55 protein-coding genes and 1 riboswitch (1 of these 56 running past the window's edge) are annotated in these 57,671 nt (G+C 41.2%); of the genes, 4 read left to right on the forward strand and 51 right to left on the reverse strand.

What is annotated here, in order from left to right; all coding sequences use genetic code 11:
- From LG307_RS16485 to LG307_RS16530, 10 genes are all read right to left on the reverse strand, one after another.
- A protein-coding gene (locus LG307_RS16485; protein ID WP_404444203.1) for an XTP/dITP diphosphatase crosses the window boundary here: on the reverse strand, nucleotides 1-250 show its beginning. 353 nt of this gene lie to the left of the window's left edge; 250 of the gene's 603 nt are visible here — the first part of the coding sequence; its start codon is at nucleotides 248-250; the stop codon falls past the left edge of the window.
- A 1-nt stretch (nucleotide 251) separates the two neighbouring features.
- Nucleotides 252-1,013, reverse strand: coding sequence for a ribonuclease PH (gene rph / locus LG307_RS16490; protein WP_404444206.1), 762 nt, complete (start codon nucleotides 1,011-1,013; stop codon nucleotides 252-254).
- A 96-nt stretch (nucleotides 1,014-1,109) separates the two neighbouring features.
- On the reverse strand, nucleotides 1,110-2,195 hold the full coding sequence (locus LG307_RS16495) for a GerMN domain-containing protein (RefSeq protein WP_404444209.1): 1,086 nt from the start codon (nucleotides 2,193-2,195) through the stop codon (nucleotides 1,110-1,112).
- Nucleotides 2,196-2,337: 142 nt separating this feature from the next.
- Nucleotides 2,338-3,147, reverse strand: coding sequence for a glutamate racemase (racE, locus tag LG307_RS16500; protein ID WP_404444212.1), 810 nt, complete (start codon nucleotides 3,145-3,147; stop codon nucleotides 2,338-2,340).
- Between the two features lie 9 nt (nucleotides 3,148-3,156).
- Complete coding sequence (locus tag LG307_RS16505) at nucleotides 3,157-3,612, reverse strand: MarR family winged helix-turn-helix transcriptional regulator (protein WP_063560031.1); 456 nt, start codon at nucleotides 3,610-3,612, stop codon at nucleotides 3,157-3,159.
- Between the two features lie 216 nt (nucleotides 3,613-3,828).
- Complete coding sequence (gerE, locus tag LG307_RS16510; RefSeq protein WP_047972062.1) at nucleotides 3,829-4,053, reverse strand: spore germination transcription factor GerE; 225 nt, start codon at nucleotides 4,051-4,053, stop codon at nucleotides 3,829-3,831.
- 117 nt (nucleotides 4,054-4,170) lie between these two features.
- The gene (locus LG307_RS16515) at nucleotides 4,171-4,635 is read right to left on the reverse strand and encodes an acyl-CoA thioesterase (RefSeq protein WP_404444215.1); all 465 of its coding nucleotides are present in this window, start codon (nucleotides 4,633-4,635) and stop codon (nucleotides 4,171-4,173) included.
- Between the two features lie 434 nt (nucleotides 4,636-5,069).
- Nucleotides 5,070-5,837, reverse strand: a complete 768-nt coding sequence (gene sdhB, locus LG307_RS16520; protein ID WP_404444218.1) for a succinate dehydrogenase iron-sulfur subunit — start codon at nucleotides 5,835-5,837, stop codon at nucleotides 5,070-5,072.
- A complete protein-coding gene (gene sdhA / locus LG307_RS16525; RefSeq protein ID WP_404444221.1) occupies nucleotides 5,834-7,594 on the reverse strand; it encodes a succinate dehydrogenase flavoprotein subunit in 1,761 nt (586 codons plus the stop codon). Before sdhA ends, sdhB begins: the two co-directional genes overlap by 4 nt.
- A gap of 28 nt (nucleotides 7,595-7,622) precedes the next feature.
- Nucleotides 7,623-8,231 carry a succinate dehydrogenase cytochrome b558 subunit gene (locus LG307_RS16530; RefSeq protein WP_060664849.1) on the reverse strand — a complete coding sequence of 203 codons (609 nt, stop codon included), beginning with the start codon at nucleotides 8,229-8,231 and terminating at the stop codon, nucleotides 7,623-7,625.
- A gap of 353 nt (nucleotides 8,232-8,584) precedes the next feature.
- Here LG307_RS16530 and LG307_RS16535 point away from each other — a divergent pair, with 353 nt between their 5' ends.
- Nucleotides 8,585-9,016 (forward strand): YslB family protein, encoded by a 432-nt coding sequence (locus LG307_RS16535; protein ID WP_226680283.1) that lies wholly within the window; start codon nucleotides 8,585-8,587, stop codon nucleotides 9,014-9,016.
- A gap of 307 nt (nucleotides 9,017-9,323) precedes the next feature.
- Here the strand turns inward: LG307_RS16535 and LG307_RS16540 are convergent, their stop codons facing one another.
- The 15 genes from LG307_RS16540 to zapA form a co-directional block, all read right to left on the reverse strand.
- Nucleotides 9,324-10,565 (reverse strand): aspartate kinase, encoded by a 1,242-nt coding sequence (locus LG307_RS16540; protein ID WP_404444224.1) that lies wholly within the window; start codon nucleotides 10,563-10,565, stop codon nucleotides 9,324-9,326.
- Between the two features lie 224 nt (nucleotides 10,566-10,789).
- Nucleotides 10,790-10,976, reverse strand: a riboswitch (Lysine riboswitch).
- A 70-nt stretch (nucleotides 10,977-11,046) separates the two neighbouring features.
- Entirely contained in the window at nucleotides 11,047-12,819 is a 1,773-nt protein-coding gene (uvrC, locus tag LG307_RS16545; RefSeq protein WP_404444227.1) for an excinuclease ABC subunit UvrC, read from the reverse strand.
- Nucleotides 12,820-13,156: 337 nt separating this feature from the next.
- The gene (trxA, locus tag LG307_RS16550; protein ID WP_010195744.1) at nucleotides 13,157-13,471 is read right to left on the reverse strand and encodes a thioredoxin; all 315 of its coding nucleotides are present in this window, start codon (nucleotides 13,469-13,471) and stop codon (nucleotides 13,157-13,159) included.
- Between the two features lie 404 nt (nucleotides 13,472-13,875).
- Entirely contained in the window at nucleotides 13,876-14,853 is a 978-nt protein-coding gene (locus tag LG307_RS16555) for an electron transfer flavoprotein subunit alpha/FixB family protein (protein ID WP_404444230.1), read from the reverse strand.
- Between the two features lie 196 nt (nucleotides 14,854-15,049).
- On the reverse strand, nucleotides 15,050-15,823 hold the full coding sequence (locus LG307_RS16560) for an electron transfer flavoprotein subunit beta/FixA family protein (protein ID WP_404444233.1): 774 nt from the start codon (nucleotides 15,821-15,823) through the stop codon (nucleotides 15,050-15,052).
- A 65-nt stretch (nucleotides 15,824-15,888) separates the two neighbouring features.
- Entirely contained in the window at nucleotides 15,889-16,662 is a 774-nt protein-coding gene (locus LG307_RS16565; RefSeq protein ID WP_404444236.1) for an enoyl-CoA hydratase, read from the reverse strand.
- Nucleotides 16,663-16,697: 35 nt separating this feature from the next.
- Nucleotides 16,698-17,285 (reverse strand): TetR/AcrR family transcriptional regulator, encoded by a 588-nt coding sequence (locus LG307_RS16570; protein WP_404444239.1) that lies wholly within the window; start codon nucleotides 17,283-17,285, stop codon nucleotides 16,698-16,700.
- Nucleotides 17,286-17,440: 155 nt separating this feature from the next.
- Nucleotides 17,441-19,129 carry an AMP-binding protein gene (locus tag LG307_RS16575; protein ID WP_404444242.1) on the reverse strand — a complete coding sequence of 563 codons (1,689 nt, stop codon included), beginning with the start codon at nucleotides 19,127-19,129 and terminating at the stop codon, nucleotides 17,441-17,443.
- A 131-nt stretch (nucleotides 19,130-19,260) separates the two neighbouring features.
- Nucleotides 19,261-20,439, reverse strand: coding sequence for a cation:proton antiporter (locus tag LG307_RS16580; protein WP_404444244.1), 1,179 nt, complete (start codon nucleotides 20,437-20,439; stop codon nucleotides 19,261-19,263).
- Nucleotides 20,439-20,933: a cation:proton antiporter regulatory subunit gene (locus LG307_RS16585; protein WP_404444247.1), complete on the reverse strand. Its 495-nt coding sequence runs from the start codon at nucleotides 20,931-20,933 to the stop codon at nucleotides 20,439-20,441. The genes LG307_RS16580 and LG307_RS16585 overlap by 1 nt, the downstream gene beginning before the upstream one ends.
- A 635-nt stretch (nucleotides 20,934-21,568) precedes the next feature.
- Entirely contained in the window at nucleotides 21,569-21,976 is a 408-nt protein-coding gene (locus LG307_RS16590) for a DUF350 domain-containing protein (RefSeq protein WP_404444250.1), read from the reverse strand.
- 14 nt (nucleotides 21,977-21,990) lie between these two features.
- Nucleotides 21,991-24,348: an endonuclease MutS2 gene (locus LG307_RS16595; protein ID WP_404444253.1), complete on the reverse strand. Its 2,358-nt coding sequence runs from the start codon at nucleotides 24,346-24,348 to the stop codon at nucleotides 21,991-21,993.
- 28 nt (nucleotides 24,349-24,376) lie between these two features.
- On the reverse strand, nucleotides 24,377-26,098 hold the full coding sequence (gene polX, locus LG307_RS16600) for a DNA polymerase/3'-5' exonuclease PolX (protein ID WP_404444256.1): 1,722 nt from the start codon (nucleotides 26,096-26,098) through the stop codon (nucleotides 24,377-24,379).
- Nucleotides 26,099-26,224: 126 nt separating this feature from the next.
- Nucleotides 26,225-26,770 carry a CvpA family protein gene (locus tag LG307_RS16605; protein ID WP_404444259.1) on the reverse strand — a complete coding sequence of 182 codons (546 nt, stop codon included), beginning with the start codon at nucleotides 26,768-26,770 and terminating at the stop codon, nucleotides 26,225-26,227.
- 5 nt (nucleotides 26,771-26,775) lie between these two features.
- Entirely contained in the window at nucleotides 26,776-27,045 is a 270-nt protein-coding gene (gene zapA / locus LG307_RS16610) for a cell division protein ZapA (protein WP_399208543.1), read from the reverse strand.
- Nucleotides 27,046-27,139: 94 nt separating this feature from the next.
- Between zapA and rnhC the strand changes: the two genes are divergently transcribed.
- Nucleotides 27,140-28,096 carry a ribonuclease HIII gene (gene rnhC / locus LG307_RS16615; protein WP_404444262.1) on the forward strand — a complete coding sequence of 319 codons (957 nt, stop codon included), beginning with the start codon at nucleotides 27,140-27,142 and terminating at the stop codon, nucleotides 28,094-28,096.
- Between the two features lie 600 nt (nucleotides 28,097-28,696).
- On the opposite strand, the gene pheT is transcribed toward rnhC, so the two are convergent.
- The 3 genes from pheT to LG307_RS16630 form a co-directional block, all read right to left on the reverse strand.
- Nucleotides 28,697-31,111, reverse strand: a complete 2,415-nt coding sequence (gene pheT / locus LG307_RS16620; RefSeq protein WP_404444265.1) for a phenylalanine--tRNA ligase subunit beta — start codon at nucleotides 31,109-31,111, stop codon at nucleotides 28,697-28,699.
- 14 nt (nucleotides 31,112-31,125) lie between these two features.
- Nucleotides 31,126-32,160 (reverse strand): phenylalanine--tRNA ligase subunit alpha, encoded by a 1,035-nt coding sequence (gene pheS, locus LG307_RS16625; RefSeq protein ID WP_404444268.1) that lies wholly within the window; start codon nucleotides 32,158-32,160, stop codon nucleotides 31,126-31,128.
- A gap of 527 nt (nucleotides 32,161-32,687) precedes the next feature.
- Complete coding sequence (locus tag LG307_RS16630; RefSeq protein WP_404444271.1) at nucleotides 32,688-33,446, reverse strand: TrmH family RNA methyltransferase; 759 nt, start codon at nucleotides 33,444-33,446, stop codon at nucleotides 32,688-32,690.
- 118 nt (nucleotides 33,447-33,564) lie between these two features.
- Here LG307_RS16630 and sspI point away from each other — a divergent pair, with 118 nt between their 5' ends.
- Nucleotides 33,565-33,771, forward strand: coding sequence for a small acid-soluble spore protein SspI (sspI, locus tag LG307_RS16635; protein ID WP_010195705.1), 207 nt, complete (start codon nucleotides 33,565-33,567; stop codon nucleotides 33,769-33,771).
- A gap of 36 nt (nucleotides 33,772-33,807) precedes the next feature.
- Here the strand turns inward: sspI and LG307_RS16640 are convergent, their stop codons facing one another.
- From LG307_RS16640 to LG307_RS16650, 3 genes are all read right to left on the reverse strand, one after another.
- Entirely contained in the window at nucleotides 33,808-34,650 is an 843-nt protein-coding gene (locus tag LG307_RS16640; RefSeq protein WP_404444274.1) for a nuclease-related domain-containing protein, read from the reverse strand.
- Nucleotides 34,651-34,994: 344 nt separating this feature from the next.
- The gene (locus LG307_RS16645; protein WP_404444277.1) at nucleotides 34,995-36,080 is read right to left on the reverse strand and encodes a M42 family metallopeptidase; all 1,086 of its coding nucleotides are present in this window, start codon (nucleotides 36,078-36,080) and stop codon (nucleotides 34,995-34,997) included.
- A gap of 72 nt (nucleotides 36,081-36,152) precedes the next feature.
- A complete protein-coding gene (locus LG307_RS16650) occupies nucleotides 36,153-36,641 on the reverse strand; it encodes a dUTP diphosphatase (RefSeq protein ID WP_404444280.1) in 489 nt (162 codons plus the stop codon).
- A 113-nt stretch (nucleotides 36,642-36,754) separates the two neighbouring features.
- On the opposite strand from LG307_RS16650, the gene LG307_RS16655 reads away from it, so the two are divergent.
- Complete coding sequence (locus tag LG307_RS16655) at nucleotides 36,755-37,147, forward strand: sigma-w pathway protein ysdB (RefSeq protein WP_404444282.1); 393 nt, start codon at nucleotides 36,755-36,757, stop codon at nucleotides 37,145-37,147.
- Nucleotides 37,148-37,223: 76 nt separating this feature from the next.
- Here LG307_RS16655 and LG307_RS16660 read toward each other — a convergent pair whose 3' ends face one another.
- From LG307_RS16660 to LG307_RS16755, 20 genes are all read right to left on the reverse strand, one after another.
- Nucleotides 37,224-37,445 (reverse strand): DUF6440 family protein, encoded by a 222-nt coding sequence (locus LG307_RS16660; protein WP_404444285.1) that lies wholly within the window; start codon nucleotides 37,443-37,445, stop codon nucleotides 37,224-37,226.
- A 110-nt stretch (nucleotides 37,446-37,555) separates the two neighbouring features.
- Nucleotides 37,556-37,972 (reverse strand): hypothetical protein, encoded by a 417-nt coding sequence (locus LG307_RS16665; protein WP_404444287.1) that lies wholly within the window; start codon nucleotides 37,970-37,972, stop codon nucleotides 37,556-37,558.
- Between the two features lie 53 nt (nucleotides 37,973-38,025).
- The gene (locus LG307_RS16670; RefSeq protein WP_404444289.1) at nucleotides 38,026-39,165 is read right to left on the reverse strand and encodes a DUF418 domain-containing protein; all 1,140 of its coding nucleotides are present in this window, start codon (nucleotides 39,163-39,165) and stop codon (nucleotides 38,026-38,028) included.
- Between the two features lie 71 nt (nucleotides 39,166-39,236).
- Nucleotides 39,237-39,689, reverse strand: coding sequence for a helix-turn-helix domain-containing protein (locus LG307_RS16675; protein WP_404444292.1), 453 nt, complete (start codon nucleotides 39,687-39,689; stop codon nucleotides 39,237-39,239).
- A 1,098-nt stretch (nucleotides 39,690-40,787) separates the two neighbouring features.
- Nucleotides 40,788-41,963, reverse strand: coding sequence for an N-acetylglucosamine-6-phosphate deacetylase (gene nagA / locus LG307_RS16680; protein WP_404444295.1), 1,176 nt, complete (start codon nucleotides 41,961-41,963; stop codon nucleotides 40,788-40,790).
- Between the two features lie 62 nt (nucleotides 41,964-42,025).
- Nucleotides 42,026-42,952 (reverse strand): ROK family protein, encoded by a 927-nt coding sequence (locus LG307_RS16685; RefSeq protein WP_404444298.1) that lies wholly within the window; start codon nucleotides 42,950-42,952, stop codon nucleotides 42,026-42,028.
- Nucleotides 42,953-42,968: 16 nt separating this feature from the next.
- A complete protein-coding gene (pfkB, locus tag LG307_RS16690) occupies nucleotides 42,969-43,910 on the reverse strand; it encodes a 1-phosphofructokinase (protein WP_404444301.1) in 942 nt (313 codons plus the stop codon).
- A complete protein-coding gene (gene gatY, locus LG307_RS16695) occupies nucleotides 43,903-44,754 on the reverse strand; it encodes a tagatose-bisphosphate aldolase subunit GatY (RefSeq protein ID WP_404444304.1) in 852 nt (283 codons plus the stop codon). The genes pfkB and gatY overlap by 8 nt, the downstream gene beginning before the upstream one ends.
- A complete protein-coding gene (locus tag LG307_RS16700; RefSeq protein ID WP_404444306.1) occupies nucleotides 44,751-45,950 on the reverse strand; it encodes an SIS domain-containing protein in 1,200 nt (399 codons plus the stop codon). Before LG307_RS16700 ends, gatY begins: the two co-directional genes overlap by 4 nt.
- A 69-nt stretch (nucleotides 45,951-46,019) precedes the next feature.
- Nucleotides 46,020-46,739: a GntR family transcriptional regulator gene (locus LG307_RS16705; protein ID WP_404444308.1), complete on the reverse strand. Its 720-nt coding sequence runs from the start codon at nucleotides 46,737-46,739 to the stop codon at nucleotides 46,020-46,022.
- Between the two features lie 101 nt (nucleotides 46,740-46,840).
- Nucleotides 46,841-48,100, reverse strand: a complete 1,260-nt coding sequence (locus LG307_RS16710) for a Gfo/Idh/MocA family protein (protein ID WP_404444311.1) — start codon at nucleotides 48,098-48,100, stop codon at nucleotides 46,841-46,843.
- 28 nt (nucleotides 48,101-48,128) lie between these two features.
- The gene (locus LG307_RS16715) at nucleotides 48,129-48,962 is read right to left on the reverse strand and encodes a carbohydrate ABC transporter permease (protein WP_404444314.1); all 834 of its coding nucleotides are present in this window, start codon (nucleotides 48,960-48,962) and stop codon (nucleotides 48,129-48,131) included.
- Nucleotides 48,963-48,976: 14 nt separating this feature from the next.
- Entirely contained in the window at nucleotides 48,977-49,873 is an 897-nt protein-coding gene (locus LG307_RS16720; RefSeq protein WP_404450481.1) for a carbohydrate ABC transporter permease, read from the reverse strand.
- 106 nt (nucleotides 49,874-49,979) lie between these two features.
- Complete coding sequence (locus LG307_RS16725) at nucleotides 49,980-51,227, reverse strand: ABC transporter substrate-binding protein (RefSeq protein WP_404450482.1); 1,248 nt, start codon at nucleotides 51,225-51,227, stop codon at nucleotides 49,980-49,982.
- Between the two features lie 254 nt (nucleotides 51,228-51,481).
- Nucleotides 51,482-51,634, reverse strand: a complete 153-nt coding sequence (locus tag LG307_RS16730; RefSeq protein WP_404444317.1) for a hypothetical protein — start codon at nucleotides 51,632-51,634, stop codon at nucleotides 51,482-51,484.
- Nucleotides 51,582-52,058 (reverse strand): spore germination protein, encoded by a 477-nt coding sequence (locus tag LG307_RS16735; RefSeq protein WP_404450483.1) that lies wholly within the window; start codon nucleotides 52,056-52,058, stop codon nucleotides 51,582-51,584. Before LG307_RS16735 ends, LG307_RS16730 begins: the two co-directional genes overlap by 53 nt.
- A gap of 859 nt (nucleotides 52,059-52,917) precedes the next feature.
- Complete coding sequence (locus LG307_RS16740) at nucleotides 52,918-53,550, reverse strand: lysostaphin resistance A-like protein (RefSeq protein WP_404444320.1); 633 nt, start codon at nucleotides 53,548-53,550, stop codon at nucleotides 52,918-52,920.
- 366 nt (nucleotides 53,551-53,916) lie between these two features.
- Nucleotides 53,917-54,363: an OsmC family protein gene (locus tag LG307_RS16745; RefSeq protein ID WP_404444323.1), complete on the reverse strand. Its 447-nt coding sequence runs from the start codon at nucleotides 54,361-54,363 to the stop codon at nucleotides 53,917-53,919.
- Nucleotides 54,364-54,662: 299 nt separating this feature from the next.
- Entirely contained in the window at nucleotides 54,663-56,120 is a 1,458-nt protein-coding gene (locus LG307_RS16750) for a DHA2 family efflux MFS transporter permease subunit (protein WP_404450484.1), read from the reverse strand.
- A gap of 54 nt (nucleotides 56,121-56,174) precedes the next feature.
- Nucleotides 56,175-57,518: an NtaA/DmoA family FMN-dependent monooxygenase gene (locus tag LG307_RS16755; RefSeq protein WP_404444326.1), complete on the reverse strand. Its 1,344-nt coding sequence runs from the start codon at nucleotides 57,516-57,518 to the stop codon at nucleotides 56,175-56,177.
- Nucleotides 57,519-57,671: the final 153 nt, after the last annotated feature.

Below are 57,671 nucleotides of genomic sequence, written 5' to 3' on the forward strand. Positions count from 1 at the left end.
CACCAGGTTCGCCATTTAATGCATCGACTTCCAAGCCCGAATCATCCGCAAGCACCATTTTCCCAAGATGTGCAGACACCACCTCCGCCTTTAATAATGCATTTTCTTCAAAAGTTGTACCCGTTTCCTCCACATCAGGTATTTCAGGAAAATCCGCTAGAGATTTCACTTTAAATCCTTTTGGTTCGAAAATCACTTCAAAATCCTTGACCTTTCCAGGGTTGTTGGTCGCGATAATTATTTCCGTCATTTCAAATTTCTCCTTTTCCGTTAGCACTGATACTTTCAGCCAAGGTTCCCAAAGCTCTTTTTTGTTCTTCTACCAAATGTAAGATACCCTCTTCTCCGAGGTCTAACAGTTCGTTAAGCTGTTTTCTTGTAAAGGTAGCTTCTTCCCCGGTCCCTTGCAGTTCTACCAAATCCAATGAACCCGTCATGATGACGTTCATATCCACCTGGGCAGTAGAATCTTCTATGTAGTTTAAATCTAGCAATGCTTTGCCATCCTCCATCACCCCAACGGATGTCGCAGCTAAAAAGTTATTCACAGGTAGACTTGCTAACTTCTTTGCTTTAACGAGTTTTTGAAAAGCCAGGACCATCGCCACAAAGGCACCCGTAATAGAAGCCGTTCTTGTCCCTCCGTCCGCCTGAATAACATCACAGTCTATCCAGATTGTTTTTTCGCCTATTTTATCGAGTTCTACCACAGAACGAAGTGCGCGGCCAATTAGTCGCTGAATTTCCATTGTCCTACCGGTTACCTTGCCCTTTGTGGACTCGCGCATTGTTCTTTTTTCTGTTGCCCTCGGAAGCATGGAATACTCTGCTGTTATCCACCCTTTGCCCCCACCGCGCATGAAAGGCGGCACTCTGTCTTCTATCGTGGCTGTACAGATTACTTTCGTGTTTCCTACACAGATCAATACCGAACCTTCGGGATGAGTGATGTAGTCTGTAATTATTTCAACCACTCTTAATTGATTATGCTCTCTACCATCTGATCTCGACATACTTACAAACTCCTTTTTGTGTCCAATAAAAATAAAGAAGAGGTAGCATAGCACCTCTTCTAATCATTCTTTCCTTAGTATAACAAATTTCACACGTTAAAACCTGCCTGTGTTTACTTTTTCAGGGCGTGCTACAGGCTCTGAAATGTTTGTTCCGTCTGTAGCCATCAAGTCGCCTTCTCCATCAACGGTAATGGCAATGCTTTCTACACCTGTTTGTTCTGTAAGTGTCAACACTAATGAGTCAACAATGGACTTTGATACCATTCTTCCTTCAAGGCCAAGAATAGCCTCATTAAAATTTAATACCAGGTTTCCATCGACAAGCACCGGCTCATCCAAAAGCGCAACTTCGTTCGTCAAGTCATTTGTCAGCCCTGAAGTATGGGAAGGACCGTTAACTAGCGCATCTACAATCGCAGAAAATTTATCTTTGCCATCTAAGCTTAAACGCGTTGTAACAGGTACATAGTACGGATCACCATTACTGCTTTCCGCCATAAAGTATAATGTTACAGCACGAGAACTCATTAAATCCACTGCATCCGCAGTATCATAGTTGATTCCATTTGCTCTGCTCACACCATCACCAATCGGTGTCTGATTGACAGGCATCACTGTTTGTTCATGCCCGTTCACCATGATTTGAACTTTTTCCACATTTTCAAACTGTGTCAATGTCCAAGTGATGGCTTGAAGAATTCTTTGTTCATCTGCTCCATCGTAATTAGCAAATTCTTTGGAGAAGTCAGCTACAATGGTGCCATCTTTTTTGAGATTCACATCGACCTCTGTCCCTGCAGGTAAAACGGCTCTAAAACCGTTTGGAAGCATTTCATCAACAGGACCGCCAGCAACTAAGTATTCAAGTGCTTGTTTCGCCACTTCATCCGTTTTCGGAAGCTCCAATGTTTGCGAAACAACATATCCATTGCTATCAATTAAGTATACTTCTCTTTGCACATTTTCTGAAACAGTTGCTTCTTCCCCATCTGTTTCTTCCCCTGTTGTATCCGTTTCTGCACCAGTTTCACTCGCAGCATCATCTACATAGGAAACATCTTGCGGAATATCCTCTTCTTTTCCCGCTTGCTCGTCACCTCCAAATAATCCGCATCCAGATAACAATACAGAAGAAGCAAGCACGGCAGCAGCAGTCAATTTTACTTTTTTATGAGACATAGGTTTCCCTCCTAAGACGGTTTGTACTAATATGTATACGAGCTATTCCAAAAAATAGACCGAGCTTCGGAAAAAGTTTTGTCCACTTAAATGAACGCAAAAAAAACAAGACGGAAAGCTTCCGTCCTGTTTGCACCATTCTTTATATCCCAATCGGATCCAACACTATCGTCTTTACATTTTCAATAGGCTGTTCGAAAAGCTTGCTTGCTATCTTTTCAAAAAGCTCTTTCGAACCGGTAGTGTAAAATTGATGATGTTCTGTTCGTTGTTTCTTATTCAAAAGCTTTTTGAAGTTGAGGATCGTACTAACTTCACGAGCTGTTTCATCACCAGAGCTGATCAGTTGAATTCCCTCTCCCATCACAGCCTGAATGGTAGGCGTTAAAAGGGGATAATGCGTGCAGCCAAGAATCAGCGTATCTATTTTCGAACCTTTAAATAGGTGAAGGGTGTCTTCCACTATTTCTTTTGCACGTTCTCCCTCAAATTCGCCACTCTCTACTAACGGTACGAAGTTTGGACATGCCAAACTTTCTACCTGCACTTCGTTATTAATGGATTTCAGGGCATTGGCATAGGCACCGCTGTTAATCGTCCCCACTGTTCCAATTACACCAACCTGATAATTAGATGTAACCTTCAAGGCCGTTCTGGCCCCTGGGTCCACCACTCCGATTACCGGTATGTCTAATTGCTCCCTGATCTCATCCAACACAACAGCCGTTGCTGTATTACAGGCGATCACAAGCATCTTTATATCATGGGTCAATAAATACCTCGTCATCTCCCAAGTATAGAGGCGAACTTCATCAACTGGCCTTGGTCCATAAGGGCAACGCGCGGTGTCCCCAAGGTATATAATGCGCTCTTTCGGCAACTGCCGCATAATTTCTTTTGCAACGGTCAGCCCGCCGACACCAGAATCAATAACTCCAATTGGTCTTTGCAACTAAATCCCTCATTCTTTCATTTCTAGATGTAATCGTGCTAAACACTTTTCTAACATGAAAATTTCATCTTTGGAATAGTTCTTTAGTATGTTTTGCAAATAGTCCTGGCGTTTTTTTACCACTTCTGCAATAATGCGCTCTCCTTCTTCTAAAAGGTGAATGCGCACCACGCGGCGATCATTTGGATCTTTCACGCGCTGAACAAGTTCATTCTTTTCCATGCGGTCCACAAGGTCTGTAGTCGTACTGCAAGCCAAATACATTTTGGTGGACAATTCACCGATGGTCATATCGCCACCTTCAAGAAGCCATTGCAACGCAACAAATTGTGGCGGAGTAATCGTGTAATTGCTTAAAATTTCGCGACCCTTTTGCTTTACCAAAGTCGCTATGTATCTCAATGATTTTTCAATATCTGCTACTAATTGCGGATCCTGCAATACTGCTTCATTCTGATTAGTCATTCTCGACCCTCTTTCTTCCCTTTTACTTTTTTATCTGAACATAGATGTCATGTAGTAAATTTGTCTAGTATGTTTATTTTCTTATGTTTTCATATAAAATGCAAGATGTAAAGGTTTATAAACATATTTGTCCACATAGAAATACTTGGTTTAATCAAAATAAATAACCGACTACCACTCGTAACTGGATGGTTAGAAGATAGTCGGCAGTTTAAATTAAAGCTCTAATTCTCCCATGCGAAGAAGCTCGACAACTGCTTGGGATCGCCCCTTAACTCCCAGCTTTTGCATAGCATTTGAAATGTGGTTCCGAACTGTCTTTTCACTGATAAACAACTCACCAGCAATCTCTTTGGTTGTCTTATCCTGAACTAACAGCTCAAATACTTCTCTTTCTCTTTTGGTAAGCAATGGCTTTGGTTGAAACTCTTTCTCCTTCAATAATTGTAACCCTCCTTGCCTTAGCCAGAGCTGAACTAGCGGATGGGTGTATATTTAGTCATGGTATAATATGTTAGATGGAGGGCGGGAGTTACATGTATTTAGACGTATTTATCATTATTTTTTCAATGTTACTCTCGAAAGGAAGAGATTTCGCTGTTCCTCGCTCCAAGCTTCCCCTTTTCCAGTGTGCTTATTTAGCTGGACCATTCTCCCTCTTCCCACGAAACAAGGCTCCCCATTCCCCTTTCTACCTAGGTAATGCAGATCAACAGAAGAGGTTCCTACTTGATTTGCTTTTACACATATCTCGAGTTCATCCCCAAAATAAACCTGCTGCAGGAAATCACATTGCAAGTCTGCTACGACAGGAATCGTATTGCTTCCAGCCTGTGTCCAGTCCTGCATGAAACCAAGACTCTTGAAAAATTCTATTCTCGCTTCTTCAAAATAAACGAACGGCACGGTGTTATTCATATGGCCGAACATATCTGTTTCGGAAAATCTCACTTTTACTCGGTGACTGAATGAGAACTCATTCATCCATTGTTGCAAATCTTCTATATAAGCTGGCTTTTTCATGCCTGTACCTCCCTTAAGTTAAGAAATATATAGGTTTTGGTTATAACTCCCTGTTTCCTTACGTTCCAAGTGTTCGCTTTCCGCGGGACGGTGCTTGAGCCTCCTCGGCTTCGCCTGTGGGGTCTCAAGCTACCGTTACTCCCCCGCTGGAGTCTCACACCTTGCACTTCAGTCAACAGGGGGAACTACTTTGGTTATTATATATATTGAATGGAAGCTCATAGTTGATTGTAGTGGAAAGCGCGCAGACTTCCGCGGGAGGAAGGGACAGGGGAGACCCCGCAGGCTTGCCGAGGAGGCTCCCGGACCGCCCGCAGAAAAGCGAAGCGCCTGGAACGGAAATCAACGGTGGTTTAAATCATTCTGAATTTTCTAACATGTGCTTTTGTAAAAAACGCCCCTTTTAGGTAAGAGGCGTTCTGTTGGTTGTTTGATTAGCCTTGGTCGGAACCAAAGAAGTTTCTGAACATTTGAACCGTCGTGTCGCGGTTAAGCGCAGCGATAGATGTAGTAAGCGGGATACCTTTCGGGCAAGACTGCACACAGTTCTGTGAGTTACCGCAGTTAGCAAGGCCTCCGTCTCCCATGATTGCTTCTAGACGCTCAGATTTGTTCATCTCCCCAGTTGGATGCGCGTTGAATAGACGCACTTGGGAAAGTGGTGCTGGCCCGATGAACTCAGACTTGCTGTTTACGTTCGGACAAGCTTCCAAACAAACGCCACATGTCATACATTTAGATAGCTCATATGCCCATTGACGTTTTTTCTCCGGCATACGAGGACCAGGTCCAAGATCGTATGTGCCATCGATTGGAATCCAAGCTTTCACCTTTTTCAAGGAATCGAACATACGGCTTCTATCCACTTGAAGGTCACGAACAACAGGGAATGTGCTCATTGGCTCAAGAACGATAGGTTGCTCCAATTGGTCCACAAGCGCTGTACAGGATTGACGCGGCTTGCCGTTGATGACCATGGAACACGCTCCACATACTTCCTCCAAACAGTTCATATCCCAGTTTACAGGAGTCGTTGATTTCCCTTCATTATTAACAGGGTTACGACGAACTTCCATCAGTGCAGAGATTACGTTCATGTTCGGGCGGTAAGGTAATTCAAATGTTTCATAATAAGGGGTTCCCTCGGGACCATCTTGACGCTTCACTTTAAACGTTACAGTTTTAGTTTGTTCAGCCATCATTCTTTACCCCCTTTTTTCTTAGAGTAGTCACGTTTACGTGGCGGAATCAAGCTTACATCTACCTCTTCATAGAAGAATTCAGGTGCAGATTTAGAACCTGTGAACTTCGCCATTGTAGTTTTTAGGAATTCCTCGTCATTACGCTCTGGGAAGTCCGGCTTATAGTGGGCTCCACGGCTCTCATTACGGTTGTATGCACCGATTGTGATAACACGAGCTAACTGAAGCATATGTTGCAGCTGACGAGTGAACGCAGCACCTTGGTTGCTCCATTTTGCTGTATCGTGGATGTTGATATTATCATAACGCTCCAGAAGCTCTTGGATTTTCTCATCCGTTTGCTTCAGCTTGTCGTTGTAACGAACAACTGTTACGTTGTCAGTCATCCACTCTCCAAGCTCTTTATGAAGCACATAAGCATTTTCTGTACCGTTCATTGTCATAATCTTGTTCCACTTTGCTTCTTCTTCTTTTACATAGCGATCGAAAAGGGAAGATGAAAGGGAATCTGTGGATTTTTCCAAACCGTTCATATATTCTACTGCTTTTGGACCGGCCACCATACCACCGTAAATTGCGGATAGTAAGGAGTTCGCTCCAAGACGGTTTGCACCATGCTGAGAATAATCACACTCACCTGCAGCAAATAGGCCAGGGATGTTTGTCATTTGGTCATAATCGACCCAAATCCCACCCATGGAATAGTGAACGGCAGGGAAGATTTTCATTGGAACTTTACGTGGATCGTCACCCATGAATTTTTCATAGATTTCAATAATTCCACCAAGCTTGACATCCAATTCTTTCGGATCTTTATGAGAAAGATCCAGATATACCATGTTTTCTCCGTTAACACCAAGTTTTTGGTTAACACACACATCGAAGATTTCACGAGTCGCGATGTCACGTGGTACAAGGTTACCGTAAGCTGGATATTTTTCCTCAAGGAAGTACCAAGGCTTACCGTCTTTATATGTCCATACGCGTCCACCTTCTCCACGAGCTGACTCACTCATAAGACGTAGTTTGTCATCACCAGGGATGGCTGTCGGATGAATCTGGATGAACTCACCGTTCGCATAATACGCACCTTGCTGATACACGATGGATGCAGCAGAACCTGTGTTAATTACAGAGTTTGTTGATTTTCCGAAGATGATACCAGGTCCACCAGTTGCCATAATGACGGCATCTGCAGGGAATGATACAATCTCCATGCTTGTAAGGTTTTGTGCGACAACCCCGCGGCAAACGCCTTCGTCATCGATAACAGAACCTAAGAACTCCCAGCCTTCATATTTTGTTACAAGACCGGATACTTCGTGACGACGAACTTGCTCGTCCAATGCGTATAACAGTTGCTGACCTGTTGTTGCACCAGCAAATGCTGTACGGTGATGCTGCGTTCCGCCAAAGCGTCGGAAGTCGAGTAACCCCTCAGGAGTACGGTTGAACATAACTCCCATACGGTCCAATAGATGGATGATTCCAGGTGCCGCTTCACACATTGCTTTTACTGGAGGTTGGTTCGCTAAGAAGTCCCCACCATATACGGAATCGTCAAAGTGTTCCCAAGGAGAATCCCCTTCTCCTTTTGTGTTTACTGCCCCGTTAATTCCACCCTGGGCACAAACTGAGTGAGAACGTTTAACTGGTACTAATGAAAATAGATCAACTGGTACACCGGCTTCAGCGACTTTGATGGTTGCCATCAATCCCGCAAGTCCACCGCCGACCACGATAACTTTTTTACTCATATGTAACTCACTCCTTAATAGTTGCTGATTAAACGAATGCTAGAATTGCACGAACACCTACGAAAGATAATGCAAAGAAAATCCCGATAGTTACGTAGGTCGCAATAAGTTGAGAACGAGGAGTTACTGTAATTCCCCAGCTTACACAGAAAGACCATAGTCCATTTGCAAAGTGGAAGATTGTTGCAATTACCCCAACAAGATAGAACCAGAACATGAACGGACTAGATAGAATGTCTGCCATCATGTTGTAGTTAACGTCCGCACCAAGTGCAGCTGCGATTCTCGTTTCCCATACATGCCATACGATAAAAATTAATGTAACGATTCCTGTAAAGCGTTGAAGCATAAACATCCAGTTACGAACAAATCCATACTTGCTTACATTGTTTTTTGCTGTAAAAGCAATATATAAGCCGTAGATAGCGTGGAATAGGATTGGAAGAAAGATTACAAAAATTTCTAGTGCATAACGGAACGGCAAGCTTTCCATAAAATGTGCCGCTTTGTTGAATGATTCTGGCCCTTTTGTCGCAAAGTGGTTGATCACCAAATGCTGAACCAAGAAAAGACCAACAGGAATGACTCCTAGTAACGAGTGGAGCCTACGAAGTAAAAATTCACGTTCAGTTGCCATCACTTAACCCCCTTTTTTCAAGTAAGAAAATAGATTAGATGTTTTGTAAGTTCTGCTTTTCACTATCTATTATAGTAAAAAATCATTGAACTCTCCATCTTGTTTTTTAAACTTTCAATAAAATGAAAGCCTTTACAGATTTATCGACAAATATGTGACATATTTATTTTACTCCCCTATATGTGTAGCGTCAAGAAAACGCGACCAAAAATTGCACTTTTAAAAATACTTTTATTGCCTTTTAATTATCAGAAAAATATAAAAATATATTACTAGAATAAAATACTCCATACGTTTCATTTATTAACACGGTCGGATGGTATATAATGATGATAGAGAAAGAGGGGAACTAAATGACTGAATCGAACAACCAACAACAAGTGATGGACACACAAATTCAAGTCCCTATCTTCGGGTACGAACTGATCCGCGATATGCTCCTACCTGACCTATTGGGGAAAGATCATACCCAGGTCATCTATTGGGCGGGAAAACAACTCGCACGCAAGTTTACAATTGATACTCAGGAGGGAATCGGCCAATTTTTTAAAGAAGCTGGCTGGGGAGAGCTTGAATTATTGGAACAAAACAAGCATGAAGTAAAATATGTGATCCGCGGGGAAATGGTAACGCGCCGTCTTGACTTAAATAAAGACGCCACCTTCCAGCTTGAAGCAGGATTTCTTGCTGAGCAGACTCAACGCCTCAAAGGCAAAACTGCGGAAGCGATTGAAGAACAGAAAAAGAAAAAAGAGATACTGATTACGGTACAGTGGGATAAGTAATGAATTGTGTTGCTGCCTCCAGGGTGGTTAGCCTGAGCTAGAATCTTTAGTTATTGGCTTTTTACTGCCTGACGGGTGGCAATTTAATAGAACATGTCGTTCCTTGTCGAACGGCATGTATTTTTTATTTTCGGACAGTATTTTGGTGCGTTTGGCTCGTATTTTCGTTTTACGGACAGTATTTTGCTCCGTTTGGCTCGTATTTCTATTTTATGGACAGTAAATACCTGTCGTACCCTTATTTCAGTTAAAAAAGCACCCTCTCCACATAGAAAAGGGCACTCCACAACCAAAAACTACTATTCTTTTAGCTTAATACTCTCTCAACAGATTCTTCTCCAAGTCTAAATGCCACATGTAGTGCCTCAACCGCGCGAACCATCTCGGTAACGTCCACAACGGTAGAAACTTTAATCTCTGATGTGCTGACCATTTTCACGTGAATGCCTTCAGTAGCTAACACTTGGAACATTTCCGCCGCAACCCCTGGATTTGATACCATACCGGAACCAACGATTGACACCTTTGCCAAGCCGCTCTCCTGCTCAATACCAGTGAACCCGAGACGCCCTTGATGCTGTTCTAACACTTCAATCGTTTCTTTTACGTCTACTGTTTTAACAGAGAAAGAAATGTTCGTTGTATCTTTATCCATGCTCGTTTGAATGATGATATCCACATTCAAGCTGTGCTGAGCTAATGTTGTGAATATTGTGGATAATGTATGTAGTTCATTTGGCAAGCCACATACAGTAATGCGGGTGATTTGGTCTTCGAATGCTATTCCTCTGACAACTAGATTTTTTTCCATGGATACTTCCTCCTCAATGATCGTTCCTTCTTCCTCTTCCATACTGGATCGCACAACCAGCTGTACGCCATAATTTTTTGCGAATTCAACCGCACGTGGGTGAAGTACACCTGCACCTAAGTTTGCCAGTTCCAGCATTTCATCATAAGCAATTGCCGCAAGCTTTCTTGCACCTTTCACATAACGAGGGTCTGTCGTGAATACTCCCGTCACATCTGTATAAATATCACACTTCTCCGCAGTCAAGGCAGCCGCTAATGCAACCGCTGTTGTATCCGATCCGCCTCGGCCGAGCGTAGTAATTTCGTTGTTTGCCGTAATTCCTTGGAAGCCCGCAACAATAACAATCTTACCTGCATCCAAATAACTTTTTAACAAATCTGTTTCAATATGTGTAATTCTAGCGTTTCCGTGTACAGGCTCTGTACGAATTCCTGCCTGCCAGCCTGTTAGGGATACTGCTTCATGACCTCTAACTTGCAGTGCCATTGCCAATAAGGAGATGGTGATTTGTTCCCCTGTTGTCAAAAGCATATCCATGTCGCGTTTACTTGGATGGGGGTTAATCGCATTTGCTAACGTTAGCAGTTCGTCTGTTGTTTTGCCCATTGCTGATACGACGACAACCACTTTGTTGCCGTTTTCCACTTCATTGATGACTCGACTTGCAACGTGCTGAATTCGTTCAACCGAGCCCACTGATGTTCCTCCGAATTTCTGTACAACAATCGTTGACATGTGCACCATTCCCTTTTCATTGATTAGTTCTGTTTAACGACGCAGTTGATTTCCGCCCAGGGCTCCAATCAACAGCTAAGTATTTACAGAATTTGTAGTCTCATCATAATGTTAGATAGCTCTCAGTACGCATTTAGCCATGGCAGCTTTTTTTGGATATAAAAAAAACAGCAATGAGCTAATGTCTCATTGCTGTGATTGGTAAAATAAAGAATCCGTTCACGCGGTGAGATAGCTCTCCAGGCAGCACAAAGACAACCTGACAGTCCTACATTTCTTAAACGCAGAACCAGTAAAAAAAAGAAAAAGAGACTTTTTTTTACTTCGGCGATCCTCCCCTTTCCGTAATCATCTCGGAAGCTCTTTCTTCTCCGATTACATACTTTTGAAGTTCGCACCTCTATCATCACTTCATCGATTTGAAGTGGCACATTATGAAATTACTAGTGATTATATCAGACAATAAGTTTCCTTACAACACCTATTCACGAAGTTTTTTAAAAATTTCTTCAGCTATGGGCTTCGGTATTTTGGCAGCTTGTATTTCCTCCACAGTGGCCTCTTTCATCTTCGCGACAGATCCAAAGTGTTTCATGAGGGTCTTTTTCCTTGTTGCCCCAACGCCTGTAATTTCGTCAAGTATGGATTGAAATATACTCTTACTTCTAATTTGACGATGAAAAGTAATCGCAAATCTATGGACTTCATCTTGGATTCGTTGGAGAAGATAGAACTCTTGACTGGTCCTCTCGAGCGGAACGATCATGGCATCTTCGCCTGCGAGCAGGTTGCTCGTTCTATGTTTATCATCTTTGGCAAGACCGACAATCGGAACAAATAGGTCCAGTTCATTTTCAAGGACGTCCCTAACAGCACTCATATGACCTTTCGCGCCATCAATTACAATCAAGTCCGGTAGAGGTAACGATTCTTTCAGCACACGAGTATACCTTCTCCTCACTACTTCCCGCATGGATTCATAGTCATCAGGTCCTTGGACACTTTTAGTTTTGTATTTCCGATATTCTCGTTTCTCCGGTTTTCCATCGATAAATACAACCATTGCCGAAACGGGATCTGTTCCTTGAATATTGGAGTTATCGAATGCTTCAATACGATGCGGCGTCATGATGCCCAGGATTTCACCAAGATTCTCTACAGCTTTTATCGTTCGGCTTTCATCTCGTTCAATCAATGAGAACTTTTCACCGAGTGCAACTTTTGCATTTTTGTTTGCCAGATCCACCAGCTGTTTCTTTTTCCCCCGTTGCGGCTGAAGCACATTGGTTTGAAGTAGTTCTTGTGCAACCGGAAGGTCAATTTGACTAGGAAGCATCACTTCTTTTGGGACAAAGTGGTTCTGCTTGGAATAGAACTGCCCGAGAAATGTTAGGAAATCCTCTTCCGGCTCATTGTAAATCGGGAACAATGACACATCTCGTTCGATCAGCTTGCCTTGACGGATAAAGAAGACCTGAACGCACATCCATCCCTTGTCAAAAGCAAATCCGAAAACGTCCCGGTCAACAAAGTCATTCATCTCCATTTTCTGCTTTTCCATCGTTGCTTCGATGTTGATGATTTGATCCCTGAATTCTTGCGCCCGTTCAAACTCCAGGTTTTCCGAGGCTTTCATCATTTTGTCAGTTAACTCGTTTTTGACTTCCTTATAGCCACCGTTTAGAAACCGGACAATTCCATCCACCATTTGCTTGTTCGTTTCTTCGGATACGTGTTCCACACATGGAGCAAGGCACTGACCCATGTGATAGTAGAGGCATACCCTGTCTGGAAGTGTCATGCATTTTCGAAGGGGGTATATACGATCGAGCAGTTTTTTCGTTTCATTTGCCGCTTGAACATTTGGGTAAGGTCCATAGTACTTTCCTTTATCCTTTTGCACTTTGCGGGTGATTAATAGACGGGGATGCTTCTCCGCTGTAATTTTTATAAAAGGATATCGTTTGTCATCTTTTAGCATGACATTATATTTAGGGTTGTGTTTTTTAATCAGGTTCAGTTCCAGTATCAGCGCTTCGATATTGGAAGACGTCACAATATATTCAAAGTCCACAATCTCATTTACAAGCCGGAGGGTCTTCCCGTCATGGCTTCCTGTAAAATAAGAGCGCACACGATTTTTGAGCACCTTCGCCTTTCCGACATAGATGATGGTTCCTTGACGATCCTTCATCAGGTAACATCCCGGTTGGTCAGGCAGTATAGCAAGTTTTTCTTTTAATGAGTCGTTCAACAGTTCTTCCTCCCAACCTAAGATTTTCGTATGTAATCTATTATACCTTGTTTCGCACGTATGTTCCATTTGGAAGTATCAGGTTGGTCGGAGAGGATGAAGTGACAGGTGCGGGGAATTTTGTTGGTTTTATTGATATATCCCGAAATTTCTTGATATAACCAAAGTTTTCTTGATATATTTCGTTTTTTCTTGATATAACCGCAAATTTATTGATATATCCTGATTTTTCTTGATATATACCAAATTTTCTCGATATCGCTACCTCGGCCTCCTGATTATAACTCTTTACACGCAAAAAGCCCGGTCACAGGGACCGGGCTTTCTCCAAAACGCCTTATGCGTGTTTGTTTAATAGTTCAGCCAAAGCTTCTTTCGGTTGGAAACCTACCGCTTTGTCTACTACTTCACCGTTTTTGATAACAAGTAAAGTCGGGATGCTCATTACGCCGAATTTTCCAGCAGTTTCTTGGTTCTCATCCACATCAACTTTTACGATTTTCACTTTGTCGCCCATGTCTTGATCTAATTCTTCAAGAACTGGAGCGATCATTTTACAAGGTCCGCACCAAGGCGCCCAGAAATCAGCAAGAACTAAACCTTCGCCAGTTTCTTGTGTAAAGTTTTGGTCAGTTGCATTTGTAATTGCCATGTTAAATTCCTCCTAAGCCTTTTATCTCACAATTAACAATATATGCTGTTAATGTGTTCTCTGACAGATGGAAAATCTTTCAGAGATTTAATATAGGTAAAGTATAGCATTTACCACATAGGGTTGCTAATTATTTGCTTCAGTATAGGTTTACCCGTTTTCCGGGTTTTTATTTCATGGGGAGATTCTCGAATACACCGCTGGGGATTTCCGCAAATGGCTTCGCTTTCCGCGGGGCGACCTTGAGCCTCCTCACAACGCTTGCGGGGTCTCAACAATGTCGCTACTTCCCCCGCTGGAGTCTTCGCCATTTGCTCCAATCCCCAGCTAGGTTATCCCTTATTCAATCCAACACACCAAAACAGCCAAGCACCTAAAGTGCCTGGCTGTTTATTGATTTAAACTTAGTTTGTTACTAACAATTTTTTGAATTCAGCTGTTAACATTGGTACTACTTCGAACAGATCACCAACGATACCGTAGTCAGCTACTTTGAAAATATTTGCTTCTGGGTCTTTATTGATTGCCACGATTACTTTGGAGTTGGACATACCAGCTAGATGCTGAATCGCTCCGGAAATACCGCAAGCAATGTAAAGGTCAGGTGTTACTACTTTACCTGTTTGACCAATTTGTAATGAGTAATCGCAATAGTCCGCATCACATGCTCCACGGGAAGCACCGACTGCAGCTCCAAGCACGTCTGCCAATTCTTTTAACGGCTCGAAACCGTCTGTGGATTTCACTCCACGTCCACCTGCTACCACAACTTTCGCCTCGGAAAGATCTACACCTTCTGTAGCTTTACGAACGACTTCTTTAATGATGGTGCGAAGATCCTTCACATCTACATCAAGGGAAGATACGTCACCTGAACGTGACTCATCTTTTTCAAGGGATGCAATATTGTTTGGACGCACTGTCGCAAAAATAACGCCGTCCGTTACGATTTTCTTTTCAAATGCTTTACCGGAGTAGATTGGTCGAGTGAATACAAGGTTTCCGCCAACCTCTTCTACTTCCGTTGCATCGGAAATTAAGCCGGAATTTAATTTGGATGCCAATTTAGGGGATAAGTCTTTCCCTAAAGCTGTATGTCCAAAAATAATTCCTTCTGGGTTTTCAGATTCAATCACTGCCATTAATGCTTGGGAGTAACCATCAGATGTGTACGCTTTCAAGTTTGCGTGTTCTACTGTAATAACTCGGTCTGCACCGTAAGCGATCAATTCTTGAGCAAGAGATCCTACGCCTTCCCCAACTAGTACAGAAACTACTTCTCCACCTTCTGCTACTGTTTTACCTGCTGCAATTGCTTCGAATGATACATTACGCAATGCGGAATCACGCACTTCTGCTAATGTTAATACTTTTCTTGCCATGTTTGTCTCCTCCTGTCCATGTATCTATCTATAAAATCTTCATAACAACGCTTTTTGATTTCCGCAGCTGGCTTCGCTTTCCGCGGGGCACTTGGTGAGCCTCCTCGGCAAGCCTGCGGGGTCTCACCTAAGCGCTACCTCCCGCCGGAGTCTACGCCATCTGCTCCAATCAAACGCTAAATGTTTATATGACGTATTAGATAACTTTCGCTTCGTTTCTTAGTGCGGAAACTAATTCCTTAACTTGCGCATCCAATTCACCTTGAAGCACGCGACCTGCTTCTTTTTTCGGCGGAAGGTAGATTTCAAGCGTTTTTGTCTTCGCTTCTACATCGTCCTCCTCTAGATCTAAATCATCTAGTTCTAGTTCTTCCAGAGGCTTTTTCTTTGCCTTCATGATCCCTGGAAGAGATGGATAACGAGGGTCATTCAACCCTTGTTGTGCTGTTACAAGCAATGGAAGGGATGTTTCAATCACTTCGGAATCTCCTTCCACATCGCGCACGATAGTAGCTTTTCCGCCTTCGATATCAAGCTTCGTGATGGTTGTTACGTAAGGAATATCCAATAATTCCGCTACACGTGGTCCAACTTGACCGGAACCGCCGTCAATTGCTACGTTACCGCCGATAATCAAGTCAGCATCTTTGTCTTTTAAGAATTCTGCCAAGATTTTTGCCGTTGTAAATTGGTCTCCGTTTTCCACGTCATCTTCCGTGTTGATCAATACCGCTTTGTCAGCACCCATCGCAAGTGCCGTGCGAAGTTCTTTTTCTGCCTCTTCGGTTCCTACTGTTACGACAGTTACTTCACCGCCATGCGTGTCTCTTACTTGAATTGCTTCCTCTACCGCATACTCGTCATATGGGTTGATAATGAATTCTGCACCATCTTCATTTATGCTGCCATTTGAAACAGTTAGTCTTTCCTCCGTATCAAATGTTCTTTTTAATAAAACAAAAATATTCATCACAGTACCTCCTATTTAAACATTATTTTTATTATTAATATTCAGATTTTATATTATAAAAAAAATTACTTCCCTTTGAACTCGGGAGCTCTTTTTTCCATAAACGCAGTAATACCTTCCTTGCCATCTTCAGATGTGAAGACTTTACCGAATAATTGTGCTTCTCTGTCTACCCCTTGATAAAATTCTTCATGCTTTGTGTATCGGGACAATTCAATGACTGAAACAACGGAGATTGGTCCTTTTTGTGCAATTTTTTTCGCCATCTTCAAAGCTTCATCCATTAAAACTTCTTCATCGACGGCTTTATTGGCAAGTCCCCATTGAACAGCTTCTTCTCCTGTTAATGTGTCGCTTGTGAACAGCATTTCAAACGCCTTAGCAGAACCAACCAATTTCGGCAGGCGCTGTGTTCCGGCAAAACCGGGAATTAAGCCCAGTTGCAATTCAGGAAGCCCAAGCTTCGCAGTTTTTGTAACCAATCGGATATGGCATCCCATTGCAAGCTCCAGGCCGCCGCCTAATGCTGCACCGTGGATGGCTGCGATAATCGGTTTTGGGAAGTTCTCCATTCTTTCAAAAAGATCCTGGCCAAATTTAGCAAGTTCAGCAAATTCTTCACCTGTTTCCACCGTGGTAAATTCTTTAATGTCCGCACCAGCAGAGAAAAATCTACCTTCTCCGTGAAGCAGGACCACTCTTACTTCTTCTTGCTTTTCTAGGTCATCCATCAATAATGAAAGCTCTTTCAAAACTGCGGATGACAAAGCATTCGCAGGGGCTTTGTTGATGGTGATGAGAGCAATCCGATCTTCTACTTTCATTTGCAAGAATTCCATGATTAATCCCTCCTTATGTAAAAACACAGAGCTACTTAAGGGGTAGCTCCAAACCCTTTGATTAATAATTCATGTACTCTTGGTGCAATCGATGTGAGATCATATTTTTGGTCATTCATGACCCAAGTGGTGATCGTTTCATCAATCGTACCGAACACCATTTGTCTTGCAAGACGGACATCCAAGTCTGAACGTAGCTCGCCGTTCTTTGTACCCGCCACCAGAATTTCATCCACAACATGTAAATACCCTTTTAACACTTCGTTAATCTTCAAACGAAGTTCTAAATTGGATTGCCTTAACTCCAGTTGTGTTACGATGGCAAGATGGTGATCTGCAGCAAGCAGAGAGAAGTGTTTTTCTATCAACGTTAATAATTTCTCTGTTGATGTCGATTTTCCTGCAATTTCTTGACGAATCTTTTCGATAAAGTATCCCATTTTTTCTTGAAAAAGAGAGATAAGGATATCTTCTTTATTTTTAAAGTATAGATAAATGGTCCCGTCTGCTACTCCGGCTTGTTTGGCAATTTTAGAAACCTGTGCCTGGTGGTAGCCGTTTTCCGCTATGACGATGACGGCTGCATCTATTATTTGTTTATATTTAGGCTTTTGTTGTTTCAAGCTTTTCGCTCCTTTTTAAAAATGAATGAATAATCATTCATATTTTCATGATACTGTACCATGAATAAACTGTCAATCATTATCTTATCATAATTTTAAAGCTAAATACTATAAAAAATAGAGAGAGGCTGCCTACAGCTCCCTCTCCATTACTATCATTTTGCTATTTTTTGCTTTTCTTCTTCCACCAATGCTCTTCTGAGGATTTTTCCTACAGCGGTCTTTGGCAGTTCGTCTCTGAACTCATAGTACCTTGGCACTTTGTAGGCTGCAAGGTGTTTTCGTGTATATTGGTCAAGTGCTTCTTCTGTTAAGTTGGATCCAGCCTTTTTCACGATATATGCTTTGACGGTTTCACCGCGATAAGGGTCTGGGATTCCCGCTACTACCACTTCTTGAATTTCTTCATGTTCATATAACACTTCTTCAATTTCGCGAGGATAGATATTGAATCCGCCTGCAATGATCATATCTTTTTTACGGTCCACCACATAGAAATAACCGCGCTCATCCATATATCCTAAATCCCCAGTTAAGAGCCAGCCATCTTTCAAGACTGCTTCGGTTTCTTCTTTTCGGTTCCAATACCCCTTCATAATCTGTGGACCTCTTACTGCAATCTCCCCAATTTCTCCGGTCGCAGCCAACTCTCCATTTTCCATGGAAAGGATGACAGATTCCGTATTTGGCCAAGGAATACCGATACTACCTGACACTCTTTCATGCCAAAGGAAATTGGCATGCGTAACCGGTGATGCTTCGGAGAGTCCATATCCTTCTACCAGTTTTCCTCCTGTTACTCGTTCAAACTGCTCCTGCACCTCGACAGGCAGGGCTGCAGATCCACTGATACAAGAATCTATAGAAGATAAATCATATTTTTTTATATCAGGATGATTCAAAAGGGCAATATAAATGGTCGGTGCGCCAGGGAATAGTGTTGGCTTTTCCTTCTGGATGGTTTTCAATGTAGTTTCCGGGTCGAACTTTGGTAAAAGGATCATTTCGAATGCCTGCATGATGGAAAGGTTCATTACCGCCGTCATCCCGTATACATGGAAGAACGGAAGAATTCCAATCACCTTTTCCTGCGCCTTTTTGCATCTGTACATCCAATTCACACTCATGATGGTATTGGAGACGAGATTCATATGTGTCAACATGACACCTTTAGGGAATCCTGTTGTGCCTCCGGTATATTGCAGCAATGCAAGGTCTTCGTTAGGATTGATCGGCACATCAATGGTTTGCGCTTCGGATTGTTTAATAATTTCAGTAAACAAGTGGTTTTGTCCACTGTGCTCCACTTTCACCACAATCCCGTACTGTTTTTTCTGAACAAATGGGTACAGCATATTTTTGGGGAATGGAAGATAGTCCTTTATTCCCGTAACGATGACATGCTTTAATTTTGTTAGCGCTTTCACTTTTGATACTCTCGGATATAAAATATCCAATGTGATGATTATTTCGGAGCCTGAATCATTGACCTGGTATTCCAGTTCACGTTCCATGTATAAGGGATTTGTCTGCACAACAATCCCGCCGGCGAACAGAACGCCATAATAACTGATAACAGCTTGAGGGCAGTTCGGCAGCATGATGGACACTCGGTTACCTTTTTCCAATCCGAGTCCTTTTAAGTAGTTTGCCAGTTTTAAAGATTGATCATACACTTCTTCAAATGTTAATTTTTTTCCGAGGAAGCTAATAGCCGTTTTTGTTGGATATTCTTCCGCCGCTTGTTTCAAATAAGACTGCAAGGTTCTCTCTTCGAAGTTGATCTCATGAGGTATTTCTTCTGGATAAAGTGATAGCCACGGCTTATTCACTACGTGCTCCATTCCATTCCCTCCTCTTATCGGCCTGTACTACTACAAAAGGCCCATATCTGTTTGTTATAGTATATCAGTAATCCTATAAAAATTATAACATTTTTTTGATTTTTGCAAAAAATGAGGATGGACGCCGAAATTTAGCTAGGAACTTTCAACTTTATATCCTTATTTTTTCTTTTATTCCCATAAAGCATATTTAATAATTTTGGCGCAAAAATGAAAATCAGAATGCCCAACATCGCTGATATCAGGATGAACACACTGCTGAAAACTTTGGTGGCGCCAGTAGCGATAGATGCTATGACAACGGAGAACTCGCCTCGCGGTGTAAGGGAAAAACCAGCCCTTAAAGCCACCCTTTTCGAGAGCCCGTACCATCTACCCCCAATCATTCCAACCAAAATTTTCCCAAACAACGCCCAACCAATCAACGTCAACAATAAGCCTACATACGGCACTCCCTCGCCAAGGTCGATCGTCGTTCCAAAATGCATAAAAAAGATAGGAAGAAGCAAATCTCTAACCGGTAAGGTAACATGTTCTATATCTTCAGAGCGTTTCGTTTCCGCGAGCATAATACCTGCCAAAAAAGCTCCCAATACTTCAGATAAACCAAGTAGCAATGCGAGGCCTGCATAGCTAAGGGCAATCCCGACTGTCAGTAGGATGAAGATATCACTTCCCATTAATCGCTCAAAGAATTTCTCCAGGCGAGTGAAGCCGAACCGACCAATGACCATTGCCCCAACAGTCAAGCACAATATCTTCCCCAAAAGGATCATAAAGTCCATCCCTGTTATCCCAGTATCTGATGCCATTCCGATTAGAAGTGCAACAATGATTGGTGCCACAATATCTTCAAAAATGAGGATGGCAAGTATGTATTCCGACTCTGCATTCGCCAATCGTTTCGTGCTTTCCAATAGTTTAGCAGTAATGGAGGAACTTGTAGCGTAAAGAACACCTCCAATCAAGAAGGATGTCAGGAGGTCCAGCCCAAAGAAAAGGCAAATGACAGTAGAAAATCCAAAGTTTAAGACAACATCTAATAAGCCTGGTTTCCAAATTTTAATCGACATTTCCCTTAGTTTACTCAGAGGGAATTCCAAACCTAGTAAAAAAAATAATAGAACAATCCCAATTTCACTGGCAGTATGCAATAATTCGTTTTCTGAAATGAATGTTCCGATGCCAAGTCCTAATAATATATAGAGAATGACGCCAGGGATTTTTATCTTCCCTCCCACATATCCCATAACAAATAGAACAAGTAATATAACTCCTATGCTAAAAAGTATCGGAGCATCTTCATGCATCAGGTAGCAGACCCTCCCTCGCAAAGCTTAGTGAGTTTTTCAATTTGCGCTTTTTTCCCGCACACCATCAGAACATCCGCCTCATGAAGCTTTACATCCACATCCGGCACGGCGATATTATCTTCTCCTTTTACGATACCAATAATGGATGCACCTGTTTTCGTTCTTATTTTGGATTCCCCGATTGATTTTCCAATCAAGGAGGAAGCTTTTTTCACTTCAATCCACTCGATTATAATTTGCTTCTTAAATATTTTCATCTTGTCCATATCAACAGGCTGATAAATCGCTCCAAGCAGTTGGGCACCAAGTTCCCTTGTTTCATCTGAGGTCAACGAGATAGAGAAATCTGCCTCATCCTGATCGGGATCTTCAAAAAAATACAACTCCCTTTTACCTGAATGGTGAACAACCAAAACCACCATACTCCCTTCAGCTGTAACAAATGATAGCTTTTTCCCAATCCCCGGCAGTTCCGTTGTTTTAAATTGCATCTCAAGAACCCCTCCCTTACCACTTATATTCTCCGAAACCACCTTCTCTCCCTGCTCTAGAACTTTTCAGGGGTTAAAAAAACGACCAGTCCTTTATAGGGAAAAGCATTAGTTAGTGATTAATCGCCGCTTTTCCTTTCCGCAAATGGCTTCGCTTTCCGCGGGACGGTGCTTGAGCCTCCTCACTTCGTTGCGGGGTCTCAACCTACCGTTACTCCCCCGCTGGAGTCTACGCCATTTGCTCCAATCCACAGCTAGTAATTGTATATATGTAATGTTATTGGTTTATCAGTAACTCTTTAGATATCTTAGTTGAATGAAGTCACCTTGTTGATTGTAGTGGAAGGCGCGCAGACGCCCGCGGGAGGAAGGGACAGGTGAGACCCCTGAAGGCGAAGCCTGAGGAGGCTCACGGACCGCCCGCAGGCAAAAGAAGCGCCTGGAACGGAAATCAACCGGATTTTATACTTTTTTAACTTTTAAAAAAAGGAAGAATCAGCAATGTCAAATTTGCTTCTTCTTCCTCACTGTTATTAACTCTTTATGCAATAAAAAGATAAATGATTCCTATTACCACAAAAACAATACAGCATCCGATCAATACTTTTGCTAAAGTTTCCAAAGTTTCCTACTCCTTATCCAATACTTGCTCCGATAATAAATGATAATCCTACAGAAATAACAAAAGAGATAAATCCGACAGCCCAATTGCCCTTCCGAATTTCCTCATCGATATTAAAGCTTGGTGTTAAAAACTCAAAAATGAAATAAGCAAACAACAATAGAACAAAACCAACCGCTCCCCAACCAATCATGGTCAACAACGTATCATGATCACTGATAGAGTACCTGAAAATATTAGCGATCCCGAGTATTTTCCCGCCTGTTGCCATCGCTACTGCGAAATTGCCTTTTTTAATTTCTTCCATGTTTTTATACTTTGTCACTAGTTCAAAAATAGCCAGAAACAACACAAGGCACAGAACCACCACACTGAAATTGGCGGCTGTTCTGACTAATTCATTCTCCCAAAACCCAGACATATCAGGCTCCCCTCTTATTTCAGTTCGACGACGGTAACACCAGTGCCACCTTCAGACGCCTCACCAAATCGATAATTTTTAACGGAACGATGGTTTTTCAAGTAATTTTGCACCCCAACGCGCAAGGCTCCCGTTCCTTTTCCATGAATGATAGATACGCGGTGATAACCCGCCAGTGTCGCATCATCCAGGTATTTCTCCACTCTCATCAGTGCATTTTCAAAGCGTTCACCACGGAGGTCCAGCTCAAGGCTCACATGATAGTCTTTCCCTTTAATCGTAGCGAGTGGCTTCGTTTCCACAGGCTTCGGTCTGCTCACATACTCAATATCCTTCGTTTTTACTTTCATTTTCATGATGCCAATTTGAACTTGCCATTCTTTAGACCCCGTTTTTTCAATGAGATGTCCTTTTTGGTTTAGACCTAAGACCTTCACTTCGTCACCAGGCTCAAGCGTTTGACTGCTAGCTTCCTGCTTTTTTGTTGCTGCGGATTTCTTAACAGTAGGCACAGCACCTTCTAGTCGTTTTTTCGCATCAATTAACTCATGCTCTTTTACATTGGCATGCTGTTCCATTCGCATCTTACGCAATTCGCGAATAACCTTTTCTGCTTCTTCCTTCGCATCCTCCACCATTTTCTCGGCTTTTTCGGCTGCCTTTTCGAACAATTTATCGCGCTGCTCATTTAGCTCCTGCATTTGCTGCTCAAGATCTTCATGCAGCTGTTGAGACGTTTTTCTTATTTTTTCTGCTTCTTTCCATTCTTCTTCCGCTCTTTTTTGGGAAGCTTCCAAAGAAGCAATCATGTTTTCTACTTTGTTACTATCCTCACTGACAAAACCTTTGGCCCGTTCGATAACCTCCATGCCTAATCCCAGACGTTTAGAAATCTCAAACGCGTTACTTCTGCCAGGAACCCCAATCAGCAAACGATAAGTAGGACTCAATGTATCCACATCAAATTCCACACTCGCATTTACTACCCCTTCTCTGTTATATCCATAAGCTTTTAGTTCAGGATAATGGGTAGTCGCAATCACACATGCCCCTCGCTGATATACTTCATCTAATATCGAGATGGCAAGCGCCGCTCCTTCTTGAGGGTCTGTACCAGCACCTAGTTCATCAAAAAGAACAAGGCTTTCATGATCGACCTTTTTAAGGATATCTACAATATTAACCATATGAGAAGAGAATGTACTTAAGCTTTGCTCAATAGACTGCTCATCCCCGATATCTGCATATACAGCGTTGAACACGCCGACTTCCGATCCGTCTTGGGCGGGTACATGCAACCCAGATTGAGCCATGATGGTTAATAAGCCAAGAGTTTTTAACGTTACTGTCTTACCGCCTGTATTAGGACCGGTTATAACAATAGAGGTATAGTCTTTTCCGAGCTCAATCGTATTCGGGACCACCTCATCCTCATTGATCAAAGGATGTCTTGCCTGAACCAGCCTGATAAATTTATCGTCATTGATTTCAGGCTTCGTTCCACGAATATGCTTACCATATTTAGCTTTAGCAAACATAAAATCTATTTCCGCTAAAATATGAACGTTTTCAAGAAGATCGCGGGCCACTTCTGCCACTTCAGCTGAGAGATCTGCAAGTATACGATCTATTTCAAGCTTTTCTTTTACCTTCGCTTCCTGAAGGACATTGTTGAGGTCTACCACCTGCTGCGGCTCTATGAACAGTGTCGCACCTGAAGAGGATTGATCATGAACGATACCACCATAAGAACTACGGTATTCTTGTTTTACGGGAATAACATATCGCTCATTACGTATAGTAACGATGGCATCTGACAACATCTTTTGTGCATTGGAAGAGCGAATCATGCTCTCTAGTTTCTCGCGCACCCTAGATTCTGTTGATCTTAATTGCTGTCGTATTCCGCGCAGCTTGTCACTTGCCCCGTCGAGAACTTCTCCATACTCATCAATACAATTTTTTATGTTTCTCTCAAGCTCTGGATAAATGATTAGCTGATCCATATATTCTTTTAAAATAGGAATCGATATATCTTCTTCCAGCACGGTTTCCACAAAACGGTCTAGCTTTCTCGCCGCATAAATCGTACCTGCAATGTCTAGTAGTTCATGGGTGTTTAACGTCCCGCCAATTTCAGCCCGTTTCACATGTGCACGGATATCAGTAATTCCCCCAAGTGGAACTTCCCCTTTTAATCGGAGGACAGTTGCTGCCTCATCTGTCTGCTGCTGTCTTTTTACCACTTCATCAAAATTTGTGGCAGGCGTCAGCTGGGCCACTTTTTCTTTTCCTAATGAGGAGGCCGAAAAAGTAGCCAATTTATCTTTTACTTTATTAAATTCCAATACCTTTAAAACCCTCGGTTGCACGTTACCATAACTCCCTTCTGTCTTTACATTACGTATGGTGTCGTGTTAAAAATTTCTTTAACTCGTCCAGTGGCCAGGTGTTGATCACATTGTCTTTTCTTATCCAGCCTTTTCTTGCCGCAGCCACTCCCACTTCCATATGATCCAGCATGTCGATGCTATGGGCATCTGTATTGATGACAAGTTTTACGCCAGCTTCTTGAGCAAGTCGAACATAATGACTTGCAAGATCCAAGCGGTTCGGATTGGCATTCAGTTCAAGCGCAGTATCCGTTTCTTTTGCAAGCTGAATCAACATTTCCACATCCACATCATAACCTTCCCTGCGCCCAATAAGGCGACCTGTAGGATGTGCAATGATGTCTACATGATTATTTTCCAACGCTTTTCTCAAGCGGTCCATGATTACTTCTCTTTTTTGTGAAAAGCTTGAATGAATCGATGCGATGACAATATCCATCTCCTCCATTAATTCGTCATCATAATCCAGCGAACCATCCGGGAGAATGTCCATTTCCACACCGGATAAAATGGTAATATCATCGTATTTTTCATTAAGCTTCTTGATTTCTTCCTTTTGCTGTCTAAGGCGCTCAGGAGTTAATCCGTTTGCTACTTTCAAGTATTGAGAATGATCGGTTATTGCCATATATTTATACCCTTTTGCACGGTTTGCTTCTATCATCTCATCGATTGTGTAAGCCCCATCACTATAGGTGGAGTGCATATGAAGATCTCCTCGTATGTCATCCAGTGACACTAATGGTATCTCCCCATGCTCTAATGCATAATCCACTTCTGTGCCATCTTCTCTTATCTCGGGCGGTATGAATGGCAGGTTAAAATGACGGAAAAAAGCTTCTTCCGTTTTGAAGTGTTTCATTTCTCCCGTTTCCACATTTTCCACACCGTACTCACTGATTTTCTCCCCACGGTCTTTTGCAAGCTGACGCATACGTACATTGTGGTCTTTTGATCCTGTAAAATGATGAAGGGTGGTCGGGAAGCTTAGTGGCTCCACCATGCGGAAATCAACCGAAACATCATAATCATATTTTAGAATGATGGATACTTTTGTATCACCATTGGCGATAATTTCTGTCACCCTGTCCATTTTTACAAGCTGCTCCCGCACTTTTTCGGGTTCTGTTGTGGAGATGATAAAATCCAGATCTTTAATTGTTTCCCTGTATCTTCGCAGGCTCCCTGCACGAGAGTATTCTACTATACCGTCCACCGTTGCAAGGAACTGTTCAATCTGCTCGGCAATAGGCGTCATAAAGGAGATGGGTAAACGATCTGGCCGTTTTCCCACTTCCTCAATGGCAGCAAGGATTTTCTCTTCGGTTTTTTTACCAAAGCCGGCAAGCGCCTGCACCTTCTCTGCTTCACACGCTTGTTTCAAGGTTTCCATATCTACTACGTCCAGCTCTTGATAAAGTTTCGCTATTTTTTTGCCCCCAAGACCAGGCAATTTCAATAGAGGAATCAACCCTTCAGGAACTTCTTGCTGAAGCTCCTCTAAAACGGAGGATTTTCCCGTCTCCATAATTTCCTGAATGACAGAAGCAGTTCCTTTTCCAATCCCACTTAACTTAGTAAAATCCTCTATTTGACTTAAGCTTCTTTCATCGTTTTCAAGGGCCAGCGCCGCTTTGCGGAACGCCGAAACTTTAAAGCCGTTTTCACCCTTTAATTCCATATATGTCGCAATCGTTTCAAGCCATTTCACGATTTGTTTTTTATTCACGTTACCTCACCTGACCTTATGTAGACTTATCTTATTAAATCATACAAATAAATCAAGGAAATGTACAATCGAAGAAACTGAATCCACAAAAAAACAGGCCCCAATAAGGCCTGTTTACCGTTATTATTATTGCTTACTTGCCATATATCCTGACCATAACTCTTGAAGCTTTTCTGAGAAGATCGGTGTGTTTTCCACAATCCCTTTCGCCATGGAAGAATCACTGATGGACGACTGCACCATCTCTAAAGGAACCAAAGCTCCTATGTATAAGAAAATAAATACAACCAAATACACTTCCACAAATCCTAACACCGCACCTGCCCAGCTGTTCAACTGCTTTAATATCGGAAGATGGGATAGAAAATCCAACATCGAACCGATAATCTGCGCAGCAATCCTGGTTCCGAAAAAAAGGATTGCAAAAGCAACAGCCCTGTAATATGCCGTATCAAGACTGATTGTCTCAAAAAACATGGAAAATTCCGCATTGCCAAAACTCGGCATCGGCACCCAAAGCTTCAATTTCGGCGCTAAATCCGCATAAAACATATAGGCAACCACAAAAGCTGCAATAAAGCCGGAAAGATGGACAATCTGCATGATGAACCCTCTGCGGATCCCAACAATCAATCCCATAATAAATAGAAAGATAATAATTAAGTCTAACATCGTACTCAACCCTTTTTCTTTAATTCTCTCTCAAGCATATCGTATTCATCTTTTAATTTGATATAATCATGTACAACGTTCACCGCAGTCAGAACTGCAAGTTTACTGATGTCCAGGTGTGAATTTTTACTATTGATTTCTCTCATTTTTTCATCGACAATGGAAGCAACAAGTCGTATGTGACTTATACTTTCCGTACCAACAATCGAGTATTGTTGTCCATATATGTCGACAGTTGTGCGAGTTTTATGCTCTGACAACGTGTATGCCCCCATTCATTAAAATCCTAATCTTTATAATACCACGAAACTTTCTAAAGTGGAAAAGAAACATGGAAAAATGTAAAAATTTGTAGTAGGAGTGAATTAATTGTCAAATCAAGTCATTCAGGTATCTGGAACTATTTTAAACAAAATTGAAAGTTTCTATAAGGAATACAAGCTGGATAAACTGCCAACAGGAGCCGTTTTTGTTGCCAAATCACCTACATGCAATATTACCGCATACAAGTCGGGAAAAGTGTTGTTCCAGGGAAAAGGAGCAGATGAGGAAGCGAACATTTGGAAGGGATTTGGAGCTACAGATGCACCGTCTAAATCTGGCAAGAAAGCAACAACGGTTTCATCATCAGGAAACAAAGGGAAATCCTCCTTACCGGCAGGCTTTGCTTCCCTTTCTGTCATCGGATCTGATGAAGTGGGAACAGGAGATTATTTTGGCCCGATTACCGTTTGTGCCGCCTATGTGAAAAAAGAGCACATGGCACAGTTGAAAGAACTTGGTGTCCAAGATTCAAAGGCATTGAATGACGAAAAGATCGTAAGGATCGCAAAAGCCATTCTGCCGCATATACCCTATAGCCTATTAGTTCTACATAACGAGAAATACAATGAACTGCAGCAGAGCGGAATGAGTCAGGGGAAAATCAAGGCATTGTTGCACAATAAAGCTTTGCAACATGTATTGGATAAAATAGCGCCTGAGAAACCTGATGCTATCTTAATCGATCAGTTTGCAGAGTCAGGAATCTACTACCGACATGTGGCTCAGCAGAAGAACATTGTGCGTGAAAACGTTTATTTTCATACAAAAGCGGAAGGCCTGCACCTTTCAGTGGCCGCGGCGTCGATTATCGCGAGGTACTCTTTCTTGAAAGAGATGGATAAGCTGAGCGAACTTGCAGGTATCACCATACCTAAAGGAGCGGGTTCCAAAGTGGATGCTGCAGCTGCGAGGGTAATCGAAAAGCATGGAGAAGGGTTTCTAAACAAAGTGGCGAAAGTCCACTTCGCTAACACCTTAAAGGCAAAAAAACTGGTCAGATAACATTACCAATCGAAAGTTCGTTTACAGCAGCATGTCTTGTGCTATAATTTGTGTATACACATGATTGAAGAAGTCAAAGTGTTGGACGCACTTTGACTCTTGACAGAATAAGTTCCGCAGAAGCACGGCTACTGTGGAGTCGAACGTAATAGTAACTCACCCGACTGCCTAACAGCGAATTAGAAGTCACGGGTGGGTTATTTTTTTGTCATTTCTTTTATTAGCACGATTACTAGGTTTACAAATGCAAAGAGGAATAGTCCTGATGTGAGGAATAGCTGCATCTCGCTCATACGGTCACCCCCGTTCTCCACAGGGATTCACCGCACCACCCGTTCCTATTATACTGTCCACTCTATTATACCATTCTATCAGAAAAACAGAACACTCGTTCTTATATTTCCTTCCAAATACCTATTTTTAAAAATAAAATGGAGATTGAGTTAAGATTTATATTTGCATTTAACGGTTGATTTCCGTTCCAGGCGCTTCGCTTGCCTGCGGGCGTCTGCGCGCCTTCCACCCCAATCAACCAGGGTTAGGCATTTTCAGTTAAACCAGAAAAAAGGGATCCCATTTGGAATCCCTTTTTCCTTTATTTTAGCTTCTTAGTACAGCATTGAATTTTTCTTCGACTGCTTGAAGCACTTTTGTGTGGACTTTTGTTACTTCTTCATCCGTTAGGGTGTGTTCTGGGTGGTAGTAACGCAATGCGAAAGCGACTGATTTTTTGGATGAGTCGATTTTGTCTCCTTCGTACACGTCAAATACCTGTACTTCTTTTAATAGGGAACCGCCTGTCGCCTTGATGACTGCTTCTAGTTCGCCTGCTGGAGTTTCGCGATCTACTACAAGTGCAATGTCACGGCTGATTGATGGGAAGCGCGGGATTGCTTCGTAACGGATTTCTCCGATACTTTCTCCAAGTAGTGCTGTTAAGGAAAGCTCGAATACGTAAGTTTCAGGCAAATCCAGCTCATTCAATTTCTCAGGGTGAAGCTGCCCGATGAAACCTATGCTCTCGCCGTTCAGTAAGATATCTGCTGTACGTCCCGGATGGAGGCCGTCTTTTTCAGAGCGGGTATACGTGATAGCTCCACTCACTCCAAGCATAGAGAACACGCCTTCCAAGATTCCTTTGGCTACAAAGAAATCGACCGCTTTTTTCTCTCCCTGCCATGGGTGTTGTTGCCATAGACCTGTCAACGCTCCAGCTAGACGTTCTTTTTCTTCTGGTAACACTGCGCCGTCTTTTCCAATGAAAACAGAGCCGATTTCATATACAGCATTTGCTTGCAAAGAACGAGCAATATTGTGTTGAAGCGCTTCTAGAAGATGCGGCACTAAGCTTAATCGCAACGTGCTTCTTTCTTCACTCATTGGCATCGCAAGACGAATGGCTTTCCCGTCTTCAAGGGCGAATTGCTTCGCGCGCTCGGCACTTGTCAAAGAGTATGTGATGTTTTGAATCAGACCAGCACCTTCCAAGTATCTGCGGACTTTACGGCGCTTCGCTTGGTATGGAGTCAATACTCCAGGAGTTGCAGCACTTACAGGCAATGTAGTTGGAATGTTGTCATATCCATAAAGACGGGCAACTTCCTCTACAAGATCCTCTTCAATCGTGATATCCCCACGACGAGTCGGTACAGTTACCGTGAAGCTTCCATTATCTTCGGATACGTCGAATTTAAGCTTCGTGAAAATGTCTTTCACTTCCGAAGCAGTAATGGAAGTACCTAAAACGGAATTTATTTTTTCTACAGTTGTCGTCACAACAGCAGGTTCTATTTTCAAGGTATTTACTTCTACAGAACCATTTACCACTTCACCCCCAGCATATTCTGCCATAAGGGCAACCGCTCTTTCTGCCGCTTCACGTGTGCGGTTCGGGTCAATTCCTTTTTCATAGCGGGCACTTGCTTCACTGCGAAGTCCGTGGTCTTTCGAAGCTTTTCGGACCGTCACTGCGTTGAAGTAAGCAGACTCCAACAGGATAGTTGTTGTGTCAGATTGAACCTCTGAATTTGCTCCACCCATCACACCGGCAAGCGCGACAGGCTCCGAGCCATTTGTGATAACAAGATGGTCTTCTGTTAACGTACGTTCTGCATCATCAAGGGTCGTAATCTTCTCATCCTTGCGAGCACGGCGGACAAGGATTTCTTTACTGCCAAGACGATCATAATCGAACGCATGCAATGGCTGACCATATTCTAATAAAATGTAGTTCGTGATGTCGACTACATTGTTGTGTGGACGGATTCCCGCTGCCATCAGACGACCTTGCATCCAAAGCGGTGAAGGACCAATCTTCACGTTTTTCACTACTTTAGCTACGTATAATGGGTTATCTTCAGAAGCCTCAACATTTACGGAAATATAGTCCGAAGCTTCTTCACTGTTTGCTTCATAATCTGTGGACGGCCATTTTACGTCACGGCCAAGGATTGCACCCACTTCGTAAGCCACACCTAGCATGCTTAAAGCATCCGATCGGTTAGGAGTAAGACCTAGCTCCATCACTTTGTCATTACGGTTCAAGTATTCTAATGCGTCTGTCCCTACTTCTACCTCATTCGGGAACACAAAAATACCTTCAGAGAATTCTTTTGCCACAAGTTTTGAACCTATTCCCAATTCCTGAAGGGAACAAATCATTCCGTTGGATTCTTCGCCGCGAAGCTTTGCGCGCTTTATTTTAAAGTTACCTGGAAGCACTGCCCCAACTGTTGCAACTGCAACTTTCTGGCCTTTGTCTACATTTTTAGCACCGCAGACAATTTGTACAGTCTCTCCGTTTCCAAGGTCCACTTGGCATACGTTCAATTTATCTGCATCTGGATGTTGTTCTTTTTCTAAAACATGACCAACAACAACACCTTTGATACCTTCGTTCAACACTTCCACGCCTTCTACTTCAATACCGCTTCTTGTAATCTTCTCTGCCAAGTCTTCAGCAGAAATATCATCTATATTTACGTAATCTTTTAACCAATTGTAAGATACTAACATAATTTCCCCTCCTCTTAAACTCGATTGAATTGCTTCACGAAACGTTGATCGTTTGTGTAGAAATGGCGGATATCGTCAATGCCGTAACGAAGCATCGCAATACGCTCAGGTCCCATTCCAAAAGCAAATCCTTGATATTTTGTCGGGTCATAACCGGACATTTCAAGCACACGCGGATGAACCATACCAGCTCCAAGAATTTCGATCCAGCCAGTACCTTTACACATGCTGCAGCCTTTTCCTCCACATTTCGCACAGGTCACATCAATCTCCACAGACGGCTCAGTGAATGGGAAAAAGCTAGGACGCAGACGGATTTCACGGTCTTCCCCGAACATCTTTTTCGCGAATGTTTCAAGTGTCCCTTTAAGATCACTCATGCTGATGTTCTCGTCAATAACAAGCCCTTCGATCTGTGTGAACTGGTGGGAGTGAGTCGCATCGTCATCATCACGGCGATACACTTTACCAGGACAGATAATTTTGATAGGTCCCTTTTCCTTGTTTGCTTCCATAGTCCTTGCTTGAACAGGAGAAGTTTGCGTTCTTAAAAGTACCTCATCTGTAATGTAGAAAGAATCCTGCATATCTCTTGCTGGGTGATCCTTTGGTAGGTTTAATGCTTCAAAGTTGTAATAGTCCGTTTCCACTTCCGGTCCTTCTGTGATCGTGTATCCCATTCCTAAGAACAGGTCTTCGATTTCTTCGATGACTTTTGTAAGCGGATGAGGGTTTCCAGTTGGTGCCGGGCGGCCAGGTAATGTTACATCAATCGTTTCAGATGCAAGCTTCTTCGCTACTTCCGCTTTTTCCATTTCAGCTTGTTTCTCTTCGATTTTTTCTGCAACATTTCCACGAACGACGTTAGCCAGTGCCCCCATTTTCGGGCGTTCTTCTGCTGAAAGCTTACCCATTCCTTTTAAAATTTCTGTGATGGGACCTTTTTTTCCAAGGTACGCCACACGGACTTCATTTAACTGCTTTAAGTCTTGTGCTTGCTCTACCTGCTCAATGGCAAGCGTTTCTAATTCCTTCAATCGTTGTTCCACATCTATTCCTCCTTGGTTCATTTTTGAATGTGCAAATGAATAGGGTGTTAAGATTTCCAGCTGTTGATTGGAGCAATGGGTGAAGACTCCGGAGGGGGGTAGCGGTAGACCTGCGACCCCGCAACGGAGTGAGGAGGCTCAAGCACCGCCCCTCGGAAAGCGAAGCCCAGTGCGTAAATCAACAGCGGCGTTTAACAGAGCCTATAAATAAACAAAAAAACTCGCCCCTCAAAAAGGGACGAGATATTCGCGGTACCACCCTAGTTAACAAAGACAAAATACTCTTTGTTCGCTCAATTCCAGATAACGGCTATCTAACCGGGCCACCTTTACAGCATCGCATTTGCGCTACTGGTCCAAGTGTCACTCAAGAGGTGAAATATTCACTCTTTCTTCCTTTAAGATGCTCTCAGTCTACGGCACCTTTTCCCTGGTAAGGTCTGAAATGAGCTACTTGCCTCTCTCATTGCTTTGTTCAGTATGTAACTATTTTTATATTATATTGAAAACATGCGGCAGATGCAACTCTATCCACGTAAATAATACATTAAAATTCCCGCTGCAACACCGACATTTAAGGATTCGCTTTGTCCATAAATTGGGATATATAGGTTCTGGTCCGTCATGTCGAAATGCTCTTGGGCCATGCCTTTTCCTTCATTTCCAAGAATAAGCGCGAAAGATTCAGATGGTTGTACTTCCTGGAACGGGACACCGTTTTGCAGGGAGGTTCCGTAAACAGGTGTTTGCAGTTCCTTACACTGCGTGATAAAGCTTTTAAGATCTCCTCTTGCTATTGGCAGGTGGAAAATCGATCCTTGCGTGGAACGGATAACTTTGGAGCTGTACAGATCTGCGCAGCCTTCTCCCAAAATAACCATATCTATTCCCGCAGCGTCCGCTGTTCTTATCATTGTGCCCACATTTCCCGGGTCTTGAACATTATCGAGCAAAAGAATTTTTTGATTTGGTTGGATTGTGCGTTCGTTTTCTTCTGGGATGCGGCAAATAGCTGCAACTCCCTGCGGCGTCTCTGTTTCACTGATTTCCTTAAGTACATTCGGAACGGCATATATTAATTCTACATGATTGAGATCCCATTCTTTCGGAATCGAGCGATCTTCTGAAATGATGATTTCTTCTACAAGATTGTCTACTTTCAGGGCCTCTTCCACCAGATGAAAACCTTCAATGATAAACGTTCCGGATTGTTCTCGCTCTTTCTTTTTCTGCAGCTTTTTCCACTGTTTCACTTTATTGTTCTTGATGGATTCTATATGTTTCAATACTTGTTTCTCCTTTTCCGCTACTCAATACTGCTATTATACGCATTTTGCACATATAATTAAACCATCTATTGGACATGCTATGTGTTGATACTATTTTTCCTACGAGGTGATAAGGATGAATTTGAATTTACGTCATGCAATCCGTCAGAATGTGGAAGGAAATTCTCAAGACCAGCTTAGAGAGACAATCTTAGATGCCATCAATAAAGGCGAAGAAAAAATGCTTCCAGGTTTAGGCGTGTTGTTTGAAGTGATTTGGGAGAATTCTTCTGAGCAGGACAAAGCTGAAATGCTCTCAACTTTAGAGGATGGATTGAAATAGTATTGGATTGAGGCAGCTCCTTTGTGGGGCTGTTTTTTATTTCAGTTTATACGTTCTTTTATACTTTGATCCGCAATGGGTGAGCCCTAAAGAATAGATAATTTTTGACGTGGTTGAATTCGTTGCTAACCCTATAAATTCGTTTAACTCTTGATGGGTGATATTTGGACCGAAAAGTAAGCGGTAATCTTCAAGGGTTGTGATATGAGCACCTTTCGATTTCAGATTGCAAATTTTACAAAACCATGATCCACTTTGCCTGTTCATTGAAATATTCGAACAACCTGGGCATTGAACTCCTTTTATTATTTCATTACGGGTTATACCATATCGTTCAAGGATGTTAACATCTTCCTCGCAATGTTTCTTTAATAATTTTCGCGAAATCTTAAGTAATTCTTTTTCAGGAAATATGGACGAGTCAAATTGTTGATTAAGCTCTTCTAGTTTTGAAAAAAGATTATGTGCATGCATGATGGATTGGGAAGCTTTCACTCGGGAGTCTGATCTAATAATTGTTTGTGGATTGGTAAAACAAACAAGGGACTTTACTGGAGGTCGCTTTATCTTTTGGTTTTCTATAAATGAATCTAGCCTTAATTTCTGTTTTTTTACTTGATCTAGGGGATTATAGAATCCTTCTTCTATGCCATTTAGTGTTCGGATAAATTGAGCGAAATGATTTTCGAAAGTGACTTGGCCGATGATGTTTTTAATTTCAATGATGAGGAAATATTTTGATGTTAAGATGAGGACATCCATTTGAAAGATATAATTAGTAGATGATTGTAGCCTTAGTGTATGAAAGATATAATATTTGTGCTCGTCCAAAAACGATAAATGATACTGTATGGAAAGCTCACCTTTGTAACCGGCCATTCATCTTGCAAGATCTTGCTCAATTTGCGACCTTTTGGGGTGATTTTTATCGATTCTTCTTAACAATGCTTCTAGCTTTCTAATTGTTAGTGGTTTTTCGAGCGGTTTTATTATCACTTTTCCCTCCAAATGGTTTATTTGCATTAATATTACCATAATATAACAGGGTTCTTCAGAGATTTTCTGATAGTTCGTGCCGTTTTATGAAGAGTTCATGCCGAAATGCATCAAGTTCGTGCCAAAATAAATTTCGACCTAATTTCTATCAATCAAGAGACCAAAAATCACTAATTTCCTAAATTTAAAAACGAGAGGCCCGCCGCGGCGGGCCTTCCAAATATCTATCAATCAAACGTCAATCTGCTTACTGTATCTGCATCCAACTTCTTAATAACTTCTGCAATCAATTTCACCGCGTTCTCGTAGTCATCGCGGTGCAGCATTGCTGCGTGAGAGTGGATGTAGCGTGTTGCAATCGTGATAGATAGTGCAGGTACACCTTGAGCTGTCAGGTGGATGGCACCAGAATCTGTTCCGCCTCCTGCAACAGAGTCGAACTGATATGGAATTTCCATTTCGTCGGCTACACCTGTTACAAAGTCGCGTAATCCTTTGTGGGAGATCATGGATGCATCATAAAGGATGATTTGTGGGCCTTTCCCCATTTTGCTTAGTGCTTCTTTTTCGGTTACGCCAGGAGTATCTCCTGCGATTCCTACGTCCACACCAAACCCGATGTCAGGTTGAATTAGGTTTGCCGAAGTTTTCGCACCACGTAGGCCTACTTCCTCTTGAACAGTTCCTACGCCGTATACAACGTTTGGATGATCTGCATCTTTTAACTGTTTTAACACGTCAATCGCGATGGCACAGCCTATGCGGTTATCCCATGCTTTTGCAAGCAACATCTTTTCGTTGTTCATCACAGTGAATTCGAAGTAAGGAACAACTTGGTCGCCAGGGCGAACTCCCCACTCTTGTGCTTCTTCACGACTGGATGCACCGATGTCGATGAACATGTCTTTGATGTCTACCGGCTTTTTGCGTGCTTCCGGAGGTAGGATGTGTGGTGGTTTAGAACCGATCACACCTGTTACGTCACCTTTAGAAGTTACGATTGTTACGCGTTGTGCAAGCATTACTTGGGACCACCAGCCGCCAACCGTTTGGAAGCGAAGGAATCCGCGGTCATCGATATGTGTAATCATGAAGCCCACTTCGTCCAAGTGTCCTGCCACCATTACTTTTGGTCCGTCCGCCTTACCGACTTTTTTAGCAATCAAGCTGCCTAATCCGTCTGTGAATACTTCATCAGCGAATGGCGTTATGTATTTTTTCATTACGTCGCGTGGTTCTTTTTCGTTGCCGGGAATACCCTTGGCATCTGTTAGATCTTTCAACATTGTTAATGTTTCATCTAGCTTTGTCATGTATTTCGACCCCCTTAATAAATATCAATCCAACAATCATTATACAGAAAACTCTTACTAATGTAAAAAGGATTAGTAACCTTGCTGTTGCCTTTCGTGATTCACCTGGTTTTTTTCCAAGTATGCCTGCTCTACTTCCGCCCATTCAAAACCTAGCATTTCACCCAATTGAATGTAGGAATCCAATAATAGATAGTAATTCTCTTCAGAAAGATCGTCTTTAAAAGTAGAGACTAGCTGATAAACTCTATTGAATTGCTCTGTTAGGGAGGGTGCTTCCTTTGCAAGCTCTCTAGAAGTTTCCGGACCATACCCAAAGGTCAATCCAAGAGATAATATAAAATGCACCCCGTCCACATACTCCTCCAAGATGATGCCGCGTTCTGCTGGGGGCTTCACGCTCCAAAATTTAAAGCAACGTGTTTCATTCGCCAATTCACCTAGCTCTACAAGTAAAGCCAATATTTTTTGGTCAACCAAATCCTCTTTTCTCAATCCGTGTTGTGATTCGATTTTTGCATCAAGTTCTCTTTGCATGTCATATAAACGCTGTAAATTCAAAAATATCGCCTTCTTTTTAAAAAATTTTATAAATAATGAAACCTTTTCATACCTACACCCGTATATAAGGTATTTTATAACACAAACTGTATTTTTGCGAAGGAGTAGCAAATATGTTTATGATTCTCATTCGTCTTGCTTTACTTGCACTTTTTGCTTTTATTATTTATACCATTTTTAAGTATCTCCTGAATCCTAAGAGGAAGCTGGAGATTGCTCATGAACAGAAGAACTTCTACTTCCTTGATCAAAAAAGTAATGTTCGGAAGAATTTTCTCGTAACCTATAAAGGAGTTATGTTTGAGGGCGAAAAATATTTGGGGACTACAGACAGGGCATTTGAAGTCATTTCGATTTTTATCTGGCCAAAGAATCCCGAAAAGTTGCAAGGTTTGAAAAAGCATGACTTTGAATTTATCCAAAAAGAGGTAAAAAAGCAATACCCGGATGCTTTGATTGATTGGAAAAGTCCGATAAAAGAGTTTTTAAAAGAGGAAAGAGGTTAACGCTTAGTGGCGTTAACCTCTTTTAACCTTAAAAGGCAATCCTTCTTAATGAAGGATTGCTGTATACCTACATTTATTAATTACCCTCTCCTATTTGCGCCACTATTACTTTACCATTCGCGTCTAATAAAGGGGTGATTGCGCACCCTTGCGCACTCCATGTGTATAGATAATTTACGCCAGTTTGACGATCAACCCATATAGATATTAGGCTCCCTTGTTGAGAAGTTTGTACCAACTTTTCATCAAAACGTTTATCATCATTTTTATCTTTTTTATCTTTTTTATTGAACATCATTTACCACTCCTTATAAAATACTTTTAAATACTAAATCTAATTTCCTATTGAAAAATAATACTGCATGTTCATTCGATTCTATCCAGTAAATTTTATTTTCTTCCAGAAGATTAACTATCTAACCCATTTTTCTTGTATGCGTAAATAAAGATAACTAAAGCAATAATGAACCAACCGAAAAGAACACTAATATCAGTTAAATTCCATTGATATCCAGTTTCGGTATATATGCTGTTTGCAAAGTTTGTTAACACACCTGTATAAGTGTAGTCTAGAATAGCGGACAAATCTTCTTGGAACAGTTTTATTGCAGGTACTGATGTTAAAAGTAGTGTGATAGGCATTGTATATAAAGATGTTTGTGTTTGGTTTTTTGTAAGGATTCCAATAATATATCCAATTATAAGACTGATCAAGCTAGCTACAGTTGCCATTAACAAGTAACTTCCAAATTGAACCTCTTCAAATGAGGAACCACTTACAGGAATCATGAGTGTATTCACTGTTTTTTCGTTTTTCCTCTTCAAGATAATCCCCCGGTTTACAAAGAGGAGCTTAAAATTTCTAATTAAATCTTCAACTACTTACCCCAAAAAGTATAAGAAATTGCTGATTTTTCCCTTAAAAATGTCTCAAAAGGACCTCTTATAGATCTACAATGCATGTAATTTGCTAATGTTACTGATAGAACCCAAACAAGTACTCCGATTAAGTCGCCCTCCAATTGACTAATTTGACCACCAAGACCACCGGCGTAAGGAGCTAATAAGATAACAAACAATATCGATTGAAATAGGTAAAAGCTCAATGAACGTTGTCCAAGCGCTGCTATTGCATTTGAAAACATCCCTCTTTTTTCTTCTAATCTTGTAACGGCTAATCCAAAAAGAGCCGTCCATCCTACTCCACCAGCATATCCTGTGATTGTATGTAGTGATTTCGCTGTTGTTTCCCATACATCATTGTAACTTGTCCAAAGCAAGGAGGACATTAGGGCCATCGGGATACCACCTGCAGTTGATATCAAAAGGCCTAATACAGCAACTGTGAAAAGCGCCCTCTTATGTTTCTTAGGATTATCTATTATCCGGAACCGAGCCACTAGAATACCAATTAGCACGCCGGGAATTACTTGATAACTCATTACAGGTGTATAAAACATCCACTCAAACATTCGAGTAATTGATGCCTCAATAGGATCCTTAATAGTTGCGGATGTTGTGATTTGCATGTTTAATGCATCAAACCCTCTGGGCATCGCCGGAGCAAACACTCCCACGAAGATAAGAAACACAGCAGCTATAATCATCATTTTTCTATTCGATAACCGAAGAAAGAAACTTGCAAAAATAAGAGCGATAATACCATAGACTCCGATTATATCAGCGAAAAAGAGAGTTGCATGGAAGAAGCCTATCAGTAACATCCAACCCCCTCTGCGTCTAAAGATTTTTTTCGTATCCTTCCAACTGTTCCCTCTTCCTTCTTGGCCTTTAAGAACTTGATGTAACCCGTATCCAAATAGAATAGCAAATAAAGGGAAGGCGCGGCCGTCGATGAACATTTGCCTTAAAAATACAGTTAACTGGTCGATAATAGTAATTTCTCGACCTTCTAAATTTATAAATTGGTTGGCGTGCGCCAATGCAATAAACAACAACATAAACCCTCGTGCTAAATCAGGGGTTAATTTTCTTTTCGTTACGATTGGTTCATGCATTCAAAAACTTCTCCTTGTAATGTATGATTCTGTCTTTTTTTCACCAACTAATTCTTTAAATTTGTGTAATACTATTCCTCTTTATATTTTTCCTTAACAACACCAGAACCAATCCCTCCCCCAACCATTAACAAAAGAGGACCGAAATTCCAGAAAAAAGAGCTTTCCATTAAGGTTAGTTCAAAGGCTGTAAATTTGTTTAATAAAATGATTCCTATCTTTATAATCAGAAAAGCAAACCCAATTAAAAACAATACATCAAACAAAAATTTAAGTTTGGGATGTGCTAACTGTTTGCTATCTTTGATTACTTTTTGTTTTAACTCCTCATCACTTATTAATAATTCATCGATGGTTATTTCAAAGAGATCACTTAAACGTATGATAATTTCAATGCTGGGAAAGCTTTGGCCATTCTCCCATTTAGAAACAGATTGTCGACTCACAAATAGTTGTTTAGCTAAATCTTCCTGAGACCACCCCTTATTATTTCTTTCAACTTTTAATTTTTCACTAAAGACCATTTCTTTAACCACCCTATTAAAATCTATAATTCAATATTGTTGAAAACATCATGAAAAGTAAAGATATTTGTCGTTGCACCCCAACGCAACCAGTAGTTGCGAACGCATAAATCTTGATATATCAGCCTTTATTAACACTTATAACCTATCACAAAGAAAAATGACTTGAAGATTATGTCATTACTGTATTGCACTAATTCTACTACGTATATAAGAGTTACTATAGTGATAGGTAAGCTTTTGAAGTTATCTCCAGCTTTTCCCCCACTTCACACCGTACAGGCGAGTTTCCCAGCATACGGCGTTCCAACTAATCCAATTCAATCAAGATTTTTATGATTATGCAAAGTTTTATGGAGAATCAGATAGCTTCATTCAGACATTACTTACGCAACTTATTGACTTCTGTGAGTTGCTTTTCATTTAACTTGAGTGAGTTTAAAAGCACTTTTATCTTCTCTAAATCTCTCAAATGTATAAGGACAGATTTATGCAATATCAATAAGTTTCCGTATGAATCATCTTTGGTGAGATGATACGGTGTCTTATGGTGACAATGCCATTCATCCAGTCCTAATTCTGTAGTTACAAATAGTTTGAGAGAAGTTCAAATTTATCTTACAACGTTGGGCATGAATTGGGATAAGTACCATTTCTTTTATTTTGAAGAGCTTACACTCATATCCCTTGTACCGTCTCTGTAAGGATTTTGTAAGGTCCTGAAACGTAGCTTCTTTTCTCAATTCTTTTAAACGATTAAATAACGCTTTATGAAGACGATAGTTCAGCTCAGTTAAATCATCAGTGATGTGTGAAGCTGCTGAATAATAATTTTGAATTCCCATTATTACTGTATTAAAGCGCCAAACATTCTCAACCGATTGGTGTTAGATATGGCGTTGCATGAAGTTTAGATTTTTGATTATAGAAAGTAAAAAACCATTAGTTTACATTATCAATAATTCCATTATTAAGTTCAAAGCCCTCCTTGGTCCCCTCATCGATATGGAAATCCCTGCATGTTGCATCCAGGTATGTAAAAATATTCTTTCTTCTATTTAAAAAAGGTCCTGGAAGAATAAACTCCCAAAACCTTAACTATATTGAATATTCATCTGAAGCTAAGGGTCCCTTGGCTCTCCACACCATTTCTCCACCTACAAGAGTTGCTCGAACACCCCAATTCCCATCAATCAATGCGATATTTGCCTTCTTACCAATCTCTAAGCTACCAACCTCGTGATCAATATTTAGAAGCCTTGCCTGGTTTAGACTAACCATGGGTAAAATCTCCTCAAGTTGCAACTTCAACACTACTTTAATATTTTTTATGCAGTCCAGTAAGTTGGTTGTGCTTCCTGCCAAGGAGTTGGTGTCCATGGTCCTCGCAATTCGATCTATGACTTTCACTTCCATTCTACCGAGGGCGTAATGCCCGTCCGGCAAGTCTGTTGCAACCATGGAATCACTGATTAAGAGGATTTTATTGTTTCCTTTTGTTTTATATAATAGTTTTATGGCACCTGGGTGAACATGATGGAGGTCCGCGATGCATTCACAATGGCAGTCATCATTGGTCAAAAAGGCCCCGACACACCCAGGATCACGGTGCTTGAATTCTCTCATTCCGTTGAAAGTATGAACTGCGATTTTTGCGCCCAGGGAGACAGCAAGATTTGTTGTTTCATAATCGGCGTTGGTATGCCCCATCGAAACGTGGATCCCCATCCCCGTGAGATAATCGATGACTTCCATGGCATGTTTTTTTTCTGGAGCAATAGTTATTACTTTTATGGTGTTATTCGAAGCATTGATTAACCCTTCGAGTTCTTTAATTGATAGCTCTCGCATATATTCAACGGGATGGGCCCCTTTATGTTCGGGTGTAATGTAAGGCCCTTCCACATAAGACCCAAGGATTTCAGCTCCAGTTGTTTGACCAATCGCTCTACTTACTTTTTCTACCGCATTCCGAATACTTTCCAGATCATGGGTAAGGGTGGTGGGCAGGAATCCTGTTACTCCGTATTTCACAAGAGAGTTAGACATCTCCTGTAAAGAAAGAACACTTCCATCCATGGTGTCATGTCCCGCTATGCCATGGATATGCAGATCAATCATGCCAGGTATGGCGGAACAACCGGAAAATTCGAAGATGTCACATGGTGGAGTTTTCTTAGTAATGCCTGAAATATACCCATCTTCCAAGAGCAGATACCCCTTTTCAACGATTCCTTCCGGTGTATAAATATGGTCTGCCTTCACTGCTTTCATTATCCTCATCCCCTATTACTTAACATAAACAGAATAAGCAACACCTTCATTGGTGCTGCTTATTACACTGTTTCTTTTATATTCATACGGTTTAAAGCCAAGTAACATGCTCCGTATAATCCTGCGTCATTACCTAAAGAGGAAGCAATGACTATATCCTCCTTCTCATATATATCCATTACTTCATTCTTTAATTGTAAATTGATATCTTGAATGATGGGACCGTCTCCTTCAGTGATTCCGCCCCCAATGATAATCTTTTCGGGGTTGAGAAGATGAATTACATTTGTTAATCCCACACTAATATAATGAATAAACCGTTCATATACAGCCAAAGCAACTGGTTCTCCCTGCTTGACAAGATCCATAATCGTTTCGCCGGAAACGTTCTTAACCGCCACTCCTTTTTGCTGTGCTTCCACCTTATAGTCTTGAACCAAAGCTGAAGTGGACGCATATTGTTCAAGGCAGCCTTTTCTACCGCAACTGCAAGGTTTCCCACCTACAACAATGACGGTATGACCCAGCTCACCAGCAAATCTCGAAGAGCCACTCACAATCTTCCTGTCCATCACAATACTGCTACCGATTCCCGTACCCAGTGTTAGAAAGAAGGCGTTTCTCTTATCTTTGATAGAACCTTTCCATATCTCGCCCAGGCACGCACTTTTCACATCATTTTCAACCGATACCGGTAATTGGGTGAGTGAAAATAATAACTCACCCAGCTTCATTCCACTATACCCTAGAATATTATTAGAAAATAATATCATTCCTTTCTCAGGATCCACCAAACCGCAAGAAGAAATGCCAATGGCAGTGAGGTGAAAATCCTGCTGAAGCGATTTCACTTTGTTATTTAATACATCAGGAATCTCATGGCTTTTTGGGGTGGCGATTTTACTTTTAACCAGAAGCTTACCCTTTGGATTAAAAACGCCATATTTGATAAACGTTCCTCCTATGTCAAAACAAGCGATATAGCTCATCTTCCATCTCCCCTATTCATTCAACTACATCTATTTTCTTCACGAATCTTCGAATGTCCAACAGATTAGCCTCACCCGTTTTTTCCACAATGGCGTTTGACATTCCACAAGCACAAGCCCATTTCAAGACTTCTTCAATCGGAAATCCATGGGAATACGCATAGGTAAACCCGGCGAGCATGCTATCTCCAGACCCAACAGGATTCACGGCTTTCACTAAAGGAACCTTTGCCCTCAGAGTTCTTTTTCCATTAACCAAAATGGCACCTTCTTTCCCAAGAGAAAGAAGTACATAGTGTATTCCTTTATGACAAATAGCTTGAGCATGCCGTATCATGTCATCGGTAGAATCCGTAGAGTCAAATGTTCTCCCTATTAACCTAGCAAATTCTTCTTTGTTCGGCTTAATTAAAAAAGGTTTTCCTGCGATTCCTTCTGCGAGTCCGTGTCCACTTGCATCCAATAACAAGCGAACTCCTTTTTGATTGGCTTTCATTGAAAGCTCACTGTAAAAGTCAGTAGGAACTCCTTCTGGCATACTTCCAGAAACGACTACAAAATCTACGACATCTAGAATCGAAGAGAATGTTCGATTAAAGATTTCTAACTCATTGCTTGAAATTAAGGGACCCGTTTCTAAAATCTCGGTCTGACCTTCCTTTGATAGAATGGCCAGACATGTTCTAGTCTCTCCTTTAATTGGTATAAAGGAATTGTGTACCTTCAAATGAGATAATTCGCTTTCAATCCACTTTCCGCTCTTACCGCCCAGGAAACCTGTACATGTAACCTTCTGTCCCAATTGAGATAGAACCCTGGTGACGTTCAGCCCTTTCCCACCTGCCGATTTTTCAATAGAAAAAACACGATTCACCTCACCCATTCGAAATTGGGACAGTGTATATCTAACGTCTATCGCCGGATTTAAAGTGACCGTTGCAATAATGGGACTAGCCACGGTTAAAGCTACCGCACAGTTTAATTTTGTCTGCTACTACCTTTTTCAGTCTAGCGACACCATCAGTGAAGTAATAGCGAGGATCACTGGCTTCCGGGTTTGCGTTCAGGTAGCTGCGGAGGCCTTTCACAAAAGCCATCTTCAGCTCTGTTGCCACATTCACCTTGCAAATGCCCCTCTCAATGGTCTTACGAACAAGCTCATCTGGCAATCCAGATGCCCCATGGAGAACAAGGGGGATATGGACTTCCTGCTGGATTGCCGACAACCGGTTTATATCGAGCTTTGGTTCTCCTTTATAAAGTCCATGAGCGGTACCAATCGCCACAGCCAGAGAATCTATACCGGTTCTCGCTACAAACTCCTTTGCCTGCTTGGGGTTGGTGTAGATTTGATCCCTTTCGTCCACTTCTAAATCATCTTCCATCCCACTTAGACGACCAAGCTCAGCTTCAACTGTCACACCGAACGGGGCAGCATACTCTACAATTTCCCTGACAATCCGAATGTTCTCATCAAAAGAATAATGGGAGGCATCGATCATGACTGATGGGACACCCATATGAATTAGGTTCTTGATATCATCCAGGTTTTCATGATGATCAAGGTGAAAGCAAACCGGGATATCATAGCTTTTTCTTGTGGCTTCCATCATCTTGACCAGGAACTCTTTCCCCATATATCGGACAGTACCGGGCGTAGCCGCAATTATAATGGGAGAACGGAGGTCTCGTGCGGTTTCAAGGACCGCTTTGAGTGTTTCGAGATTGTGAATATTAAAGGCAGGCACCGCGTAGCCTTTTGACTGTGCATCCACGAGAATTCTACTACTTGAAACGATCATATCCTCTCTCCCCCATTCCGATAAGGATAGATTTTGACACCTTTTACGACCCGGTTAACGAGCCCCATAGGAGAGGGATTATCGGGAGAAAGTCCCAAATACATGGATTTACAAAGGGCAAATTGTTGGGCATACATGACATATGGAAACGTAAGGAATATATCTTCTTGAACCGTCTCCAAGCCTGTAGTCAAGAACAAGTTACTGTAACGTTCAGCGACATCATCCTGATAAGAGGAGATTGCAACCACCTTCCCTCGCTTTTGTTCATGGTATAGCTCCTTCAATACATCCAAATCATACTTTCTCGTATACGGATGACAGGATAAGAAAACGAAAACGATCGTTTTTTCATCTAAGATTGATTTCGGGCCGTGCCGGAATCCCAGTGGAGAATCAAATATTGCTGGAATCATACCTCCCGTTAATTCCAATAGTTTTAAAGATGACTCCCTTGCAAGCCCTTGAAAAACGCCTGAGCCTAAATATACAACTTTCGAAAAATTCGAGGAAGCAAGCGCTTCTAACTCTGTCTTTCCGGTCTCGATAATCTTAGCACCTGCCGAAACTATTTCATTAATAGTCTTCTCCAGGGTATGAACCCTCTCCGGCTGGAAAACGAGCAGCCCCGAAAGTAACATGGTCGTAAAGCTGCTCGTCATCGCAAAGCCTTGATCATTCGCTTCCTTCGGCATAAATATGACCAGGTGATCTGGGTCTCCCTTCTTCTGTTTAGCGAGTAAACCATCACGATTACATGTAAGAGCGATGCCATAAAAATGATCAATAATTTGCTCACCCAATTCAACCGAACCTACACTTTCTGGACTGTTACCAGAACGGGCAAAAGAAATCATCAAGGTTGGAATATCCTTGTCTAAATACTCATATGGATTAGATACAATATCGGTAGTAGGGATGCTTTCTACCGTCCATCTCTTATGCTTAACCATTTCCTTTATGGAAGTAAGAACGGTTTCCCCTACGAAAGCAGATGTTCCCGCTCCTGTCAAAATTACCCGAATATGAGGATGCCTATCGTCTATTTTCTTAAAAAAAGACATCAGTGTATCTCTATGTTTAAGTAAGATTTCAACGGTTTCTTTCCAAAGTCTTGGCTGTTGAGCAATTTCTCTTGTTGTATGGATAGCACCGGGATTATTTTGGTCCCATTTGTTTGTTTGTATAAATTCCATGCCCATTCTAACCCCCATAACTGTTAATGTCGTCATGACCAGTTAAATGAAATAGATACTCGAGAGCACCTACTTCAATTCAACTGTGTACGTAAATTTATCTCCTCTTGCGATAGAGATGGTATATTCAATGACTTGTTGATCTTCATACGTAATACGTTCCAATCGGAGACACGGTGAGTTTACTTCAATGGTCAGCATGCCGGCTGCCTGTTTTCCGGCACTCACAGCATTGAAGCTTTCCAGTGCTCTTGTGATTGTCACATCGTATTGGTACCGAAAGATTTCATACATTGGCGTATATTCCAATTGTTCCTTCGTTAGTTTGGTAAAACGCTCTACCGGAACGTAAGAAGTTTCATAAATCATCGGTTCTTCGTCAGCAAGTCTCAGTCTCGTAATCTTGAATACTTCTTCCTCCAACGGCAGTTTCATGGATTTCGAAATCTTGGTGTCACAGTGTACTTTTTCAAATGAAAGGACCTTTGTGGAAGGTTTTTTACCAATTTTCTTCATTTCTTCGGTGAAGCTGTAAAATTCAACAAGGCTCTGCTTATAGGTCTTTGGCGAAACATAGGATCCCTTGCCGTGAACTTTATAGATGTAACCACCCTTTTCAAGTTCCTGCATCGTTTGTCTTACCGTCGTCCGGCTCACTCTGTATGTTTCACACAGCTCCCGTTCAGACGGCAACTGCTCCTGTTCCGCAAGCTCACCCTTTTCGATCCTTTCGAGAAGGATATCCATAAGCTGGTAATACAACGGTAAGCGATTATCTTTTTCTATCATGTTAATCTCCCTTAGTGGTATCTTTGTCATAACCATTTGTATTCCATTATACATAAAATTTAGACAATTTTCACTTAATGCCATGATAGAAGTTTTGATGATTAAGCATTTTCTTTTGTCTTCTCCAACTCTTCAATAAAATTTTTCAATTCTATAGTCACACCTGACAGTCTCGATTCTTCCGCTGCAAAGGCAATCAAATGACTTTGTGAAGAAACTTTTGCAGATGTCAAAGTCCCTCTATCCTTTGTACGGACTCGGTTGATAAAATCCTGCATGATACCCGTATCAGCACCCATGTGACCTCCATCCACGGTTGGAGGATAGATAACTTCCCTCTTCCCGGCAAAATGGTTAATGATCAATTCATTATTTGCGTCATGACCTGTAATTTCTCCTTTTGTCCCCATGATCTTGAAGTTACGATACGTTTCCTTCGTAAATGCTGTCATTGTAAACGAAACAGTAACATCCCCGTCAAATAGCAAATTGACGACTTGATGGTCCACCACATCATTGTCACACCGATAAACGCAGCGGCCGTAAGGACCTTCCTGAATCGCTTTCAAGCGGCTCTCGATACTTGGATTTGTAGACACAACATTCGCTGGCCACACATCCCTGTCATGAAGGTACCACTTTACTGCTGAATACGGGCATTCTTTCTCCACCTTACAGCCATCTAGACAACGGTGGGTCGATCCCTCAGGAGCGTTCTCCTCTTTAAAATAGTTGAGACTTCCATAAGACGAAACGCTCTTACATTCCGCTCCAATCAACCAGGCAAGCATATCCATGTCATGACAGCTTTTCTGAAGTATCATAGGACTTGATTCTTTCGAATTACGCCAATTACCACGGACAAAACTGTGAGCCTGATGGAAATAGCCGACATTCTCATTCCATTGAACCGAGACAATTTCCCCAATCACCTTCCGATCCATGACTTCTTTAAGAGACTGATAGAATGGAGCATATCTCATCACGTGGCATACACACAGGAGCGTGTTATGCTTCTCGGCAGCTTCCGCAATGGCCAATGTTTCCATGGGGCTCGGTGACATCGGTTTCTCAAGTAGAATATTATATCCCTTTTCAATAGCACGCATGACTGGTTTATAATGATCCCGGTCTGGGCTACATATTAGCAGAGCTTCACATACCCTTTCTTGATTCAACAGGTCCGGCCAGTCTTCAAATCTCATATTTTCAGGGATTCCATGTGCTTTTGCAAATTTATCCCGTTTTTCTTTATCGGGTTCTGCTACCGCGATAAACTCGATTTCGTGAGGATACTGGAGGGCATAGGATCCATACGCATAGAATCCCCTGCTTCCAGCACCTATTAATGCTGCTTTCATGGTCATTCCTCCTTAGTTATCTACCAACTTATTTACCGCCGGTAATCGCAATTCCTTCTATGAATTGCTTCTGTAATATGATAAATAGGATCAACATCGGTAACACGGCCAAGAATGACCCTGCCATCAAGATTGGATAGTTAGTGCCGTACTGCCCCTGCAATGAGGATAATCCCACTGCCAATGTCATAGCTTCAGGTGAACTATTCACAATCATCGGCCACATCAGTTCATTCCATGACCATAAAATAGTGAAAATGCCTAGTGCGATCAAGCCAGGCTTTGCGAGTGGCAGCATGATGCGCCAATAGATTTGAAAATGATTGCACCCGTCAAGTCGGGCCGCCTCCTCCAGCTCCTTTGGTAATCCCATGAAAAATTGCCTTAAGAGAAACGTTCCAAAGGCACTAAATAACCCTGGCACCACAACAGCTTGCAGCGTATTGAGCCATCCTAGCTTCACCATGATCATGTATTGAGGAAGCAAGAATACCTGGCCCGGAACCATCAATACGGACAAAGCCAGTACAAACAGGAGATTCCTTCCGGGAAACACGATCCGCGCAAAGGCATAGGCAGCCAGTGAGCAGAGAAATAACTGCCCCGCCGTGCGGAGTACCGTAATGATAAATGTGTTCATCATGAATTTAAAGAATGGCAGCAGCGTGAATACCTCTTGATAATTTCCCCACTGAAAGTCTTCCGGTATCATCACCGGTGGAACCTGAATGGACTCTGCATAGGTTTTCAGTGAGGTCAGAATCATCCAGACAAAGGGAAACAACATGACAATTGCGCCCATGATCAGAATGAAATGGATAAGAAACGTCTTACTCCTTACAAACTGAATCAATTTCTGCATAGGTCATTCCCTCCTCAATCATAGTGGACCCACCTCTTTTGCAGGGCCATCTGGATCACAGTGATGATGAGAATAACCACTAGTAATAACACCGCAATCGCTGCGGCATACCCTTTATCATTTAAAACAAAGGCATGCTGATAGAACAAATACACAATGGATTGAGTACTCTCCAGCGCCGTACTGCTCTTACTGATCATCATAAAGATCAGGTCGAAGAATTGAAATGCTCCAATCAACGACATAATCGACACGAAGAAAATGACCGGTGATAGAAGCGGCAAGGTAATTTTAAAGAACATCGTCACATGACCTGCCCCATCCATTTCGGCTGCTTCGTAATACGTTTTCGGGATCCCCTGCAGGCCCGATAAAAAAATGACCATGTTGTACCCGATCCCGCTCCAAATCGCCACAGCAATAATCGAATACAACGCGATATTTGGATTCGTCAACCATTGTGGTCCTTCTATCCCAATAAAGGACAACAGATAATTAAATAAACCGAAATCAGAATTGTATAACCATTTCCACACCATGGCAATCGCTGCAGGCATGGTAATGACAGGCAGGAAGTACAACGTCCGATAAATCGTCGTCCCTTTAATCTTTTGATTGAGCAAAACCGCGACAAGAATGGAAAGGAAAATTCCCAACGGAACGGTAAATAGGATATAGATTCCTGTATTCTTAAATGACTGCAGAAGATTCACATCCGAAAGCATCCTTGTATAATTTTTTAACCCGGTCCACTCATATGTCCCAAATGCCCCCCACTCGGTAAAACTGAAGTAAAAGGTCTGAAGCATTGGCCATAAATAAAAAACAAAGAGACCTATCATCATCGGAGCGATCATGATATATGCCCATAAATAGTCAGAACGTTTCTTGGTATTCGCATATGAAAGCATGTGAAGTTTTCGTTTCGTTTCAACCTGGAGATGAAGCGGTTCCATTTCATTTCTCCTCCTTTGTAAGGAAATGAAGAGAAGAAACCCCCTCCCCTTCTTTCCTTTCCTACTCTTCTAGTTCCTTATTTGCTTTATCCGCCAGTTCTTTTACTACTTTTTCCACACTTTCTTCACCGGCCCAGGCCTTCTTAAGAATATCCGTTTCATACTGCCAGATTGCCCCTGTATTCTTCACGCTTGGAAGTGGATAAGAATACTCAGCACCCTCGATATATGCTTTAAGATTCAACTCTGGAACAGAATTCAACCATGCCTCCTGGGTACCGTTAAAGGCTGGTATAACCGTACCTGTTTCAGCAAATACTTCGGCTGCTTCTCTCGAACCAAGGAATTTCACAAACTCCCATGCGGCTTCTTTATGCTTGGTATTGGCGGCGATGACGTTAGACAATCCATGAATCGAAACAGCCCTCTGCTTACCTTTTGGCAGTACTGCTACGTCCAAATCAGGATTCTTCTTATATTCCGGTACCATCCAAGGACCATCAAACATCATGGCGATCTTTCCGGAAGAGAACAGATCCGATGCTGCCGTTTCATTCATCTGGGCTTGAGTCGGAGACATTCCCTCTTCTATGAAACTAATATGGTATTTCAATGCTTCAATTGCTTCAGGCTGATCAAATCCTACCGATTTTCCATCCTCTGAAATCACGTGTCCTCCGTTTTGCCAAATCAAATCGTAGTAACCACCTTGGTTCCCCATCACTGCAGCAAATCCCCATACCCCATTATCCATGTTCGTCAATTTCTTTGCCGCTTCCTTAAACATATCCCAATCCCATGTGTCATCAGGGTAAGGGACACCGGCCTCATCAAAAATTTTCTTGTTATACCATAACCCCGTCGTATCATAATCCTTAGGTATCCCATATACCTCATCATTGACCGTATACAGTTCAATTAGCGAATCGGGATAATTATCCAGACTGTAATCATCTTTCTTGGCAAGGTCGCTTAGTGGCAAAAGCACCTTCCCTTCTGCATATTGTACAATATGCGGACCATTCATCCATAACACATCAGGCAATGCCCCTCCTGTTGCGGCAGTCTCGAGCTTCTGAAAATACTGCCCGTAAGGAATTAGCTCCGTTTTCACCTTAATTTCAGGGTGGTCTTCATTAAACTGTTTAATGATTTCCTCAATCGCTGGTACTTGCTTTTTATCCCAGAACCCATAACTGATTTCGACCTTTCCGTCCTTCGAATCCCCTGATGAACTGTCACTGCATCCTACCAGCAATCCAAAAAGCCCAAGCATTAACGATAGTAAAACCATAAGACCCTTTCTCATCATGTTTCCCCCACTTTCTTCAAGTAATATTCATATACAGTTACCTGCCTTAATTATTGTCATGATGTCATTACCAGTTGAAGTATAAGGCATTGTATTACCTTCTTGGATGCAACCCTGGATGCTTCTTCTTAGTAATGATGTCATTACCAGTTAAATTAAGTATACCACCTTCATTCCATAACGTGAATCTTTTTATTTAAATTTTCTAAAAATTACGTCGACAAGATTCTACAAAATTATAGTTTTCATTTTTATCCCTTTATTGTTTGTAATACACCCATTCTATTCCCACAAATGGAAGCCTTTTTAATCCTTAAAGATAGCCAATGAATTGTAACAATTTTACCATATTTAGGATAATTTAAACCAAATATTTGTTCTTTCTCTGCCATATGAATGATCATTGAACACCCTTCTAAATAATTGAGATGCACCTCGCTGTGTAACATTATAAATTTTTCTCCTGATAAATATAAGATTTGCTGTGACTGCTGTTTCACCTATAACAATTGTCGCAACCAATGATAATAGAATGATGGCACCTTTTGGAATTCGGAAAGAAGCATCTGTTAGTATTTTTAATAAAAACATTAAAAATGCCATTTCCCAGAAGGGAGGTAGTAATTCACCGTCAGAGAACAATGATTTTACTATTTTTTCGGAGTACTCATTCTGATGGGATTTGGCTAGTGTTACATAAATGGCAGGAAGGAATACAGATAAGAAAAAGCCAAAGAAACGAATAGTACGAGTTGTTAATCTACCTGCTTTAAAATAGTAATCATCAGGTGTTGGAAAGGCTTCTATGAATAAGGAAGGTGTAATGATTTTGTAAAAACGTAAATAGAGTTAGAGAGTATAAATCAGGTTGCTCTCTATGAACTAAGTGCCCAGCAAAAGGAATTACTGAGATATCAATATTGGAATTCAACTGCTTGTAGATTATAGTAGCAGAAACTTCTGCTTCTTGTTCTTCACCAACAATACACAGAGTTGGAATCTCTAAATCAGATACATCACCTGTCTTATCAAATGGGTAAAAATCCAATATATAGCTTAATTATCATATTAAACTCTATTTATACAGCTGAATCTTTTGGAAAAATGAGTAAAATAGCCCAATAGGATAAATATATATACAAAATATCAATTCCTTTGCTACTCTAGCACCCAAGAAATCTCAGCTAAATTCAATTTTCGCGCCCGATTCCGGAGTATGGATACTGGATGCAGCTTGCAAAAAAATAACCTTTTATATTTTTTTATTTGTTTTACTATTCCAGATAAAAAGTCTGATAACTCCACCCAAAATATACCCTATTATTGTTATAATGAAAACGGTCAAAAAAGTTATTGGGATGTTTTTAGTAAAGATAATTATCCAGCCAATAAACATTACTGAAAGCTCCCAAAAATCATTCCATAGCCTAATTAAAAACCTTTTCACTTTAATCATCTCCCACAATAAATACACTATTAAATAAGTATTCATTGTGGTATCGATTAATTCTTGCTTAACCCTGCCCCATTTCTATACCAATCGAACTCGAACATTCTTCTTAAAAAATAGCGCCAGATTGTTGAAGATCGTTTTAAAGACTTTATTGAAAAGCTTTGTTATTCTTGGATGTTGTTTTTGTTATAAATTCAAACCGCATATTAATGTTTTTGCGGTTTAATCATCTTTTTAAATGTAATTAAAGTAAAATAATGCGTAAAGGTTCCAAATTATATGTAGTATTAGTGAAGGATATATTGATTTGTATTTCATATATAATAATCCATAAACTAGCGCGTGAATACCAGCGTGTATCATGTTGTCGAAATGCATTATCCCAAATATAAACGAAGCCGTAAATAATGCTAGCCATTTATTAAATTTTGATTGTAAGTAACCCTGTATTAAAACACGGTATACAATCTCTTCAATTAAAGGCCTAATAACAACTAATCCAAAAGAAAACAAGATTAGTTTATAGAGCGTTTTATCTGGAATTGTATAGTGTGGGTGAGTTAGATAGTACCATGTTGTAGCTAGGTCAATTCCTCTACCATAGTAAATAGCTGCTAAAAAGTAAAATGATAATATACAAAGAAATAATACTAGATAGAAAGAACCTCTTTTAAACACGGTTGGATTAAAGTATTTACTGATAGTTAATCTTACATCTTTAAAAAGAGTTAAGACCAATATAAATAGGACAAATGTAATAATATTTAAATAAAACCACTCAAATAAAGGTGTCCAAAATACAAAAGCTAATATCAAATAATGTATTAAAATTACGGATAATATATCTTTCCCTTTTAATGTCTCCATTTTTCCCCCTTAAAATCAAATAACAAATCCTTAGAGTCTAATTGTTTTGTTTGTTTCTAAACAAAACTCTATTCTATACCATCCAATATCTCCGACATAAGCTACCTACTTCTTAGTTCTAAGATTTTTTTAAGGTTTTCTAATAACAAAGACTCTTTCTTCAACAATCCTGTTCTATTGTTTTATACCCATTATTTTTCAAAAATTCCCCTGCAGCTCAATCTTTTTTTCGCAATAAGAAAGGCGTATTCCATGCTAAAAGAAATGCGCCGTATTCATAAATAAACTATAGCTCTCATTAACTGATATACCTTAATAAAATCACAATGAAGTTTGGGCTTTCCACAAATTCATTTGAATGTACAATTAAGCAGTTTTAATAGTTACTTCTATTTGAATATCCACATTGCCTTGAATTGCACGGCTAATCATACAAGATTTTTCAGCTTTTTCCGCAATCTTTTGTGCCACCTTTTTGTCTCGATCGGAAGCATTTTGTTTCAATACTATTTCTGGTCGATGGATAATTTTTTTATATGTAAATACACCATCTGTCACATCAACAATTGCTTCTGATTCCATCGTTAATCCATCTTTCTCTATCTGACTACGTTCCATCATCGCAGCTAGTGTAATAATATAACATGTTGCTGCTGCCCCAAGGAGCATTTCGTCAGGATTTGTACCAATACCGGGACCGTTCATTTCTTTTGGTATTGAGATTTTTGTCACTAAATGATCGGCTTCGATTTTCCCTACATCATTACGTAGTCCAGGCCAATGCGCCTTTAAATGAAAATGATGCTCTGCCATTTTCATTCCTCCTTGCATTCATTTTTATTTTGTTAATAAATAACAAATAAAGGTTATATAATATAGTCACTAAGTATATTATATGAACTTATATTTTTACAACAAATGCGCCCGATCGAAATATACTTTTCTGTTGAACAGTATATTTTTACTGTGCAATAGTGCTGCTTTCCATTAACAATACTATTATTAGAAAAATCTTAGTGACATCATCAATGCCACTAAGATTTAGTATTTAAATACACAGGGTCAACTTATATATTTTTTTCTAAGTAACCCTGGTGTTATTTATGAAAACATCAATGAGCCGAATATCTCTCCTCGTGATTAACTACGCGGCGAATGAAAAATGCTAAAATCAAGCCAATTAATGCTATGATCATTGTGAACCAAAACACGTTTTGTGATCCTGCTGTCATCGCTTTTGCTATTTCGTTCAGCCTAGTCGGATCTGACGAGCCGTGCAAGTATTTCTCCATACCACCCGTAAGGATGCTGACTGCTACAGCAATTCCAATCGCGCCTGCCACCTGCTGCAGTGTGTTTAAGACTGCCGTGCCGTGCGGGTATAACTCCGGCGGCAATTGATTTAGCCCGTTCGTTTGAGCTGGCATCCATACCATGCCTACCCCAACCATGAGTCCAATATGTAATGCCACGATAAATGCCACTGAAGAAGCAGGAGATAGTGTAGTAAAGAACCATAACATAACTGAAACAATCACGAGTCCGGGAATAACTAGCCATTTTGGTCCATATTTATCGAACAAATGCCCCATTCGCGGGGAGAGGATACCGTTCAAAGCGCTACCCGGCAATAGCATGAGTCCCGCAGTAAACACAGACAACCCTGCACCTGTCTGTAGAAACATCGGCAGAATAATCATACTCGACATAATAATCATCATACATGACAGTACCAGAAGCAGCCCAAGGACATACATCGGATACTTGAAAACGCTCAGGTTCATCATTGGATCATTCATTAAGATTTGACGCAGTACGAACAGCACTAGCGCGACAAGCCCAACAATGATTGAAGTGAGCACAACTACACTGCCCCAACCTTCAGATCCTTCGCCTGCTTTACTGAAACCGAAAACAACTCCTCCAAAGCCAATTGTTGACAAGGCGACAGACAGCAGATCTATCCGAGGCTTCGTGATATCGGTGACATTTTCCAAATACTTCAATCCTATCAACATTCCTATAATCAGGAACGGAAGCGAGAACCAGAAGATATAATGCCATGAAAAATACTCAATTAATAGACCTCCAATGGTCGGTCCGGTAGCTGGAGCAAACATGATAACAAGTCCCACGAACCCCATTGCCGCACCTCGCTTTTCAGGCGGATAGATGACAAGGATTGTATTAAACAAGAGTGGAAGTAACAAACCCATGCCTACTGCCTGTAAAACTCGAGCGAACATTAACATTTCAAAATTGAACGCGAGGGCCGCAATCAATGTACCAACGATTAAGCTGATGAGCGAACCTGTGAACAGTTGCCTTGTTGTAAACATCTGTAGCAACAAACCGCTCATTGGCATTAAAATACCTAGAGTCAACAAGAACCCAGTTGTTAACCACTGTGCGGTTGCAGCCGATATTTGGAATACTTCCATTAAATTAGTCATTGCAATATTGAGGGCAGTTTCGCTGAACATGCCGACGAAACCGCAGATAAGTAGCGATGCCATAATGGCACGCGTATTGTATTGATTCTTCATTTTTATGTCTCCTTGTAAATCAATTAATTTAAAATAGTATATTTTTTAGCAAATCCTTGTTTGTTTAAATACTCACGCTTAATTATTTTCATATTTCAACCTTCCGTATTGATAAGGAACTCCCATATTCTCACGTAGTGTCTTTCCTTCATAATCCTTGTGAAACAATCCACGGTCCTGCAAAATTGGGACAACATGTTCCACAAAATCAGTAATCCCATCATAGGCTATATCCGGAACAACCGAGAAGCCATCACATGCACCAGCCAAAAACCATTCTTCTAAGAAATCAGCAACTTGTACGGGGGTGCCTGCAATTACTGGATGATAGTTAATGACCCCATGCGCAAGAACATCTCGAATGGATAGACCTTTTTGCAGAAGTTCTAAAGCTCTGTGGGAACGTGGATCCATAGGGTTGGCGTATGCATTTTTCAACATGTCAGTTGCTAAAGGTTGATCAATATCTAACGAATTTACAGATAGTCGTAAACCAACCATTGAACCAAGATAACTTACCCGACTTGGAATCTCTTCAGGGTTAAAACTCATAAGTTGTCTTCGACGTTCTAAACCTTCTTCTTCAGTTGAACCTATGGAAAACATAAAACCTGCATACATCTTGATGTCATCCGGATTTCTGCCAAAAAGAGCTGCACTTTGTCGAAGTGCTTGCCTATGTTCAAGAGCAGACTCAATGTCATAAGGATTAGCATAGACACCAGAAGCGTACCTCCCAGCAAATTCCAATCCTTCCTGCCCTCCTCCTGCCTGGAAAATAACTGGTTGACCTTGCTCAGATGGCGGGATAGGCAAAGGACCACGAGATGCATAATATTGTCCTTGAAGATTTATAGGCTGAATTTTGTCCATTTCGGCAAATTTTCCTCCTTCTGCATCTAACGTCCACGCGTCTTGTTCCCAACTCCCCCATAACGCTTGAACAATTTGTATGCTTTCATGAGCCTTGTCATATCTTTCTTTGCGATTGGCAACTTGAGTGCCAAAATTCGCTGCCGCTAATGGCTCGGATGTGGTGACAGCATTCCATCCTACACGTCCATTACTTATAACATCGAGTGCTTTGAATTGACGTGCTATGTTGTATGGATAATTAAATGTCGTTGATAGTGTAGCAACAAGACCAATATGTTTCGTTTCTCTAGCTACAGCCATTAGTGCTAACATAGGATCCATAGGAAAACTAGGAGTATGAGGACCCAAATCAACCGTTAATGCAGGAGTATCTGCGATAAAGATCATTTGAAATTTTCCTTGTTCAGCCAATTTAGCCCCCTCCACATACCTATCCATATTTGTATAGGCTGCTGGATCTGTACCAGGCATTCTCCAACTGCTGAATTCAGCTCCGTATCCTGAAACCATTTGTAATGCTAGTTGCATCTCGTTTCTATTTTCCATGTATCTCTTCTCCTTTATATTTAAATCGCTCCATGTAACAAATGAGCCGTAGTATATTACAGTAGATTTGAAAGTCAAAAAATATTTAGCTTACTAACTAATTTAGTGGATTTTATAACCTTTTCCGATATAGATACTATTTACGTTTAGGTC

This window comes from Sutcliffiella horikoshii (assembly GCF_044809035.1).
Taxonomy (GTDB): Bacteria; Bacillota; Bacilli; order Bacillales; family Bacillaceae_I; genus Sutcliffiella_A; species Sutcliffiella_A horikoshii_G.

What these genes read in the sequence shown, in the direction of transcription:
- LG307_RS16555 (WP_404444230.1), bottom strand. Translation starts at nt 14,853, where the DNA reads ATGGCAAGAAAAGTATTAACATTAGCAGAAGTGCGTGATTCCGCATTG.
- LG307_RS16535 (WP_226680283.1), top strand. Translation starts at nt 8,585, where the DNA reads ATGACTGAATCGAACAACCAACAACAAGTGATGGACACACAAATTCAA.
- sspI (WP_010195705.1), top strand. Translation starts at nt 33,565, where the DNA reads ATGAATTTGAATTTACGTCATGCAATCCGTCAGAATGTGGAAGGAAAT.
- LG307_RS16715 (WP_404444314.1), bottom strand. Translation starts at nt 48,962, where the DNA reads ATGCAGAAATTGATTCAGTTTGTAAGGAGTAAGACGTTTCTTATCCAT.
- LG307_RS16495 (WP_404444209.1), bottom strand. Translation starts at nt 2,195, where the DNA reads ATGTCTCATAAAAAAGTAAAATTGACTGCTGCTGCCGTGCTTGCTTCT.
- LG307_RS16705 (WP_404444308.1), bottom strand. Translation starts at nt 46,739, where the DNA reads ATGATAGAAAAAGATAATCGCTTACCGTTGTATTACCAGCTTATGGAT.
- LG307_RS16565 (WP_404444236.1), bottom strand. Translation starts at nt 16,662, where the DNA reads ATGGAATTCTTGCAAATGAAAGTAGAAGATCGGATTGCTCTCATCACC.
- LG307_RS16530 (WP_060664849.1), bottom strand. Translation starts at nt 8,231, where the DNA reads ATGGCAACTGAACGTGAATTTTTACTTCGTAGGCTCCACTCGTTACTA.
- zapA (WP_399208543.1), bottom strand. Translation starts at nt 27,045, where the DNA reads ATGGGGGCATACACGTTGTCAGAGCATAAAACTCGCACAACTGTCGAC.
- sdhB (WP_404444218.1), bottom strand. Translation starts at nt 5,837, where the DNA reads ATGATGGCTGAACAAACTAAAACTGTAACGTTTAAAGTGAAGCGTCAA.
- sdhA (WP_404444221.1), bottom strand. Translation starts at nt 7,594, where the DNA reads ATGAGTAAAAAAGTTATCGTGGTCGGCGGTGGACTTGCGGGATTGATG.
- LG307_RS16655 (WP_404444282.1), top strand. Translation starts at nt 36,755, where the DNA reads ATGTTTATGATTCTCATTCGTCTTGCTTTACTTGCACTTTTTGCTTTT.
- LG307_RS16560 (WP_404444233.1), bottom strand. Translation starts at nt 15,823, where the DNA reads ATGAATATTTTTGTTTTATTAAAAAGAACATTTGATACGGAGGAAAGA.
- LG307_RS16685 (WP_404444298.1), bottom strand. Translation starts at nt 42,952, where the DNA reads ATGAGCTATATCGCTTGTTTTGACATAGGAGGAACGTTTATCAAATAT.
- LG307_RS16645 (WP_404444277.1), bottom strand. Translation starts at nt 36,080, where the DNA reads ATGACAAAGCTAGATGAAACATTAACAATGTTGAAAGATCTAACAGAT.
- LG307_RS16720 (WP_404450481.1), bottom strand. Translation starts at nt 49,873, where the DNA reads ATGCTTTCATATGCGAATACCAAGAAACGTTCTGACTATTTATGGGCA.
- LG307_RS16540 (WP_404444224.1), bottom strand. Translation starts at nt 10,565, where the DNA reads ATGTCAACGATTGTTGTACAGAAATTCGGAGGAACATCAGTGGGCTCG.
- LG307_RS16575 (WP_404444242.1), bottom strand. Translation starts at nt 19,129, where the DNA reads ATGGAGCACGTAGTGAATAAGCCGTGGCTATCACTTTATCCAGAAGAA.
- LG307_RS16640 (WP_404444274.1), bottom strand. Translation starts at nt 34,650, where the DNA reads ATGGCCGGTTACAAAGGTGAGCTTTCCATACAGTATCATTTATCGTTT.
- LG307_RS16725 (WP_404450482.1), bottom strand. Translation starts at nt 51,227, where the DNA reads ATGAGAAAGGGTCTTATGGTTTTACTATCGTTAATGCTTGGGCTTTTT.
- trxA (WP_010195744.1), bottom strand. Translation starts at nt 13,471, where the DNA reads ATGGCAATTACAAATGCAACTGACCAAAACTTTACACAAGAAACTGGC.
- nagA (WP_404444295.1), bottom strand. Translation starts at nt 41,963, where the DNA reads ATGAAAGCAGTGAAGGCAGACCATATTTATACACCGGAAGGAATCGTT.
- LG307_RS16730 (WP_404444317.1), bottom strand. Translation starts at nt 51,634, where the DNA reads ATGATCATTCATATGGCAGAGAAAGAACAAATATTTGGTTTAAATTAT.
- LG307_RS16740 (WP_404444320.1), bottom strand. Translation starts at nt 53,550, where the DNA reads ATGGAGACATTAAAAGGGAAAGATATATTATCCGTAATTTTAATACAT.
- LG307_RS16660 (WP_404444285.1), bottom strand. Translation starts at nt 37,445, where the DNA reads ATGATGTTCAATAAAAAAGATAAAAAAGATAAAAATGATGATAAACGT.
- pheT (WP_404444265.1), bottom strand. Translation starts at nt 31,111, where the DNA reads ATGTTAGTATCTTACAATTGGTTAAAAGATTACGTAAATATAGATGAT.
- LG307_RS16745 (WP_404444323.1), bottom strand. Translation starts at nt 54,363, where the DNA reads ATGGCAGAGCATCATTTTCATTTAAAGGCGCATTGGCCTGGACTACGT.
- LG307_RS16515 (WP_404444215.1), bottom strand. Translation starts at nt 4,635, where the DNA reads ATGAAAAAGCCAGCTTATATAGAAGATTTGCAACAATGGATGAATGAG.
- LG307_RS16700 (WP_404444306.1), bottom strand. Translation starts at nt 45,950, where the DNA reads ATGGAATTTATACAAACAAACAAATGGGACCAAAATAATCCCGGTGCT.
- LG307_RS16675 (WP_404444292.1), bottom strand. Translation starts at nt 39,689, where the DNA reads ATGGTCTTTAGTGAAAAATTAAAAGTTGAAAGAAATAATAAGGGGTGG.
- LG307_RS16585 (WP_404444247.1), bottom strand. Translation starts at nt 20,933, where the DNA reads ATGCAATTTAAAACAACGGAACTGCCGGGGATTGGGAAAAAGCTATCA.
- rph (WP_404444206.1), bottom strand. Translation starts at nt 1,013, where the DNA reads ATGTCGAGATCAGATGGTAGAGAGCATAATCAATTAAGAGTGGTTGAA.
- gatY (WP_404444304.1), bottom strand. Translation starts at nt 44,754, where the DNA reads ATGATCGTTTCAAGTAGTAGAATTCTCGTGGATGCACAGTCAAAAGGC.
- LG307_RS16670 (WP_404444289.1), bottom strand. Translation starts at nt 39,165, where the DNA reads ATGCATGAACCAATCGTAACGAAAAGAAAATTAACCCCTGATTTAGCA.
- LG307_RS16605 (WP_404444259.1), bottom strand. Translation starts at nt 26,770, where the DNA reads ATGTTAGACTTAATTATTATCTTTCTATTTATTATGGGATTGATTGTT.
- LG307_RS16580 (WP_404444244.1), bottom strand. Translation starts at nt 20,439, where the DNA reads ATGCATGAAGATGCTCCGATACTTTTTAGCATAGGAGTTATATTACTT.
- LG307_RS16755 (WP_404444326.1), bottom strand. Translation starts at nt 57,518, where the DNA reads ATGGAAAATAGAAACGAGATGCAACTAGCATTACAAATGGTTTCAGGA.
- LG307_RS16505 (WP_063560031.1), bottom strand. Translation starts at nt 3,612, where the DNA reads ATGACTAATCAGAATGAAGCAGTATTGCAGGATCCGCAATTAGTAGCA.
- LG307_RS16710 (WP_404444311.1), bottom strand. Translation starts at nt 48,100, where the DNA reads ATGAAAGCAGCATTAATAGGTGCTGGAAGCAGGGGATTCTATGCGTAT.
- LG307_RS16590 (WP_404444250.1), bottom strand. Translation starts at nt 21,976, where the DNA reads ATGTCTGGGTTTTGGGAGAATGAATTAGTCAGAACAGCCGCCAATTTC.